The following is a 55,371-nucleotide window of genomic DNA, read 5'->3' as shown; positions in this document are numbered from 1 at the left end:
TCTGTCGGAGGAGAGCCGGGCCCGGCTGCTCGCCGAGGTGGACGCGCACGGGCTGACCGCGATGCAGTTCACGGAGGAGGGCTCGCTGGCCTACGACCGGACGCTGAAGCACTTCTCGTACCGCCTGGTCGTCGTCTCCGACGCGGAGGACGGCGACGAGATGGCGGGCGCGCTCGCGGAGGAGCGGGTGGAGACCGCGCTCGGGGAGCTCGGGCACGGTTACAAGGGGCTGCGGTCGACGGTGACCGACCTCGACACGATGAAGATCAACTACAAGCGCTGAGCGGAGTCGGGCGGGCGCCGTCAGGCCTGGGGCCCGCCCAGCAGCGGTGCCGGGCCGTCAGCCGTGGGACCGCCCAGCGGTGCCGGGCCCTCAGCGCCGCGCCATGCGCACCCGGGGCGGGCAGCTCTCCCCCTTCCGTACGACTCCGATCATGACGGTGGTGCGGCGGTCGAGGCCCGTGCCCGCCGCCGGGTACTGCGTGACGACCTGCCACCGCGGCGGCCAGAGCACCCGTCGGTCCCGCCCGCTCACGTCGTGGACGTCGAGCCGGGTGCGGCGGTCCAGCCGGGTGAAGACCCGCCACAGGCCGCGGCCGAGGAAGTCGGGCACCGGGCGGGTGCCGGCCCCGTCGTCGGCCGCGGCGGCCTCCTCCGTCGAGGTGACGGCGACGGCCGCGAGCGCGAGGACGGCGCCCGCGCCCACGACGGCGCGCCGCTTCACTTCCGCCTCCGGGCCGCGACGTAGTAGCCGCAGGCGGCGCCGATGAGCGCGGTCGCGAGCAGGGCCAGATACAGCGGCATGGACACCTCGGGGACGAGAAGCCGGATCTTGACCTCCCGGGTGTTCTGGAAGATGAAGACGAGGGTGACGATGGCGAGCACGGCCATCCCGATCCGGCCCGGGGTGAGGGCTTCGGTGAACCGGGACGCACCCCCGCCCGATGTCCGTGACGTCTCGTTCGGACTCATGCCCGGCCCTCTCCTCCGTCGTGCCGTCGGTCGTACCCGGCCACAGCCGTGGGACCAGAATGAGGTGAGCGGAGCCTCACCGTGACGGCGAGGAGAGCCGTACGGGTGACTTGTCAGACAACGTGGGCCGACTACCGTGGTCCCTGACACCGTCGGAACCGGGGTACGGGACCCACCGGGACCCTCCGGAACACAAGATCCACCAGATCCATCCGAACCGAGACGAGGAGCGGCCGTGGCGGTCAGCGGACAGCGGCGGCGGCCGGTCGTGGCGCTCTACGAGCGGATCGCGGACGCCGTCCACGACGGCACCTACCCGCCGGGCTCGACGCTCCCCTCCGAGCCGAAACTCGCCGCCGAGCTGGGCGTGAGCCGGCCCGCCCTGCGCGAGGCGCTGCTGCTGCTCCAGGAGGACGGTCTGCTGACCGTACGCCGTGGGGTGGGCCGGACGGTCAACGACCGGCCGCCCCGGCGCGGGTTCGAGCACGTCCAGCCGCTGGAGGAGCTGATCGGCACGGGCGCGCCGCTGCGGGTGCGGGCGCTGCTGCGGACGGTCGAGGAACCGACCGACTTCACCACCCAGCACCTGCTCGCCCCGGCCCGCGCGGAGCTGCGGTTCTGGGAGTCCGTGCTGACCGGGGAGGGTACGGCGGCGGCGCTGAGCCATGAGTGGGCGGCGGCCGACGAGCTGCTCGACCGGGTGCACCCGGAGTTCGCCCGGGCCCTGCGGGCGACGGAGGAGCGCACCGCGCGCGGGCCCGCCGTCTCCATGCTCTCGGTCCTGCTCGGGGCCTCGCGGGAGACGGCGCTCACCGCACACAGCGGCATCACGGCGACGCTGCTCGGGCGGCGGCGCGGGGACCAGCTGGGGCGGCCCGCGGACACCCCGGCCGTGCTGGTCACCCAGGTCGTCCGGGTCGGCGAGACCCCGGTCCTGGCCGCGAAGCACATGCTCCCGACGGGCGCCCCGGCGCTGCCCGTCCTGCAGTCGCACTAGGCGGTGCCGGGCGTCGCGAGCCCGGCCTGATCGACAGGACACCCCCAGGTCCTGCCCGGCCCCGATCCGCCGGACGGGGCCACCCGCGAACGGAGGCTCCGGAAGGCCGCCCGGGCCTCCCGGAGCACCGCCTCCAGGGCTCCCGCCGCACCCCGCCCGGGACCCGCTCCGCACCCCGCCCGGGACCCCCGCCCCAACCCCCTGTCGGGCCCGTCACAGCGGGCCCGTCCCCCGTGGCGTACACTTCCCCGCCATGCACTTGTCTGACAACCCTGCCACGCCTGCCGCCGCCACCGTCTCCGAGTGGATCCGCCGGGCCCCCAAGGCCGTCCTCCACGACCACCTCGACGGTGGGCTGCGCGCCGCGACCATAGTCGAGCTGGCACGGGAGTGCGGCTACACCGCGCTGCCGACCGAGGACCCCGCCGCGCTCGCGGTCTGGTTCCGGGACGCGGCCGACTCCGGTTCGCTGGAGCGCTACCTGGAGACCTTCGCCCACACCTGCGCGGTGATGCAGACCCGCGAGGCGCTCACGCGCATCGCGGCCGAGTGCGCCGAGGACCTCGCGGCGGACGGTGTCGTCTACGCCGAGATCCGCTACGCCCCCGAGCAGCACCTGGAGGGCGGTCTGACCCTCGACGAGGTCGTCGAGGCCGTCAACGACGGTTTCCGTGAGGGCGAGCGCCGCTCCGGCGGCCGTATCACCGTCCGCACCCTCCTCACGGGCATGCGCCACACGGACCGCTCCCTGGAGATCGCACGGCTCACGGTCGCGCACCGGGACAAGGGCGTGGCCGGCTTCGACATCGCCGGCGGCGAGATCGGCAACCCGCCGGCCCGCCACCTCCCCGCCTTCCAGCACCTGAAGCGGGAGAACTGCCACTTCACGATCCACGCGGGCGAGGCCGTCGGCGCGGAGTCGATCCACGAGGCCGTGCAGGTCTGCGGCACCGAGCGGATCGGCCACGGCGTGCGGATCACGGACGACATCTCCGAGGACGGCACGCTGGGCCGTCTCGCCTCGTACGTCCGGGACAACCGGATCGCCCTGGAGGTCTGCCCGACGTCCAACCTCCAGACGGGCGCCGCGAAGGACTACGCCTCGCACCCGATCGACGAGCTGCGCCGTCTGGGCTTCCGGATCACGCTCAACACGGACAACCGGCTGGTCTCCGGCACCACCATGAGCGAGGAGTTCCAGCACATGGTGGACGCCTTCGGTTACGGTCCCGAGGTCTTCGAGGAGTTCACGGTCGCCGCTCTGGAGGCCGCCTTCCTGCCGCTGCCGGAGCGGCAGCGGCTGATCGACGAGGTCGTCCGCCCCGGGTACGCGACGCTCCGGGCCGTGTCGGTCTAACCCGCCCCGCCCTGGATCAGGGGCAGTTCGAGCGTCCCCGGGTCTCCGGGGGCGCCGACGACGGTCACCGGCTTGATGCCGCGGTTGCCGGAGTACGCCGTGTCGCTCCCGGCGATCACCAGCTCCAGCCGGTGGCCGGCCTCGTAGCGGTGGACGACGGCGGGCAGCTCGACCGTGAAGGGGCGGGTGACGTCCGGCACCCGGACCGGTGCGACGAGGCGGTTGACCAGGGTCTTGGTGCCGTCGGGGGCGACGTCGTAGAGCTTGGCGAAGAGCACGAGCTTGTCGGCGGCGTCGCCGGAGCCCTGGACGCGCTCGGCGGCCGGCGAGTCCACCTTCAGGGTGGCCCTCGGGGCGCCGACGAGGTCGACGGGCGCGGTGAGCGGGGCGCTGGTCCAGCCGAGGTAGGTGCCGGCGGTGTCGTACGGCCGGGGGTCGGGCAGTCCGATCGTCCCGGCGAGCGAGGATTCGGAATGGCTCGTCGGGAAGAGCCAGTTGCTGTAGGTGCGCGAGCCCCGGGCGACCTTCGTACGGTTGTCGACGAGCTTGCCGTCGCCGGAGAGGTACAGCCGCCGGCTGAGCGCCGGCACCCCGGCGGCGGTGCCGTAGCCGCTCTGCCAGTCGCGGTACCAGGCGAAGGCGGGCCCGGTGTCGGCGGCCGGGTTCTTCCGCAGGTACCGGTCGAACCATCCGAGGATCCGCTGTCCGACGTAGCTTCCCTCCAGGTTGCCCTGTCCCAGGTCGAGTTCGCCGGGCTTCTGGCCGCCGCTGTGTCCCCAGGACTGCCAGATCATCCGGGTGTCGACACCGCGCTCGCGGAGCCGGTCGTAGGTGGCGTTCGCCTCGTTGAGGGTGAAGAGGGTGTCGGCCTGGCCCTGGACGATCAGGGTGGGGGCGGTGATCCGGTCGATGTACGAGACCGGGGAGACGCTGCGGGCGTAGGCGAGCATCTTCTCGGTCTCGGCCTTGGGGTAGCGGCCGGAGTTGAGGAGCCGCACGGTGTCGCAGGCGTCGGTGACGAAGTGCAGACAGCGGAGCGAGTTGATCCGGCTGGGGTCGAGGGAGGGGACGAGCAGCGGCTGTCCCTCGCCCATCAGGTAGAAGCCGTTCGCCCACTGCCACTTGAAGACGCCGGGGGTGGCGCGGTCGGCGGCGTTGGGGGCGAGGGAGTAGGCGAGGTCGTTCCAGGTGATGAGGGGGACGAGGGCGTCGATACGGGGGTCGACGGAGGCGGCCGCGAGCTGTACGGCCCCGCCGTAGGAGCCGCCGATCATGCCGACGCGCGGGTCGCCCGCGCCGTCGCGGACGACGAAGTCGGCGCGGGTGCCGTCGTCGGCGGCCCGGCCGCCGGCGAGGAAGTCGACGAGCCGGGCGGCGGCGCGGCCGTCGATCTCGGGGTCATCGAGGGAGATCAGGCAGCCGGACTTCCCGAAACCGAGGCCGGAGTAGACGAGACCGACATAGCCACGCTCGGCGAAGGCCCTGCCGATGGCGTCGGTGGAACCGTCGCTCTTGCTGCCGCCGAAGCCGTTGGTGGCGAGGACGGCGGGCGCGGGATGCGCGGCGTCCACCCCGGCGGGCCGGTACAGGTCGGCGTCGACGGCACAACTCCGCCCACCGGCCTCGACGGTGAAGCGCAGCGGAGTGACGCTGTACGGGGCCTCGGCGCCACTCGCGGGCGCGGCGAGCGTCAGCGGCCCGGCAAGCGCGGCGGCTCCGGCCACGAGCGCGAGGACCTTGCGGGATCGGGGCACGGCACGGGACACAGAGACCTCCACGCTGAGGACGACGCCGAGAGACCCACGGCACCTACCGGCTGGTAGACACCCGGGCAGCGCCCATGCTGTGACACGTGTAAGAGCCCGTCAATGCGCCGGACGAAGGTTATTGACGGAGATTCAGTGAAGGCCGTCGCGGGGTGACTCGGGCGGCCCGGCCCCCCGTTCGTCCGAATCTCAGCGCAGGGCCGGGACGTCCAGGGTGAGGGTGTTCCTCTCCGTGTCCAGGACGGCCGACACGCCGAGCGGCATGGTCAGGGCCGTCTCGCTGTGGCCGAAGCCCAGTTCCTCCACGACCGGGACGCCGAGGTCGCCGAGACGGTCCATGAGGACCGCTCGGATCTCCTCGTACGGGCCGCACTCCGCCCAGGAGCCGAGGGCGATGCCCGCGACGCCGTCGAGCCAGCCGGAGCGGAGGAGTTGGGTGAGGATGCGGTCCAGTCGGTACGGCTCCTCCCCCACGTCCTCCAGGAGCAGCAGGCCGCCGCGGGCCGAGGGGCGGGCGTGGGGCGTGGTGAGGTCGGCGGCGAGGAGGCTGACGCAGCCGCCGAGGGTCACGCCGTGGGCGCGGCCCGGCGCCAGGGTTCGTGCCGTGTCCAGACCGAGCGTGCGTACCGACTCGGGCGCGAACAGCGTGGCCCGCAGGGACTCCTGGGTGCGCGGGTCCGAGAGGAAGGTGCCCGCGGCGACCATCGGACCGTGCAGGGTGGAGTAGCCGGCCCGGACGGCGAAGGCCTCGTGCAGGGCGGTGATGTCGCTGTAGCCGACGAACGCCTTGGGCCCGGCCTCCCTGATCGCCCGCCAGTCGACGAGGTCGACCATGCGCTGGGCCCCGAAGCCGCCGCGCGCGCAGAGGACGGCGGAGACCGAGGGGTCGCACCAGGCCTCGGTCAGGTCCCGGGCCCTGGCCCGGTCGGCGCCCGCGAGGTGGCCGAGGGTGGGGTGGGTGTCCAGGACGTGCGGGGCGACGACGGGGTCGAGGCCCCAGCCGCGGAGGATGTCGAGCCCCGCCCGCAGCCGCTCCTCGGGGACGGGTCCGGCGGGGGCGACGACCGCGACCCGGGCGCCGGGCCGCAGCCGTGCGGGCCTGGTGAGCGAGCCGACCCGGGGCCGGGCCTCCACCGGGGCGGGGAGGGCGGGGTCGGGTGCCGTCACGTGCGGTACTCCAGGTCGGGCACGTCCGTCCGGGTGATGCCGAAGGTCCGGGCGTACAGGGAGAGTTCGGCCTCCAGGGCGCGGACCATCGTGTCGGCCCTGCGGAAGCCGTGGCCCTCCCCCTCGAAGGCGAGGTAGGCGTGCGGGACGCCCCGGCCGGCGGTGCGGGTGAGGAAGCGCTCGGCCTGTGCGGGTGGGCAGATGACGTCGTCGAGGCCCTGGAGCAGCAGGAAGGGCGCGGTGACGCGGTCGACGTGCTCGATGGGCGAGCGCTCCTTGTACCGGGCGGGGACGTCGTCGATGGATCCGATGAGTCCGTGGAGGTACTGGGACTCGAAGTCGTGGGTCTCGTCGGTGGCCCAGCCCCGCAGGTCGAGGATGGGGTAGATGATCGTGCCGCAGGCGTACACGTCGGTGGAGACGAGGGAGGCGGCGGTCGTCCAGCCGCCGGCGCTGCCGCCGCGGACGGCGAGCCGGGCCGGGTCGGCGGTACCCTCGGCGGCGAGTGCCGCGGCGACGGCCGCGCAGTCCTCGACGTCGACGACGCCCCACTGCTCGCGCAGCCGCTCGCGGTACTCCCGGCCGTAGCCGGTGGAGCCGCCGTAGTTGACCTCGGCGACGCCGATGCCGCGCGAGGTGAAGTAGGTGATCTCCAGGTCGAGGACGAGGGGGGCGTGTCCGGTGGGGCCGCCGTGGGCCCAGATCACATAGGGCGGGAGTTCGTCCTCGGGGCCGGTGAAGCCGGGGTGGTGGGGCGGGTAGATCTGTGCGTGGATCTCGCGTCCGCCGGGGCCGGTGAAGGTACGGACGCGGGGTTCGGGGTGGTGCGCGGGGTCGACGGCGTCGGTGTGGGCGGCGCCGACGACCCGGCTGCGGCCGGTGCGGGTGTCGAGTTCGACGAGTTCGTAGAAGCTGTGCGGGGAGGCGGCGATGCCGACCACGCGGCTGCCGTGGGCGGCGAGGGTCGGGGCCCATTCGGTCCAGGGGCCGACGGCGTCGGCGAGCGCGCCGCGGTCGGGGTCGAGGATGCCGAGGCTGGTGGTGCCCTTGCCGTGGACGACGGCGACCAGACCGTTCTCCAGGGGGGTGAACCAGTTCAGCCCGATCTTCCAGAGCGGTCCGCCGAACTCCTCGGCCCGGGGGCAGAGCGCGGCCGGTTCGCCCAGGCCGCCGTCGGCGTCGATCTCCGCCCGGTAGAGGTTCCACCAGCCGGTGCGGTCGCTGACGAGGAGCAGCCGTCCCGCCGCGTCCCAGTCGACCTGCGGGATCGACTCGGCGGGCCCGCCCGCGACGGTCCCGGCCCGGTCGAAGGTGCCGTCGGGGGTGACGTCGGCGAGCTGGACCTCGGTGCCATCCCAGGGCATCCGGGGGTGGTCCCAGCCGATCCAGGCCGCCCGGCGGCCGTCCGGGGAGAGTCGGGGGCCGGTCACGAACCGGTGGCGCCCGTCGGAGAGTTCGCGTACGGCCGCGCGGTCGTCGGCGGCGGAGCCGTCGAGGGGTACGGCGACGATCACCCGGCGTACGTCGGTCGGGGCGGGGCCGGTGAACTCCTCCAGGACGCACCACACCTCGCCCCGGTCGGGGTGGATGACCGGATCCACCCAGCGCAGTCCGCCGCCGGTCCCGGAGACGGGGGTGAGGGGCCGGGGCACGGCGCCGGGAGCGGCATCGGGCTCGTGGGCGTAGAGCCGCTGGTCCGGGAAGTGGCAGAAGACGGCGAGGGGTCCGCCGGCCGGGCGCGGGACCGCCGCCCAGGGCAGGCCGCCGTACTCGATCACCCGGCTGCGGACGTTCCACGGGGCGGGCAGCAGGCTTTCCTCGGTGCCGTCGGCGCGCCGTCGCACGAGGGCGCGCCTGCCTCCCTCGGCGGGGCGCGGCGCGGTCCACCACAGCTCGTCGCCGACGACGCCGGGGTACTCGGGCCGCCCGTCGTGGGCGGCGGCGAGCGCCGCGTCGACGGGTGACGGCCAGCTGCCGTGGGCGGCGATCGTTTTCATCCCAGCTCCCCCTGTCACGGTGTTACGCGAACGATGACGGTCCTACGCCGACTTCAGGTAGTGGTCGAGCACCCTGACGCCGAAGTGCAGCGCGTCCACGGGGACGCGTTCGTCGACGCCGTGGAAGAGGGCCCCGTAGTCGAGGTCCGGGGGCAGCCGGAGCGGCGAGAAGCCGTAGCCCGTGATGCCGAGCCGGGAGAACTGCTTGGCGTCGGTGCCGCCGGACATGGTGAACGGAACGACGTGCCCTTCCGGGTCGAAACGCTCGACGGCGGCCCGCAGTTTCGCGAAGGTCGGCGAGTCGACGGGGGCCTCCAGGGCGACCTCGCGGTGGTGGAACTCCCACTCCACGTGCGGGCCGGTCAGCTCGTCCATGGTCTCGGCGAACTCCTCCTCGGTGCCCGGCAGCGTCCGCCCGTCGATGTAGGCGACGGCCTGGCCCGGGATGACGTTGACCTTGTAGCCGGCGTCGAGGATCGTCGGGTTGGTGCTGTTGCGGACGGTCGGCGCGACGAGGGCGGCGGCGGGTCCGAGCTTGTCGAGGAGGACGTCCACGTCGAGGTGGGGCGCGCGGGTGTCGATGTCGATGGCGTACAGCGCGGCGAGTTCGGCGAGGGCGGCGCGGACGGTGGCGGTGAGCCGGACGGGCCAGGTGTGCGAGCCGATCCGGGCGACGGCGTCGGCGAGGCGGGTGACGGCGTTGGCCGTGTTGACCTTGGAGCCGTGCCCGGCACGACCGTGGGCGGTGAGCTTGAGCCAGGCGGTGCCCCGCTCCCCCGCGGCGATCGGGTAGAGGGTGGTGCCGGGCTGCGGGTGGAAGCTGAAGGCCCCGGACTCGCTGATGCCCTCCGTGCAGCCCTCGAAGAGCGCGGCGTGGCGGTCGGCGAGGAAGCCGGAGCCGTCCTCGGCGCTCGCCTCCTCGTCGGCGGTGTAGGCGAGGACGATGTCGCGGCGCGGCCGGATGCCCTGCCGGGCCCAGGAGCGGACGACGGCCAGGACCATCGCGTCCATGTTCTTCATGTCGACGGCGCCGCGGCCCCAGACGACCCCGTCGCGGATCTCGCCGGAGAAGGGGTGGGTGGTCCACTCGGCCGGGTCGGCGGGCACGACGTCCAGATGTCCGTGGACGAGGAGGGCCTCGGCCGAGGGGTCGGTGCCGGGGATGCGCGCCACCACGTTGGTGCGGCCGGGGGTCCGCTCCAGGAGGGTGGGTTCGATGCCGGCGTCGGCGAGGCGCTCGGCGACGTACTCGGCGGCGGGCCGTTCACGGCAGTCGCCGCCGCCCCGGTTGGTCGTGTCGATGCGGATGAGCTCGGAGGTGAAGGTGACCACCTCGTCGAGCGCCGTCGTGTCCGGGCCCCGGACCTCCTCAGCCATACTGCTCCTCCACCGCGGCCGAGACGATCGTCGTGACCGCTTTGAACGTGCGGATTGCCTCGTACATCGTCTCGCTCGTGTACGCGACGCGCCGCTCCGCGCCGCGCGCCACGCCGGGAACCACCGTGGCGGCCGCGCCCAGGTGCTCGGCGTCGAACTCCAGCTCCACGGTGAAGGGGCCGCCGTGGACCGGCTCGTGGCGGACGGCGAGGGCGGCGCCGGTCTTCGCCGCCGCCCGGATGTCGGCGGCGGTTCTGGCCGGGGTCCGGCACACCGCCGCGTACCGCGAGACGTAGTCCTTGACGGCGACCTTGGGGGCCTCCGGCGCGTAGCCGAGGGCGTCCTCGCAGGTCAGGTCGTCGCCGGTGACGAGGACGACGGGGACGCCGTACTCCGCAACCACATGGGCGTTGAGCAGGCCCTCGCCGGCCCGCTCGCCGTTGAGCCAGACGCCGGTGATCGAGTTGGCGAGATAGGTGTGGGCGAGGACGCCCTCGGTGCCGGCGCCGGTGTGGTAGCCCACGAAGGCGATGCCGTCGACGTCCCCGTGCTGGACGCCCTCGACCATGGAGAGGGACTTGTGTCGGCCGGTGAGCATCTCGGCCCGCTCGTCGAGCCGCTCAAGGAGCAGGTTCCGCATGGACCAGTGCGCTTCGTTGATGAGGACCTCGTCGGCGCCGCCGTCGAAGAAGCCGAGCACGGCGGCGTTCACGTCGGAGGTGAACATCGCGCGGCACCGCTCCCACTGGGGCGTGCCGGGCAGCACGTCGGCGGGCCAGGTCACACCGGTCGCGCCCTCCATGTCGGCGCTGATGAGGATCTTCATGACTGGCACCGTACGCGCAGCCCGGCGGCCGTACCACCCCTGTGGAAAACGTCATTGGCCTGGCCCATTGGCGGCCCGGACGGGGTGCGGTGCGGGGTCTGCGCAGGTCCGGTGCGGGGTCCGGTGCGAGAGCTTGGTCCGGGTCTCGTGCGAGGTCCGGAGGGGGTTCCAAGGGGGTCCTGACATGCGAGGACCCCCTCCGGCGGGGGATTGCGGAGGGGGTCGTTCGCGGGGGCCCGCGGCCGTGGAGGCCGCGGGCCGCGGTCAGTGCGCCCGGGTGTCCGCCGGGGCGAGCCGCAGGTCGCGCTGGACCGGGACGGCGCCGACGGAGACGTCCGACGTGTGCGGGGTGTGGTCGCGGGCCTCGACCGACACCACGTACAGGCCCTGCTCGGGAGCGGTCAGGACGTAGCCGCCGTCCACGTGGGAGAGCACCCGGTCGATCTGGCTGCCGTCGCCGGCCAGCAGGGTGATCGCGGCCCCCTCGACCGGGGAGCCGTCCGCCGTGTGGACGAATCCGTGGACCACGAGTCCGTCGTGGGCGGTCTCGGTCTCCTCCGGCGGCTCGACGGCGAAGTGCGGCAGCCGCTTCTCGAGCCAGCCCGGCAGCCACCAGTTGGAGGCGCCGAACAGGTGCATCAGGGCGGGCACGAGCACGGTCCGCAGGATGAAGGCGTCCAGGGCGACCGCTCCGGCCAGGCCGAGGCCGAACATGGCGGTGGCCCGCTGTCCGCTGAGCATGAAGGCGCTGAAGACGCAGATCATGATCACGCCGGCGGCGTTGATCACCCGGCTGGACTCGGCGAGGCCGACCCGCACCGCGCGCGCGTTGTCGCGGGTGTGGACCCATTCCTCGTGCATCCGGCTGACCAGGAAGACCTGGTAGTCCATCGAGAGCCCGAAGAGCAGGGACAGCATGATGACCGGCAGGAACGCCTCGATCGGTCCCGGCCGTCCGGCGGCGAGGAACTCACCGCCCCAGCCCCACTGGAAGATCGCCACCACCACGCCGAAGGAGGCCGCGGCGGCGATCAGGTTCATGACGGCCGCCGTGAGCGGGACCACGATGCTGCGGAAGGCGATGAGCAGCAGCAGGAAGCCCAGGGCGACGATGGCCCCGACGAAGCCGGGCAGCTTGCCGGCCAGGGTGTCGGCGAAGTCCTCGCCGAGGGCAGTGCCTCCGCCGACGTACGCGCGCATGGCGCTGCCCTGTTCGGCGGCGGGCACGACGTCCTCGCGGATCCGCTCGATCAGCTGCGAGGTCTCCTCGGACTGCGGGTTGGTGGTGGGCACGACCTGCACGATGGCGACCTTGGAGTTCTCCCCGGTCGGCACCGCGACCACCTGGGCCACGCCCTCGGTGCTCCGCAGCCGCTCGACCAGTCCGTCCAGGGCGCTCCGGTCCTGGGGGCCGGGCACCTCGGCGACGACCTGGAGCGGACCGTTGAAGCCGGGGCCGAATCCCTCGGCGAGCAGGTCGTACGCCTGGCGGGTGGTGCTGGTCTCCGGGTTGTTGCCCTGGTCGGAGGTGCCGAGGCGGAGCGACAGCGCGGGTACGGCGATCACCAGCATGGCCGCGAAGGCGGCGACGGCGAGGACGCGTGGGTGCTTCTCCACGTACAGCGACCAGCGGGCGGTGAGACGGGCCTCGTTCTCGGCCTTCGGGCCCTCGGCGGCGAGCCGGCGGCGCTGGCGGCGGCTGAGGACGCGCATCCCGAGGACGCCCAGCATCGCGGGGAGGACGGTGATGGCGGCGATGACGGTGATGACGACGGTGAGGGCCGCCGAGATCGTGACGCCGTTGAGGAAGCTCATGCGCAGGGCGAACATGCCGAGGAGCGCGATGCAGACGGTGCCGCCGGCGAAGATGACGGCCCTGCCGGAGGTGTTGACGGCGGTGACGGCCGCCTCCTCCGGAGCCTTGCCCGCGAGGATGCCCTTGCGGTGGCGGGTCACGATGAAGAGGGCGTAGTCGATGCCGACGCCGAGACCGACGAGCATCGCGAGCCAGGTCGACACCTCGGGCACCGTGGTCACCCGGCTGAGCAGGGCGATGGTGGCGGAGGCGGTGCCGACCGCGAAGAGGGTCGTGATGATCGGCAGGAGCATGCCGAAGAGGGAGCCGAAGGCGAGGAAGAGGACGACGGCGGCGGCGAGGACGCCGACGATCTCGCTGAGGTGGGCCGGCGGCGCCTCGGCGAGCGCCACGGTGGCGCCGCCGACCTCGACCGCGAGCCCGTCGCCGGCCGGGGCCCTGGCCGTCTCGATGAGGTTCTTCATCTGCTCGATCTCGAGCTCGTTGCCCTGCTTGGTGAAGGTGACGCTCGCGTAGGCGGTGCGGCCGTCCTCGCTGATCTGCCCGGCACCGGTCTCGCCGTAGGGGCTCGCGACCGAGCCGACGTCCGGCTGCGCGGCGACCTTCTCCAGGGCGGCGGTCATCTTCGTGCGGACCTCGTCGTCACGGACGCTGCCCTCGTCGACCCGCCAGACGACGGTGTCGGTCTCGCCGGCCTGCTCGGGGAAGGCCTCCTGCATCAGCGAGATCGCCTTGGAGGAATCCGTCCCCGGCAGGTCGAACACATTGGCGTACTTGTCACCGAGCGAGCTGCTCGCGCCGATCGTGCCCACCAGCACGACGACCCACAGCGCGATCACCACCCACTTGTGCCGGAAGCACCATCGTGCCCATGTCCCCACGTCCACCACTCCTTGTCCAGTCGAACTCAGGTCTCTCGGCCATCTGTCGATCAGCCTGAGCGGCGGAGGGCGGGTGGACCAGAAGCGCCTGGAGTCTCCCCGGCTTCTCACAGGGAACTCTCAACCAGCCGTCAGCCGTTTCCCCAGAAGGACGCGACGGGACGGCCCGATACTGGGGGCATGGACCTCGACACCAGCAGACCCGCCACGGTGCTCATCGTGGAGGACGAGCCCGGCATCGCCGATGTACTGGGCATCACGCTCAAGTTCCACGGTCTGTCCGTACTGTTCGCCGCATCGGGCAGCCAGGCCCTGGAGTTGGCGGAGCGCCACCGTCCCGATCTGATCCTGCTCGACGTGATGCTCCCCGACGGCAACGGCTGGACGGTGTGCCGCCGGCTCCGCGGCGAGCGGGAGGAGTCCTGGGACACCGCGATCATCTTCCTCACCGCACGGGACGCGCCCCAGGACATCGTCAGCGGGCTCGCTCTCGGCGGCGACGACTACATCACCAAGCCGTTCAACGTGGACGAGGTGGTGGCCCGGGTCCGCTCGGTGCTGCGCCGCACCCGGCGGAGCAGTGAGGAGCGGGCACCCCGGGACGTGCTCCGGCACCTCGACGTCGAACTGGACGAGGCGACGTTCACCGTGCGGCGGGCGGGCCGGCCCGTGGACCTCACCCCGACCGAGTACAACCTGCTGCGCTACCTGATGCGCAACGCGGACCGCGTGGTCACCAAGGAGCAGATCCTGCGTCATGTCTGGAGCTACGACTCGGCCGTGGAGTCGACCGTGGTGGAGACGTACATCAGCTATCTGCGCCGGAAGCTGGACCGGTTCGGCGCACCCCTCATCGTGACGCGGCGCGGTGTGGGGTACGGGCTGCGGGCGGCGACGGGATGAACGGGGCCGTGAAGGCGACGGAGGTCGCCGCATCCACCCCGGCCGCCCCGGGACCGGCCTCCCCGGTGAAGTCGGCGTTACGCAGGCCACGTTCGCTACGGGGCAGCCTCACCCTCGTCAACGTGGCCCTGCTCGCCCTCGGCCTGCTCCTCGCCATGGCCGCCTCGCTCGTCGGGGTGTGGACCATCCTGATAGGGCAGCTCGACGACACCCTGCGCCAGGACGTCCAGGACGTACGGGCCTCCGCCTCCCCCCCGTCCGCCTTCCCCTCGTCCGGCTCCCCCTCGTCCGCCTTCCCCTCGTCCGTCTCCCCCTCGTCCGTCTCCTCCGACCCCTGCGCCGCCGTGCCTTCCGCGGTCCTGCACCGCTCCGCGCCCTACGCGCTGCTCGACTCCGGCGGCCGGGTCGTCCGTTCCTGTGTACGGGAGCCGGACGGGCCCCGTCGGAACGCCGACGCCCTGGCCGCCTCCGTCTCCCCGGTCGCGCTCGCGGACCGGGGCGAGGGGGCCTCCGTACGGCTGGACGGGGAGGTGTACCGGGTGGGCGCCCAGCGGGTGACCGGGGGCGGCATCCTGCTCAGCACCGCCCCGATGGCCGGGATGATGGCCACGGTGAAGAAGCTCTTCCTCCTCGAACTCCTGGTGAGCGCAGCCCTGTTGACCCTCCTCGCGCTGCTCACGCAGCGGGCCGCCCGCCGTCGGCTGCGCCCGCTGGAGGACATGGTGCAGACGGCATCGGCCATCGCGGCGGGCCATCTCGGGAGCCGGATCTCGACCGCCGGCGGCAGCAGCGAGGTCGCCGAGCTGCGGACGGCGCTCAACTCCATGCTCCAGCAGGTCGAGACGGCCTTCCGCTGCCGGGAGGAGGCGTCGGAGCAGGTGAAGCGGTTCGCCGCCGACGCCTCGCACGAGCTGCGGACCCCGCTGGCCACCATCCGCGGCTACGCCCAGCTGTTCGACAAGGGCATGCTGGGCCCCGAGGAGCAGGAGCGGGCCATCGGCCGGATCGCCTCGGAGGCCGACCGGATGAACCGTCTGGTGGAGGAGCTGCTCGCGCTGGCGCGCCTGGAGCAGCAGCCGCAGCCGCAGCGGCGGCCGGTGGATCTCGCCCTGCTCGCGCGGGAGGCCGCGGTGGACCTGCTGGCGGTCCAGCCGGGGCGGCCGGTGACGGAGGCGGGGGCACTGAAGGTGGAGGACGAGCGGGTGCCCGTCCTCGGCGACGAGGGACTGCTCCGACGGCTCGTGGCGAATCTGCTCAGCAATGTCTCCGTCCACACCCCGCCCGAGGCTCCGGTCACGGTGGAGGTGACCCGCGAGGACGAGGCCGTACTGCTCCGGGTCCGGGACGACGGTCCCGGGATGCGGCCGGAGGACGCGGCGCGCATCTTCGACCGCTTCTTCCGGGCGGACCCCGACCGGGCCCGCAGGACCGGCGGCAGTGGCCTCGGGATGTCGATCGTGCAGGCGGTGGTGCAGGCCCACGACGGCACGCTGCGGGTGGAGACCGGGCTCGGCGAGGGCATGACGGTCGAGGTCCGCTTCCCGGACACGGAGCTCACGGCCTGACGCGAGCCGTGGTGCGGGCAGCGTGGTGCGAACGGCGTGGTGGGGCGCGGGCAGGCCGGTCGGGGGTGGCCTGCCCGCGCCCCCGTCACGGGGCCCGGTGCGGGCCCGACGCGAGGGCGCCGAAGGCCCGGTCGTAGTAGACGAGGGGTTCTCCGGGGGCGAGCCGGACGCCGTCCACCCGCCCGATCATGATGGTGTGGTCGCCCGCGCGGTGGCGGGCGTGCAGCGTGCAGTCCAGCTGGCCGATCGCCCCGCCCACCACCGGCAGCAGCGAGGGCGTGTGGGCCTGTTCCCCGTCGGGGAACCGGTCGGCGCCGGAGGTCGCGAAGAGCCGGGCGACGGCCTCGTCCTCCCGGCGCAGGATGCTCACCGCGAACTCCTCGCACGCGTCGAAGTCCGGGAAGGACGAGGAGGAGTGGGAGAGGCAGACGAGGACGAGCGGCGGGTCGAGCGAGAGCGAGCAGAACGAGGTGGCGGTGAAGCCGCGGGGGCTGCCGTCGGCGGCCCGGGTGGTCACCACGACCACACCGGCGGCGAACCGGGCCATCGCGGCGCGGAAGTCGGCGGGGTCGACCCCGGCCGCGGCGTCGCGACCGGGTGCGCCTTCGTGGCCGGGTGCGGTGAGGGCGGCGTGGGGGCTGCGGCTGGTCACGGCAGCAGCACCACCTGTCCGGCGAAGTTGAGGCCGGCGCCGAAGCCGAGGAGCAGGGCCGGTTCGCCGCTGCGCGCCTCGCCCCGTTCGAGCAGGGCGTCGAGGGCGAGGGGCACGGAGGCGGCGGAGGTGTTGCCGGTCCGCACCACGTCCCGGGCGACGGCGGTGCGCCCGGTGAGGCCGAGGCGCTCGGCCATCAGCTCGATCATCCGCAGGTTGGCCTGGTGCGGGACGAAGGCCCCGAGGTCGGCCGGGGCGACGCCGGCGAGGTCCAGGGCGCGGGCCGCCTCGGGGGCGACCTCCTCCATGGCCCAGCGGAACACCCGCCTGCCGTCCATCCGCATCCAGGGACGGCCGGTCTCCCCCGGGGCCTCGGCGAACGCGTCCCAGCCCGCGGTCATGCGCAGCGCGTGGGCGTGGGCACCGTCCGCCCGCCGGACGACCGGTCCGATGCCGGGGGTGTCGGAGGGGCCGACGACGAAGGCTCCGGCGCCGTCGGCGAAGAGGAAGGAGATCGTACGGTCCTCCGGGTCGACGATGTCCGTCATCCGCTCGGCTCCGATGACCAGGACGTGCCGGGCGCTGCCGGCGGTGACCGCGTCCGAGGCGACGGCGAGGGCGTGGCAGAAGCCGGCGCAGGCGGCGGACAGGTCGATTCCGGCGGCTCGGTGGGCGCCGAGCTCGTGGGCGACCCGGACGGCGAGCGGCGGGGTCTGGAGGAGGTTGGACATGCTGGCGAGGAGGACGAGATCGATCTCGGCGGCCGGCACGCCGGCGTGGGCGAGTGCCTTGCCGGCGGCGGAGACGGCCATCACGGGCAGGGTCTCGTCGGGCTCGGCGAACCGGCGTTCGCGGATGCCGCTCCGGGTCTCGATCCACTCCTCGGTGGAGTCGATCCGCGTGCAGATCTCGGCGTTGCCGACCACCCGTCGCGGCCGGTGACCGCCGACCCCGAGGATGCGGCTGTGACCGTGCGCGGGGGTGCGCAGGCTGACTGGGGGCATCGTCGACTCGTTTCCGCGGCCGGCGCTCGGCCGGATGCCGCTGTGCGGGGAGGTGCGTGCGTACGGCTCCGCCCGGATGCGGGTGGTGGGTCGGGGCCTCTCGTTCGGGTCGGGCCGGATCGGCTCGGATCCGGCCCGGTCGGATCGGCTCGGATCCGGCCCGGTCGGATCGGCTCGGATCCGGCCCGGTCGGATCGGGTCAGGTCAGGTCAGGTCAGGTCAGGTCAGGTCAGGGTCGGATCGGGCTTGGCCGGGTCGGGCGGGACCCGTGGTCCTCGGGTCCGGCGGGCCGGCGTACCGGCGCAGTTCGGTGAGGAGTTCGGCCTGGCGCAGGACGGCCGGGTCGGGGGCGGACCGGCCGCGGACGGCGGTGACGAGCGCGGTGAGGGCGCGTTCGACCTGGTCGGCCGGGGCGAGGGGGACGTCACGGCTGCCGTCGGGGCCGTGCAGCCGGACGAGCGGGGTGAGGCCGGCGGGCGGGGTGTAGGCGCGGTCGACGGTGATCCGGCCCGTACTGCCGTGGAGTTCGTAGCGGGCGCGGTAGGCGTGGGCCATGCCGAAGGTGAGCTGGGCCGTGATGCCGTCGGGGGTGCGCAGGAGGGCGGCGCCCGCGGTGTCGACCCGGCGCCCGGTTCCGGCGGTGAGCGCGGCGCCGGTGACGGTGAGCCGGGGGCCGAGGAGGTGGAGGGCGGCGCGGAGCGGGTAGACGCCGACGTCCCACAGGGCGCCGCCGCCGAGTTCCGGCCGGTGCCTGATGTCGTCATCGGGCGGCTCGGGGACGGTGAACGTGGCGTGCAGGGACCGGAGTTCGCCGATGGCGCCGTCGGCGACGAGGCGCCGTACCGCCGCGTGCTGGGGGTGGTGGACGAAGAGGACGTTCTCGACGACGGCGAGGCCCAGGCCGGCCGCGCGGTCGAGAAGCCGCCGGGTGTGCTCGGCGTCGAGCGTCAGCGGCTTCTCCGCCAGGACGTGCTTGCCCGCGTCGAGGGCCGCGGCCACCCAGGTCTCGTGGAGGGCGGCCGGGACGGGGGCGTAGACGAGGTCGACGTCATCGGCGGCGAGCACGGCGTCGTACCCGGCCGCGGGACGGCCGCCGAAGCGCTCGGCGACGGCCTTGGCGCGGTCCGGGTCGCGGCTGCCGATCACCGCGATCTCCAGGTCGGGGTGGGCGGCGATCGCGGGCAGCATCCGGCGGACGGCGATGTCGGCGCAGCCGAGGAGGCCGAGCCGCAGCGGCCCGCTCATCGGGGCTCCCGGGTGGCGTGCAGGCAGGCGAGCAGGGTGCGGGCCTGGACGTTGACGTAGTGGCCGTGGCGGACGAGGGAGGTGAGCTGACTCTCGGATACCCAGCGGAAGCCCGGCGGCGGGTCGGCGGCGAGGGTCGCCTCGTCGGCGTCGACGAGGAGGTAGCGGCTCTCGGCGTTGAGGAAGCGTCCGCCCTCCTCGGAGTGGACCGCCTCGTAGCGGATGCGTTCGGGGGCGGCCGCGAGGATCGCGTCGAGGAACGGCGGCCGGTCGGGACCGGTGAGGTGGGCGTGGTTGTCGGGGGTGTACTGGACGGTGGGGCCGAGTTCGACGGTGTCGAGGAAGCCGCCCTCGACGCGGGCGTGGGCGAGGACGTGGCGGACGCCGCCGGCCTCGCGGACGAGGAAGGCGGTGACGCCCGTGGCGACGGGCTCGAAGAGGGGCTGGCTCCAGCGGGTCACCTCGCGGTTCCCGGCCCGTACGTCGACGGCGACGACCCGGAAGTAGCGGCCGTCCTCGTGGTCGATGGAGTAGGCGCCGCGGTGCCAGCCGGAGGTCTCGGCGAGCGGGATGCGCCGGGTGTGGACGTCGTGCCGGGAGCGTTCGGCGGTGAACCAGGACAGCAGCTCGACGTCGGAGTGGAGGGCGCGGGAGTCGCCGCCGTGCGGCAGGCAGGACAGGACGGTCCTGGCGTCCATGTTGACGGTGTTGGACTCGTGGAGGAGCGCGTCGATCTGACCGAGGGTCAGCCAGCAGAAGTCGTCGAGGAGGGGTACCTCGTCGACGGCCTCCACGATCATGTTGCGGTTGGACTTGCGCAGGAACCACGAGCCGTGTTCGGACTGGAGCACGTCGGCGAGGACGCGGCCGCGTCCGGGGCGGACGAAGTGGTCGATGTACTTCACGTCGGCGCCGCGGTGCACCTTGGTGTAGTTGCTGCGGGTGGCCTGGACGGTGGGCGAGAGCTGGAGCAGGTTGCGGTTGCCGGGCTCCATCTTGGCCTGCATGAGGAAGTGCAGGACGCCGTCGAACTCCTTGACGACGATGCCGAGGATGCCGACCTCCGGCTGGCTGATGATGGGCTGGCGCCACTCGGGGAACGGCCCGTCCTGATGGGTGACGTGCATGCCCTGGACGGTGAAGAACCTGCCGCTGCGGTGCCCGAGGTCGCCGGTGTCCGGGTCGAACGACCAGCCGTCGAGGGCGCTGAAGGGGATGCGCTCGACCCCGAAGACGGTGGCCTCGGCGCGCTCGGCGAGCCAGCCGGTGATGTCGCGGGGGCCGGGGGCGCGGCTGACCCGTTCGCGGGCGGAGCGGGCCAGCCGGGCGGCGATGCCCGTGTCCTCGCGGGAGGTCAGGGGGGCGCCGCCGAGGAGGGTGCGCGGGGGGCGTGTCGGGGTGGCCCGGCTCATCCGCGGGCCCCCACGAACTCCTTGACGGAGTCCACCACGTAGTCGATCATCTCGTCGGTCAGCCCCGGGTAGACCCCGATCCAGAACGTCTGGTCGGTGATGACGTCGCTGTTGACGAGGGAGCCGACGACCCGGTGCGGCTGGTCGATGTAGGCCGGATGGCGGGTGAGGTTGCCGGCGAAGAGCCGTCGGGTGCCGATCCGGCGGCCTTCGAGGAAGTCCACGAACTCGGCGCGGGTGAAGGGTGCTTCGACGTCGACGGTGAGGGCGAAGCCGAACCAGCTGGGGTCGCTGCGCGGGGTGGCGCTGGGCAGCAGCAGGTGGGGGACGCTCGCGAGTCCGTCGTGCAGCCGGCGCCAGTTCCGCTTGCGCGCGTCGATGAAGTCGTCGAGCCTGGTGAGCTGGGAGAGGCCGAGGGCGGCCTGGATGTCCGTCGCCTTCAGGTTGTAACCGACGTGCGAGAAGATGTACTTGTGGTCGTACCCGGCCGGCAGGGTGCCCATCTGGTACTGGAAGCGCTTGAGGCACTTGTCGTTCTCGCCGGGCTCGCACCAGCAGTCCCGGCCCCAGTCGCGCAGCGACTCCACGATGCGGGCGAGCGCCAGGTTCGAGGTGAGGACGCAGCCGCCCTCGCCCATGGTGAGGTGGTGGGCCGGGTAGAAGCTGACGGTGGTGAGGTCGCCGAAGGTGCCGGTGAGCTTGCCGTCATAGAGGGATCCGACGGCGTCGCAGTTGTCCTCGATGAGGAAGAGCTCGTGCTCCTCGGCGAGTTGGGTGATCTCGGCGACCTCGAAGGGGTTGCCGAGGGCGTGCGCGATGATGATCGCCCGGGTCTTGGGTCCGATGGCCGCGGCGACCCGGTCGGCGGTGGTGTTGTAGGTGCCGAGGTCGACGTCGACGAAGACCGGTACGAGACCGTTCTGGAGGATCGGGTTCACGGTCGTGGGGAATCCGGCGGCGACGGTGATGACCTCGTCGCCGGGCCGCAGCCTGCGGTCCTCCAGGTGCGGGGAGGTGAGGGCGGACACGGCGAGCAGGTTCGCCGAGGAGCCGGAGTTGGTCAGATGTGCCTTGCGGCGGCCGAGCCGGCGGGCGAAGGCCGACTCGAACTTGCGGGAGCTGCGGCCGGCGGCGATCCGCATCTCCAGCGCGGCCTCGACGAGCGCGAGCCGGTCCTCCTCGTCGAGGACGGCTCCGGACGGCCAGATCTCGGTGACGCCGGGCTCGAAGCCCCTGTCGGCCCGCTGCTCCTGCTCCTGGTGGTACTTGCGCACCTCGTCGAGCACAAGCGCCCGGTGGTCGCTCATCGCGTTGTCCTTCCTGCCGTGCCGTTGCCGGCGGATGAGGCCGCGAGGAGGTCCCGCAGCGCGTGGTCGAGGGAGTGGCCGGGGTGCCAGCCGAGCAGCTCCGCGGCACGGGTGATGTCCAGCTGCTGCCACTCCGTGTCGTGCCGGGCCGGCGCTCCGGGCACGGTCTCCTCGACGGTCCTGACGGGGAGCCCGCTGAGGTCGACGAGCCGCTGTACGAGCTCCAGGGTGTGGACGGCCGCCCCGCCGCCGATGTTGATCACGCGGCCGGAGACCCGGTCGAGCGGGGCGGTGAGGGTCCGCAGGACGGCGTCGGTGACATCGCGTACGTCCACGAAGTCGCGCCGGGCCCGGAGCGGCGGCAGCCGCAGCTCGACCGGGGCCCGGCCGGCCCCGCCGTCCGGGGCCGCGTCGAGTGTGCGGGCGACGGCGGTCAGCCGGGCGGCCACCGAGCCGAGCAGGCTGCCGGTGGGGGCGCCGGGCCCCGCCACGTTGGCGATCCGCAGCACCGTGCCGGGGACCCGGCCGGTCCCGGCGGCGGCGAGCACCGCCTCGGTGCCGAGGAGCTTGGTGCGCCCGTACGGGGTGACCGGGGCGGGCGGGGTGGTCTCCGGGGTCGGTGTGCCGCTGGTGCCGGCGCCGTACTCGTGGACCGTGCCGAGCTGGACGAGCCGGGGCGGACGGGCGAGGAGGGCGAGCGCCCGGACGACCCGCGCGGGGAGTTCGGCGTTGCCCGCGCGCATGCCCGCCTCGTCGGTGTTCCAGGCGCGGCCGGCGGCGTTGACCACCGCGCCGTCGTCGGTCCCGTCGGTCCCGTCGGGGTCGCCGAGGGCGTCGGCGACGGCGGCGGCGATGCGCCCGGGTGCGGCCGATGCGAGGTCGAGTCCGCCCGCGCCGGTGCCGGCGAAGGGCACCACCCGGTGGCCCGCGTCGGTGAGGCCGCGGTGGAGGTGGGCGCCGAGGAAGCCGCCGGCGCCGAGGAGGACGATGTTCACGCGGTGCCGTCCTCGGTGTTCTTGGCCGCCTTCCACCAGTCGGGGTGGTCCCGGTACCAGGCGACGGTCTCGGCCAGTCCTCGGTCGAAGGGGGTCCGCGGGGCGTAGCCGAGCTCCTCGCGGATCCTGGTCTCGTCGATGGAGTAGCGCAGGTCGTGGCCCTTGCGGTCGGCGACCCAGCGGATCAGGGAGGCGTCGGCGTCGCAGAGGTCCAGGAGCCGTTCGGTGATCTCGATGTTGGTCTGTTCGTTGCCGCCGCCGATGTTGTAGACCTCGCCGGCCCGGCCCCGGGTGAGGACCAGCTGGATGGCCCGGCAGTGGTCGTCGACGTGCAGCCATTCCCGCACGTTGCGGCCGTCGCCGTAGAGCGGCACGGGCCTGCCTTCGAGGAGGTTGGTGACGAAGAGCGGGATGAGCTTCTCGGGGTGCTGGTAGGGGCCGTAGTTGTTGGAGCAGCGGGTCACCGAGAGGTTGAGGCCGTGGGTGCGCCAGTAGGAGCGGGCGATCATCTCGGCGGCCGCCTTGGAGGCCGCGTAGGGGGTGTTGGGCAGCAGGGGCCAGTCCTCGGTCCAGGAGCCTTCGGTGATGGAGCCGTACACCTCGTCGGTGGAGATGTGGACGACCCTGGGGACTCCGGTGCGCAGGCAGGCCTCCAGCAGGGTCTGGGTGCCCAGGACGTTGGTGTGGACGAAGTCGGCGGCGGCTTCGAGGGACCGGTCGACGTGGGACTCGGCCGCGAAGTGGACGACGGCGTCGTGGCCGGGGAGCAGGTCCATCAGGAGCGGCAGGTCGCAGATGTCGCCCCGGACGAAGTCGAGCCGGGGGTGGTCGGCGGGCAGGCTGTCCCGGTTGCCCGCGTAGGTGAGGATGTCGAGCACGGTGACGTGGGCGTCCTCGTACCCCTCGTATCCGCCGTCGAGGAGGGTCCGGACGTAGTGCGAACCGATGAATCCGGCGCCGCCGGTGACCAGGAGCCTCATGCCGCCACCTCCACGTGGGTGTGATCGCCGACGACGAGCCGGTGCCGGCCGGTCGCCTCGGCCGGGCCGACGGTGGCGGAGCGTCCGATGAGCGAGCCGTGGAGGCCGCTGACACCGCGGACGGTGGCCCCGTCGAGCGTGATGGAGTACGCGAGCCGGGTGTCGCTCAGGACGCAGTCCCGGCCGATGGTGGTGTGCGGGCCGACGTGGCTGTTCTCGACGAGGGTGCCGGCGCCGATGACGGCCGGCCCGACGACGTGGGAGCCGACGATCCGCGCGCCCGCTTCGACGATCACGGCGCCGGTGAGGGTGCTGGTGGCGTCGACCTCGCCGTCGACCCGGCCCTCGAGTCCGTCGAGCATCCGGCGGTTGCATTCGAGGACGTCCTCGACACGGCCGGTGTCCTTCCAGTAGCCCTCGTAGCGGCTCGCCCTGACGACGGCACCCCGCTCGACGAGCCACTGGACGGCGTCGGTGATCTCCAGCTCGCCCCGCGCGCTGGGCTCGATGGCGGCGACGGCCTCGTGGATGGCCGGGGTGAAGAAGTACACGCCGATGAGGGCGAGGTCGCTGCGGGGTACGGCGGGCTTCTCCACGAGCCGTTCCACGATGCCGTCCGGGCCGATCTCGGCCACGCCGAACGCGCGGGGGTCGGCGACCTTGTGGACGAGGAGCTGCGCCGCGGGGCGTTCGGCGGCGAAGTCCGAGGCGATCTCCTCGATGCCGTCGGGCAGCATGTTGTCGCCGAGGTACATGAGGAAGTCGTCCTCGCCGAGGAAGTCCCGGGCGATGGCCACGGTGTGGGCGAGGCCGCGGGGCGCGTCCTGGGGGATGTACGTGATGTCCAGGCCGAGCCGGGAACCGTCGCCGATGACGGCGGCGATCTGTGGTCCCCGGTCGCCGACGATGACGCCGACGTCGACGATGCCGAGCGCCCGGACGTTCTCCAGGACGTGTTCGAGCACCGGTTTGTTGATGATGGGGATGAGCTGTTTCGGCATGGAGTAGCTGAACGGTCGCAGCCGGGTGCCGGAACCGCCCGACAGCACCAGAGCCTTCATCGGAGTTCCTCTCATGGGGGTGGCGTCCTCTTCTGCCGGCTCGGACCACGATCCTGCGCCGGTCTGCTGGAGTCGGCCTCGAACGCGGCTCACACCGGCCGCGTGTCCCGCACCCGTCGCTCCAGGTCCTGGACGACGCGGGCGGGGCTGGGCATGGCCTCCATCTCCGCCCGCAGCTCACGGGCCGCGACGGTGTGCGCGGGCTCGCCCAGGATGCGGTCGAGGGCCTTGTGCAGCTCCTCGGGATCGTCCTGGCGGGCCGCTTCGGCGAGGGTGACGGCGGCGCCGCGGGCGGCGAGCCGTTCCCCGGTGGCGAACATGTCCGCCAGCTGCGGCAGGACCAGTTGGGGCAGGCCGTGGGCGATGGAGGTCATGGTGGTGCCGGCGCCGCCGTGGTGGACGACCGCGTCGCAGGAGCCGAAGAGCAGATGGAGCGGGGTGGGATCGATGAGCCGGACGTGGTCCGGCAGCGGGCCGATGGCCTCGCGGTACTCGGGCTCGACGGTGGCGATCGCCTCGGTGTCGTCGAGGCCGTCGAACGCCTGGAGGATACGGCGGACGTGCGGGACCCCGCCGAGGGTGAGGGTGCGCAGGCCGAGCGAGACCGCGACCCGGCGGCGCGGCCGGTCGGTGCCCCATTCGCGGCGCCGCCACTCGGGGACCTGTCCGTTGCCGTTGAAGGGGACGGCCCGGATCGGGGTGCCGGGCTCGGCGTCCGGGAGCTGCAGCGACGGCGGGCAGGGGTCGAGGACGATCGTCGGGTCGGGGAGTGCGTCGAGGCCGAGCGCACGACAGGTGTCGAGGAGCGCGACGCGGGCCTGGGGGCGGACGAAGCCGGTGAGGAAGTCGACGCTCCAGCGGTGGCGGGCGACGGGGACGCCGAGGAGGGCGCCGATCACCGGGGCGGTGTACTCCAGGAGGTCGCAGACGAGCAGGTCCGGCCGGAAGGCGCGGGCGAATTCCAGGTACTCGGGCAGCTTCGCGCTCTGGTGGCCGAACCAGAGCGCGAAGTAGTCCTCCATCACCTGGGGTTCCGGCTCGGCGTGGGTGTCGATGAGCCGCTCGTCCTCGCCGAGGTTCTCCCTGAGGACCTCCTCGACCTCGAAGCGCTCGCCGACGCTGACGGCGTTCAGCCCGGCGGCGGCGGCCATCCCCATGATGTCCGGCTGGCCGATGACGAGCACCTCGTGCCCGGCCGCCCGCAGCGCCCAGGCCAGCGGGACCAGCGGCGCGAGGTGGCTGGAGACGGGGGTGCCGATCATCAAGACGCGCATGGGTCCTCCTGCGGTGGGTGGTTCGGTGGTCGGGTCGGTGGCGCTCAGGAGGCGGCGGGCTGCCAGTCCGCGAGGAGTCCGGCGGCGGCGGCCTCGACGGCGCCGGGCGCGCCGGCGTCCTTGGGCGAGATGAGCGGGGGGTCGGTGAAGCCCCACGGCAGTGCGAGGTCGGGGTCGAGCGGGTTGATGTCGATCTGGGTGCCGGGCACATGGCCGCTGGAGAGCACGTAGCAGATGGTGGTGTCGTCGGTGAGGGCGAGGAAGCCGTGTCCGACGCCCTCCGGCACGTAGACACAGGCCCCGGAGTCGGCGGTGAGGTGGTTGACGGTGTACGTGCCGAAGTGCGGCGATCCCACGCGCAGGTCCACGGCGATGTCCCGCAGGGCGCCGCGCACACAGGTCACGTATTTGGCCTGGCCCGGTGGCACGGTGACGCTGTGGATGCCGCGCAGGGTGTTGCGCCGGGAGACGGAGTAGTTGATCTGGCGGACCGTGAAGGGCCGCCCGACGACCCGGGAGAGTTCCTCGGTGCGCAGCGCCTCGAAGAAGGAGCCGCGGTCGTCGTGCAGCGGGTTCGGTTCGGCCAGCCAGGTGCCGGGGACGGCCAGTTCGGTGAAGCGCATGGCCGGTTCACCGCCTCCCGGCGCGGTGATGGGCGGTGAGGGCCTCCAGCGCGGGCACGGCGTCCAGCGGGCTGGGACTCGCCAGGCTGTCGGCGTGGAGGGCGTCGGCGGCGGCCTGGAAGGAGGCCTCACCGAGCAGACGTTCGAGGTTCTTCCAGAGCTCGGGTGCGGTGAAGCCGCCCGTGCCCATGGAGAGGCCGGCGCCGCGGTCCTCCAGGTACTGGGCGACGACGACGCCGTCTCCGCCCTCGACGGGCACGATGAGCTGGGGGACCCGGTAGGCGGCCGCGATGCCGAAGGTGCCGACGCTGCCGTGGTGGACGATGGCGGAGCTGGTGGGGAGCAGCTGGTCCAGGGGGACGTAGTCGATGGTGCGGACGTTCTCCGGGATGCTGCGGACGGAGGCGAGCTGGTCGCGGTCGAGGGTGGCGACCAGTTCGATGTCACGGCCCGCGACCATCTCCAGGAGTTCGGAGATGGGGAAGCCGGCTTCCTCGGCGAACATCTTGCGGGTGCTGACGCCGAGGGTGAGGACCACGCGGGGGCGCTCGGCGGGGCCGTGGAGCCACTCGGGCACGGCGCCGCCGCCGGTGTACGGGACGCGGCGGACGGGCTGGTAGCGGACCTCGTCGGTGATCCGCATCCCGGTGGGCATGAGGTCGACGCTCCACTGGCCGAGCAGCAGCTCCTCGTCGAACTCCAGGCCGTGGCGCTCCAGTTCGGGGCGCATGGCGGCGGCGACCGGATCGCCCCCGGGGAGGGCGGCGGCCCGCCTGCGGTTCTCGGCGGAGCGCATCCAGCCGAAGTAGTCGATGCCCCAGAGCAGGCGGGCGTGGGCGGCGCCGGCGGCGCGGGCCGCGATCGGGGCGGCGAAGCCGAGCGGGTCCCAGAGGACGAGGTCGGGCTTCCAGGAGCGGGCGAAGGCGACGAGGTCGTCGGTGGCCGAGCCGCGCCCCGGGACGCCGGGCGCCCCGGCGGCGGGCGCGGCGGGGTGGTAGAGGGAGAACCCGGCGAGCATGTAGTAGCGGATGACGTTGCGCCGGTTGCCGGGGTCGCCGGGGGCGATGTCGAGGGCGCCGGTGATCCGGTCGAGCCGGTCGTCACTCGCGCAGGCGCCGACCAGGGCGGGCACGTCGACCGGGTCGCCGATCTCGACGGCCGCAAGACCGGCGGCGGTGATCGCGCCGGTGAGCTCGGGGTGGCTCGCGACCCGTACCTCGTGTCCGGCCGCGAGCAGGGCTCGGGCGAGCGGAACGACCGGGTACAGGTGGGCGGCGCCCGGGAAGAGGGTGAGCAGAACCCGCATGGGCTCTCCTTTCGGGTGGGCCCGTGCCGACGCGCGGCTCAGGCGTTCCTGACGTCGATACGGCCCATCTGTCCGGCCGAGGAGTGCCCGAGCTGGTGACAGTGGTAGACGTACTGGCCGGTGTAGTCGCCCCAGGTCATGGCGATCCGTACGGTGTCGCCCGGGGCGATGACGACGGTGTCCTTGAGTCCCGCCTCGCCGGGGCCCACGGGCACGCCGTTGCGGTCCAGCACCCGGAACTGCACGAGGTGGGTGTGGAAGCTGTGGTGGATATGGAAGTTCGGGGGCGGGATCGGCGCGTCGCCGTTGCGGACGGTCCAGATCTCGGTGCTGCCGACCACGGTCTCCACGTCGACCCGCTCGGGGTCGTACTGCAGTCCGTTGATCTGCGGCCGGGGCACGAGGCCGAGCACGAACTCGCGCTCGGTGCCGGAGGTGGGGACCGGGGGGAGTTCGGTCAGCCGGCGGGGGACGCCGCTGAGGTCGAGCGCCTTGCGGACGATGTCGAAGCGCAGCACCTCGGGCCGTTCGGTGGCGGTGGCCGCGGTGTTCTCCAGGACGAGGGACGAGCCGACCCGGTGGCGGGAGAAGTCGACGACGATCTCGGCGCGCTCGGCACCGGCGAGGGTGATCTCGGTCCGCTCCACGGGCGCTTCGAGCAGACCGCCGTCGGTGGCGATCTGCTGGAAGGCGGAGCCGTCGGCGAGGCGGAGGGTGATGTGCCGGTTGACGGAGACGTTGTAGAGCCGGAACCGGTACCTGCGGGCGGCGACCTCGAAGTACGGCCGTTCCTTGCCGTTGACCAGCATGTGCGGGCAGAGGTCCGGTCGCGTGTAGGTGAGGGTGCCGTCCGCCTCGACGCGGGCGTCGCGGATGACCAGCGGCACGTCGTACCGGCCCCGGGGCAGCGGGAGCGCCGACTCCTCGGCGTCGCCCAGGAGGTAGGTGCCGTGCAGTCCCCGGTAGACGTTCTCCGCCTCCAGGTGGTGGGCGTGGTCGTGGTACCAGAGGGAGGCGGCCCGCTGGGTGTTGGGATAGCGGTACTCGCGGTACGCGCCCGGCTCGATCACGTCCATCGGGAGACCGTCGTGGGCGGAGGGCACGTGCCCTCCGTGGAGGTGGACGGCGGCCTGTACGGGCAGGTCGTTGTACTGACGGATGATCACCTCCCGGTCGCGGAAGGCGCGGAGGGTGGGTCCGGGGAGGCTGCCGTCGTACGTCCGCACCCTGGTCCTGACGCCCTTGACGAGCTCCGTCTCGGCCTCGCGCATGCGCATCGCGTAGACGTCCGCCCGCGCGGTGACCGAGACCGGCCGCAGCACACGGGGCAGCGGCATCGGATGGGCGAAGACCTCGGACTCGGCGAGGGCGCCGAGGGCCGCGGGCGCCTGCTGACCCGCCGCTCCGTGCTCCCCGGCACCCGCGTGGCCGCCGTGGCCGCCGGCACCCGCGTGGCCGGCGACGGTCTGCTCGCCCTCCGACCCGCCGATGGCGAGCCCGGCGGGGACGAGGGCGACGGCGCCGCCCGCGACGGCGGCTTTCAGGAGGACTCTGCGATTCGGCTTCACAGGGCGGGAAGTTAGGCAGAGAGCCTCAACTGCCGCTCGACGGCCGCTAGAAGAGCCTTCACCTGGTGCGGAGCGGGGTCGCCGTTCCCCCTTGACGGGAGCCCTTCGCCGGACCCCTTCGCCAGACGCCCCGGGCTGATTATGATCACCGGGTGAGAAGGGGGACTCATGATTCGCATACTCCTCGCCGAGGACATGCACATGGTGCGGGGGGCCTTGGCCGCCCTGCTGAGCCTCGAACCCGATCTGCTGGTCGTGGCCCAGGTCGAGCGCGGTGACTGCATCGTCGCGATGGCGGAGCGGCACCGCCCCGACGTGGCCGTGATTGACGTGGACCTGCCGGGCATGGACGGGATCGCCGCGTCCGAGGAGCTGCGGGAGCGGCTGCCGTCCTGTCGGACCCTGATCCTGACGAGCCTGGACCAGCCGGGCACCCTGCGGCGGGCGATGGCGGCCGGGGTCGGCGGCTATCTGCTGAAGGACGCTCCGCCCCACGAACTGGCCGCGGGGGTACGGCGGGTGGCGGCCGGGCATCTGGCCGTCGCCCCGGAGCTGGCGATGTCGGCGTGGGAGAGCGGGGGGCAGCAGCCGCTGACGCCCCGGGAGACGACGGTGCTGCGGCTGGCCGCGGACGGTGCGGACGTGACCCAGATCGCCGAGCAGCTCCATCTGTCGGCGGGCACGGTCCGCAACTACCTGACGTCGATCGTCTCGAAACTCCACGCGCGTAACCGCCTGGACGCGGTACGCATCGCGCGGGACGCCGGCTGGCTGTAGCGGCGGGCGGACACTCGCCGGCGGGCGTCCCGCCCGGGGCGTCTCAGCAGGCGCCCCGGGCCAAGGGCGGGGCCGGCATCCTCGGGGTGGTGTCGGCGGAGCTGCCGATGGGGCACTCGGCGACCAGGTGGAACCAGCCCTCGCCGTCCTGCGAGGAGTTGAGCGTGCCGTCGACACCGGCCAGGCGCTCGGCGAGGTTGGCGAGGCCGCTGCCGTTGCCCCCGTCGTACGGCACGGCGGCGAGCCCTCGGCCCGGGTGGGATCCGTCGTTGGAGACGGTGAGGGCGACGACGCCTCTGCGCCGGCGCAGGGAGATCCGGCAGTGCCGGACCGTGGAGTGCCGCAGCATGTTGGTGACGGCCTCCCGCAGGACGGTGGCGAGGACCGCCTCCCGCCTCTTCCCCAGTTCGCCGACGAACGACTTCTCGACCGTGACGTCCACGTCGGCGGTGGTCAGGACCTTCTGGATGGCGCCGAGTTCGTCGTCGAACACCATGTCGCGGTAGCCGCGGGCCACCGTCCGGACGTCGGCGAGGGCCTCCCGGGAGATGTCGAGCACCTCGACGATCTCGTCCCGGGCGCGGTCGTCGTGCAGACCGATGAGCCGGTGCACGAGCTCGCTCTTGAGCGTGATCGCGGAGAGGCTGTAGCCGAGGAGGTCGTGCAGGTCGCGGGCGATGCGGAGGCGTTCCTCCGTGGCGGCGAGCCAGGCGGACTCGGCGCGCTTGCGTTCGAGTTCGACGATGAGGTCGACCAGCCGGGAGAGACAGAAGACGATCAGCCCGGTCAGCAGGGTGGAGATCACGATGTACGTGAGGTCCACGGGCCCGTAGCCGGAGGCGAGGGCGCTCCCCCCGTTGACGAGCGCGACCGAGACGAAGAGCACCCAGGCGAGCGTCCCGCGCACCAGGAGCAGGATCGATCCGGCGAGGAAACCCGCCATGCCGCCCCACAACACTCCGTAGAGGGGCAGCGGGCCGAAGGTGAGGACCGCCTGGAGTCCGAGCGTGAGTCTGCCGTACCGCTCCCGCAGCGCCCGGGTGCGCTGGGCGGAGTGGAACAGCTGGAGTAAGAAGAGGCAGCCGAAGGTCGCCAGTGAGGCACCCAGGATCCCCTCGCTCTGGTGGGAGTCGAGGATGTTGAGCATCCCCATCACCCCGAAACCGGTCAGCACCGCGATCAGCATGCCGATGGCGAGGCGCTGCGGCAGGTGCTGCCATCTGGTCGCCGGCGGCTCCCCGCTCACGTCTTTCCCGGACCGCCTGTGGCCGCCGATCATGTCGCCCCCTCGACTCGATGGTGTTTCCGGTCGAGAGCCTAAGCCCCCACGATTGAAGGGAGGTTACGGATTTCGAGCGCTCCGTGACCCCCTCCGCCGGACGGCGACACACCGATCGCCCGGGGCGACGCCTCCCCGGGCGATCGGTGTCAAACAAACAGAGGAATGGGATTGAGTTCCTCGAATCGGGTCGGTTCGGACAGCCGGCCCAGCGACACGGGGATGTCAAAAAGGCGACCTGGTGCGAAACGGGCCCAGAAATGCCTCATTCCGGGGACCACGACTTTCACCACCGGCAATCCGATATCCGGACGGGTCTGGTCGAGGACGAGCAGATCAAGGCCCCTGGCCCGGACGGTTTCCTCGGCCCAGGTCACGTCCGCGCGCAGATCCGTCGTGCGAATGGCGGGAAAAGCCCCTGGACGGGCCGGTTCCGCGTGACGGTCGGGGAGCAGGTACGGCTGGTTGGCCACCGTCGCTCCGCCCCACCAGCGCAGCAGTTCCGGGTCCCGCACCGCGTATCCGTCACCCTCCCCGGCCCCGACCACGGCCGGCATCAGCTGGTTCATCTCCGTGAGGGCCCGGCGCAGCGCGATGTGCGGGTCGCGGTGGGCCCCGAAGCCGAACATGATGTCCTCGGACTTCTTGTCGGTACGTCTCGACAGTGCGGCGAAGACCGGGATGCCGAAGTCCGAGGTGAGGTCGAGGGCCCAGACCTCGCGCCGCAGCTCCCGGTAGACGCCGATCAGTTCCTCGGCCCACCGGTCTCCGAACGAGGCGATGTCGACGGCGGGCATCCGGGTGCGGTTGTACCACCACAGCGCGACCGCGTCCCGCTCGACGACCTCGAGGAAGCCCTGGAGGATCGCGTCCTCCAGGCTGCTGCCGGCCGCGCTGCCGTTGGAATCGGCGCGGACCGATGCGCTCCCGGCGACGGGTGCCACCCCGGCCTCCGTACCGGGGTCGAAGTAGAGGAGTCCCGTCGGCAGCAGCCGGTGCCGCCGCTCGGTGAGGGACCAGACGGGCGTCCAGTCCGCCGGCGCCGCGGGGTCGAAGGGCTCGGGGATCTGCTGGAAGGCGCCCTGCCGGGCGTTCCAGTCGTGCCGGTCGCGGTACTGGCGGGCGTCGAAGAGCAGAGAGCGGTCCGGGGTGACGGCCTCGTCGCCCAGCGCGCGGGCGCTGTCCCGCACCCGGGCCTCGTCGCCCTGGAGCGTGCCCGAGTACCGTTCGAGCGCCTCGCACAGCGCGCTGACCTCGGCCTCCAGGGCGGTCGTCCCCTTGCCGCCGCTCACCGCCCGCAGCCCGGCGCGGAGTTCGGCGAGGCGGGAACCGCCGAGCGCGAGGTTGCGGCCGGAGGTGTAGCAGTGGAGGAAGGAGGGCGCCCGGGTGTCCCGGCGGACCTCCTTGACCACTCCGGTCACCGGGCTCACCAGATGCCCCCAGCGGTCGAGGACCTCCTGCGGCCCGAGGGCGCGGTGACCGCCGCCGCTGAACGCCGCCTTCGGCCGGGAGCGCGGCTCGACCGGACGCCGGGCCCGCGCCGCGACGAGGTCCGCGTCCCCGCAGGACGGACACTGCGGGCGCCGCTCGACGGCGTGGTCGGCGGTGCTGAGCGCCAGCCCGTCGAGGGTGCGGACGGCCGACTGGCCGGCGGAGCGGTGTCCGGCCAGCCACTTGGCGGCCTCCAGTGCGACCAGCTGGAGCGCCGCGCCGCGGAAGGCCGGGTGCGAGACCCGGGGCCGGGGCACCGGCCCGGCGAGACCGAGGGCCCGGCGCACCGGCTGCTCCGACATCCGATGGGCGCGCAGCCGGTGGGCGAGACAGTGCCAGCAGGGGCCGTCGCCGGGCCGGAGGACGGGCCCGAGCCAGGCCGTGGCGCCGTCGGGGCGCGCGAGGAGCCAGGGTCGGCCGAGGCGTCTCGACCGTGCGTCCACGTCGGCGAGTTCGGGCGCGAGGTAGTCGTCGGTGACCACGACGAGAAGGCCGGCGGCGTTCCCGTCGGCCGCCGCTCCCCCGTCGGTGTCGCTCACCGCCAGTCCCGCGGTACGGAGGGCCTCGCGCAGCCCTCGGTCGTCCGCGCCGCCCGCGGCGAGTACCGCGACCGTGGCCGGGGTTCCGTCGGCCGTCACTCCCGCCAGGTCCCAGTAGGCCGCCTGCTCGGGGGCGGGCGCGGAGCCGCGGGCGGGCCGGTCGTCGACCAGGCCCGCCCGCCGCAGGGCCGCCACCAGGGTGGCGACCTCGTCCCCCGTGAGGGCCGTCGTCAGCTCGCGCTGCAGAGCGGCCAGATCACGGGTGCCGTCCAGGAGCGGGGCGAGGGCCTCGAGACCGGGGGCTCTCAGGGCCGTCACCTCGCGCTCGGACAGCAGATAGGTGGCGTCGTCGGGCACCACCTCGACCCTCATGTGGCGCTTGAAGCCCAGGGGTCGGGGAGTGGTGCCGTCCGCCGTCGGGGTCGTCACACGCCGGCCGGAGCACCGTCGTGACCGGGGACCGGGCCCCACGTGAAGGTGACGAGGGCGACGGCCTCGTCGCCGGCGCGGTCGAGGTGGTCGATCCGAAGACCGGAGGTGTCAGGAACCGAGTTCGCGGAAATAACACCCTGGAGGGTGCTTGAATTTCTTTCCATGATAATTCTCCGTTAATTGTCGGACGCGCTCGGACGACGCCGCGGACGGCACCGGTGGCAGCGATTCTTCCGGCGTGCGACACGGTGGGACCAGTGTCTCCGTCACGGCCTGCTCCATGAATTCCTCACCCCGCCGGCAGGGTATGAAGGCTTCATGCCCCAGGCCGTGAATCAGGCACTGGGGCGGCGGGCTTTCTCCGTGCGATGCTCCTGGTGCCCCATTCCCTTGCGGAGGAAGAGCATGGACATCGAAATACTGGGACCCCTGGACGTACGGATGTCAGGCGAGTCCATCGTTCCAACCGCCGGCAAACCCCGTCAGATCCTCACGCTCCTCGCCCTGCGGGCCGGCTCCGTCGTGCCGGTCGCCACGCTCATGGACGAGGTGTGGGGCGACGCCATCCCGCGCAGCGCCAACACCACCTTGCAGACCTACATCCTCCAGGTGCGGCGGCGCATCGCCCGGGCCCTGGGTCCGGACGCCGCGGCCTCCGCCAAGGACGTGCTGGCCACGAGCTTCGGCGGCTATCGCCTCACCGCCCGCCCGGTGCACTGCGACATGACCGATTTCCACGAGCTGGTGGCCCGGGGCGACGTCCAGCTCGCCGAGGGCGACGCCAGGGCGGCCTCCACCAGCCTGCGGCAGGCCCTCGCCCTGTGGCGCGGCCCCGCGCTCGTCGACGTACCCATGGGCCGGGTCCTGGCCACCGAGGTGCTGGGCATGGACGAAGCCCGCACCCGGGCCCAGGAGTTGCGGATCGAGGCGGACCTCCGGCTCGGCCGGCACACGGCCCTGGTGGGCGAGCTCCGGATGCTCGTGTCCCAGCAGCCGCTGCACGAGAACCTGCGCGGGCAGCTGATGCTCGCCCTGTACCGCTCCGGTCACGCCTGGCGTGCGCTGGAGGCGTACCAGCATCTTCGCGAGACGCTCGTGGACGAGCTGGGCGTCGACCCCTCGCCCCGGCTGCAGAAGCTGCACCAGGCGGTGCTCGCGGGCGATCCTCGTCTGGAGAGCCTGGAGACCACCGCGGCCGGGGACTTCCTGCAGCATGCCGCGGGGTGAGCGGGTCGCGGCGGCCGTCCCCACCGCTGCCGCGACCCGCTCGTCGGTGTGCCGGGTCAGTTCTCCCGGGCTATCCGCGCGTACCGCACGTCGATCGACGCGCCCTGGCCCCACAGGCGGCTCTCCGGCCGGCTCTCCTCGTCGACGAAGGTCTGCGGCGTGGGCGAGCCGACCCGGGGCGCGAAGTAGAAGTTCGGCGTGGAGTCGAGCTTCACCAGCGCCTTGCCCTGCGGGCCCGCGGCCGCGTCGAGGACGGTGAACAGACCGAATCCGCAGGTCAGCTGCTTCAGCTGGAGGCGCTCCTCGGTGCCGCCGTGGTCCAGGATCATGTACTTGCGGTCGAAGGCACGGGTGCCGATGCGGTCCGTGGACAGCACGGTCTTGCCGTTGACCTTCCAGCTGACCCGGGTGCCGCCGCCCTCCAGCCGGACCTGGAGCGTGGCGTACTCGCCGGGGGTGCGCTCGGCGACCGGGATCGCGTACGAGTAGGCGGCGTAGGTCTTGCCGGCCTCGGGCAGCCGCTCGTAGATCGCGAAGATCCGGTTGTTGATCACCGAGAAGTCGAAGATCGCCTTGGTGTCGAAGTCGGCGGTGACCACGGCGGCGGAGGCGAGCCGGACGTCGGTGTTCGGGTTGGTCACGGCGGCGCCGAAGGGGTGCCGCTCGGTGCCGTAGGTCCGGCCGCTCACCCGGGTCGTGCAGGTGAGGGCTCCGGTCGCGGGGACGTCGAAGCCGGGGGTGCCGGAGCTGGCGGTGGCGCGCGGGAAGGCCAGCCACTTGCCGTGGTCGCCGCTGCCGTGTCCGCCGTCGTCCTGCTGGGCGGTGGTGGTGCGGAAGGCGGGCTCGCCGGTGACGGCGTTCCGGCCCGCCGGCGTGACGTCGAGTCCGGCGGCCGAGGTCGTGACGACACCGTCGCCCTGCGGGAACTCGCCGCCCTCGCCCAGGATCTGCCAGGTGTTCGTGGTGTCGAAGCCGGTGCGGAAGTCGTCGGAGAGGAGCGTCTGCACGCTCCGCTCCTTCGCCTGGGCCGCCGGGTTGAACACCAGCGCGACGAGCGCCGCCGCCGCGGCGGCGGCGGCCGCCCTGCTTCTGATCCGTCGTGCCATGTCATCTCCCGTGAGGTGCGTGGATGTCCGGCACATCCTGGGCAGCGGCCCCTGAATTTCGCTCGAGAGGGCGCTCGACGTGCACTCGACCGGGCTTCGAGGGTGCGGGCCGAGCCTGAGCACCGTCAGTCCCGGAGGTACGGAGAGACACGGAGAGGAACCCGGTATGGATTCGTTGCTCGAGGTCAGCGACGAGGTCGCCACCGCGCTCGCGGAGCGGCGCCCTGTGGTCGCCCTGGAGTCCTCCCTCATCACCACCGACCCGTCGTCCGAGACCGCCTCGCTCATCGAGAAGGCGGTCCGGGACACGGGTGCGGTCCCCGCGACGGTCGGTGTGGCCGGCGGGCGGTTCGTGGTCGGCATGGACGAGTCCGTGATCGAGCGGTTCGCCACCACGAAGGGCATCCCCAAGATCAGTGCGCGGGACCTGGGTTCGGCGCTGGCCGGCGGCGGTCTCGGCGCCACCACGGTGGCCGGCACGATCGTCATCGCCGAGCGGGCCGGGATCGAGGTGTTCACCACCGCCGGCATCGGCGGGGTGCACCGGCGCGCGCAGGAGTCCTTCGACATCTCGGCGGACCTGCTGCAGTTCACCCGTACCCGGATCACGGTCGTCTCGGGCGGCGCCAAGTCCATTCTGGACGCGAAGCTGACGGCCGAGTACCTGGAGACCGCCGGCGTACCGGTGTTCGGCTACGGCACCGACCGGCTGCCCGCCTTCGTGGTGCGCGAGGCCGACGTGCCGGTGACCCGGGTCGACGACCTGGCGGTCGCCGCCCGCGCGGTCGACTTCCACTGGGAGGTCAACGGCGACTCCACGGTGCTGCTCACCTCCCCGATCGCGCGCGAGGACGCGCTCGACGGCGAGGAGCTGGAGCGGGTCATCGCCGACGCGCTCGAACAGGCCGACCGGGACGGGGTGGTGGGGAACGCCATCAGCCCGTACCTGATGAAGGCCGTCGCCAGGGCGACCGGCGGGTCGATCGCGGCGGCGGGCCGCTCGCTGCTGCTCAGCACGGCCCGGGTGGCGGGCGAGTTCGCCGTCGAGCTGAGCGCGGTGCGGGCGGGCGGCCGGTGACCGGTCCGGTGCGTGCCGTCCTGTTCGACCTGGACGGCACCCTGGCCGACACCCCGGGCGTCATCGCCCGGCTCACCGTCGAGGTCCTCGCCGGGCACGGCTTCACGCCCGGCGAGGACGAGGTCCGGGCCACCGTGGGCCGGCCGCTCGACCAGAGCCTGGCGCGGCTGACCGGGCTGTCGGCCGAGGACCCCGTCGTCCGCGACGCCATGGCGGAGTACGGCCGGCGCTTCGGCGAGCACGTGCGTGCGGCCGGGCCCGACCTGCTCTACCCCGGCGCGGCCGGGCTGCTCGACCGGTTGAAGGACGAGGGGCTCGCGCTGGCCGTGGCCACCTCGAAGGTGTACGCGGCGGCGGCCGCGATCGTGAAACTGACCGGTGTCGACGACCGCTTCGACGCCCTCGCGGGAGACGACACGGCGGCGCGCGGAAAGCCGCACCCGGACATGGCGCTGCATCTCGCTTCGGTGCTCTCCGTCGACCCGGCCTCCTGTGTCGTCGTGGGCGACGGGCTGCCCGACGTGGAGATGGGCCTGGCCGCGGGGATGCGGGTGGTCGGCGTCTCGTACGGGGTGACCGGGGCCGCGGAGCTGACGCGGGCCGGTGCCCACACCGTGGTGGACAGCCCCGCGGAGATCGCGGCAGCCGTTCTCGGCCTGCCGTGAGCCCTCCGGCCGGGTCCGGACCGGCGCGCAGCCTGTCCGGACCGGCACGCCCCCTGCCCGGACGGGCGTGAATCCTCCCCGGGCGGCCGTGAATCCGAAGAACCTGCAGAAGGGTCCGTCATGGCGCGCAAGCGCATCATCACCACACTGCTCCTGAGTGCCGCGCTGAGCGCGGCCACCCTGGCCGCGCCCTCCGCCCCGGCGGGCGCCGCCGAGACCACGAAGGGCGGCCCGCGCCCCTACCGGGTCGTCTGGGACGACTTCCGGCACGGATTCCGCACCACCGGCGCGGACGCCCCCTGGTTCCAGGTCGCGGGCGGCGGCTACCGGGCCGACGACGGGATCGTCACCACCTCGGGCCGCGGCCTGCAGGTGCGCTCGCGGGGTGTCAACCCCCGCACCGGCGAGCCCGCGTTCACCCAGACGATCCCGCAGATCACCCCGAGCGGGGCGCCCGGTTCCGGCGACCACGCCAAGTGGCTCGCCTACACCAGCCACACCTCCTCGCACGGCTTCCCGGGCTTCGACGCGGTGCCCGGCCAGGTGCTGTCCTGCGAGACCACGCTGTCCGGCCGCACCTATGGCACCGCAGGGCATCCCTTCGGTGACGCGGTCGCGGACGGCGAGGACGATCCCCGGCTCGCCTCGGTGATGCTGAACACCATCGACAGCGAGACGTCGACCGCCTTCGACTTCGTCGTCACCAACAAGCGCATCTACGCCTTCTACGGACGGCCGACGTTCGGGCGGGCGACCCTGGGCGACTACGCCTCGTTCGCCCACACGGTGCCGCTGGCGACCCGCAGGCCGGGCGCCGTCCACAAGCTCAAGATCGCCTACGACCGCTCGGCGGGACTGGTCCGCTGGCTGATCGACGGCCGCGAGGTGCTGCGGGTCGACCGCATCGGCTTCCGTCTGGACCGCAGGACGCTGACGCTCGACGAGGGCGGTGTCGAGGGCAGGGTCGCGCCGCGCCAGCTCAACTGCGGGATGGGGCTGCTGTCCCTGCTCGACGGCTCGTACCCGACGGGCAAGGGGCTTGTCCGGCTCTCCGTCCACACGAACTACTTCGAGCCGTCGGTCGGCGAACCGCGCCAGGAGTCCTTCGTCGACGAGCGCAGCGCCGAGGGCAGCCGGATCTACGGCCAGGGCGGCGAGTTCCGGATGAAGAACCTCGTGGTGTCGAGCGTCAGGAACCGTCGATGACCCCGCTGTGGGAGGACGACTTCCAGGACCCGGGGGCCACCGCCGGCCGCTGGGCGCCGATGACCCTCGGCCCCTTCGTGCCGGACGACGCCGACATCCACGTCACGCCCTCGGAGGGGCTCAAGGTGTCGGCCCGGGCCAGCCACCCGGTGACCGGGGAGCCGGCGTTCACCAACACCCTCGGGCAGGAGGACGCGCCCGGCGCGCTGCCCGGCGCCCTGGACGCCGTCAAGTGGCTGGTCTACGCGAACGTCACGACCCCGGGCGGGCTGCCCGGCTTCGAGGCCCCCGAGGAAGGTGAACTCCGCTTCGACGCCCTGCTGTCGGCCCGTACGTACGGCACCGGAGGTCACCCCTTCGGCACGGCGGTCGAGGAGCCCGGGGCCGACTTCCGGCTGGCGACGGCGGCGATGAACGCCGCCGACGTCGAGACCGGCCTCGCCTTCGACTTCTTCGTCACCGACCGGCGGATCTACGCGGTGCACGAGCGGCTCCCCATGCTGCGCCCGCACCTCGGCGGATACGCCGCCTTCACGGCCGTGGTCCCGGTCGGCGACCGGGAGCCGGGCGACACCCACCGGCTGACCCTCGCGTACGACCGCTCCGCGGGCCGGGTGCGCTGGCTCGTCGACGGCGAGGAGCGGCACCGCGCCGAGCACCTCGGCCGGGTGCCGGACCGCCGGTTCGTCGTGCTCGACCACGGCGGCGAGGACACAGAGGTGACGTCTCGTCAACTGAACGGCGGACTGGGGATGTTCACCGCACTCGACTGCGCCTCGCCGGACGGCGGCCCCGCGCTCGTCCGGCTCACCACGGCGGACGGGCTGTACCGCGCGACGGACGGCGGCGGCCTGCCGCAGGTCTTCCTGGACGACAAGAGCCTGCCGGGCAACCGGCTGTTCGGCCAGGGCGCGGCACTGAACGTCCGCCGGTTCACCGTCTCGGCCGTCCCGGCGGGACGGTGAACGTCGCCGGCGCGTGGACGCTCGTCTCGTATCTGGACGTGGACGGGACGGGCGGCACCACGGAGGGCCCGCTCGGACCCGCGCCGAGCGGACTGCTGCTCTACAGCCCCACCGGTCACATGTCGGTCAGCATGGGGCGGAAGGACGCCCCGCCGTCCGGCGACGCCTTCATGGGGTACGCGGGCCGCTGGCGGCTGACGGACGGAGTGATGGTCCACGAGATAGACGTCAGCTCGCACGCGCACATGAGGGGCACCACCCAGCTGCGGGACGTGTCCCTGGCCGGCGACCTGCTCACGCTCGGCGGGACGGCGCAGGTGGGCGGACGCCCCCAGCGGCGCGTCCTGACCTGGCGCCGGAGCTGAACGGAACACCGTACGCAGAGAGTCGAGGAGGATCGGCATGCCCACGTACAAGGACGCCCCCGAGGGCTGGTGGCGCGAATTCATCATGGCGGACCCGCCGCGGACGGCGAAGGCCGCCGTCGTCCGCAAGGACGGCAGCCCGCACGTCGTGCCGGTCGGGGTGATCCTCGACGGCGACGAGATCGTCTACACGATGCAGAAGGACAGCGTGAAGGGCCGCTCGCTCCAGCGGGACGGGCGGATCGCGCTGCTCTGGGACGACGAGCGGCCCCCGTTCTCCTTCGTGCTCGTCCGGGGCCGGGCGACGCTCGACGAGAACGTGGACGAGCTGCGCCGCTGGACGGCCCGGATCGGCGGCCGGTACCACGGCAAGGCGCGCGAGGAGGAGTTCTCCGACCGCTTCACCATCCCGAACGGGGTCGTGGTCCGGGTGAAGATCGAGCAGGTCGTGGCCCGGGTGGACCTGTCGGACACGGTGAACGTCAAGCCGGCGGACTGACCGTCCGCACGCGACGAAGGGCCGGACCCGCTGGAGAGCGGGTCCGGCCCTTCGTCGCGTGACGCCGGCGGGTCAGCCGCCGAACAGGTCGTCGGCGACGGCCCGGCGCACCGTGGTGCGGCGGTCGTCCGTCTCCCGCCAGCGGTCCCCGTAGATGGCGTCGGTCATCGCCGGGAAGCGGAGGAAGTCGTGCGGGAAGCCGACCGGGACACGGCTGGCCTCCTCGAGCTCCGCCAGGTGCGCGGGGTCCAGGGTGACCTCGCCGGCGGCGAGGTTGTCGACGAGCTGGGACTCCTTGGTGGCGCCGATCAGCGGCACGACCGTGCCGGGCCGTGAGCGGAGCCAGGCGAGCGCCACCTGGGCAGCGCTCCAGCCGCCCTCCTTGGCGATCCGCACGACCTTCTCGACGATCTCGTCGCCGGGTCCGCGGCCCTCGCCCCACGGCACATGGTCGAGCCGGCCGGGCTCGCCGGCCAGGTACTTGCCGGTGAGCCGCCCGTCGGCGAGCGGCCCCCAGGCGAGCACCGGAAGGTCGAAGGCGTGTGCCATGGGGAGCAGTTCGCGCTCCGGGGTGCGCTCCAGGAGGTTGTAGCGGATCTGCAGACCGGCGAAGGCGGACCAGCCGCGCAACTCCGCGAGGGTGTTGGCCTGGGCCACCTCCCAGGCCGGCCAGTCGGAGACGCCCACGTAGAGCACCTTGCCGGCGCGGACCTGGTCGTCCAGGGCGCGCATCACCTCGGGGACCGGGGTGAGGGTGTCACGGGCGTGCACCCACAGCAGGTCGATGCGGTCGGTGCCGAGCCGGCGCAGCGAGGCGTCGAGCGAGGCGACCAGGTTCTTGCGGTGGTTGCCCGCCGAGTTGGGGTCGCCCGGCCGCATCTGCATCGTGTACTTGGTGGTCAGGACGAACTCGTCCCGCCGGCCGGCCAGCAGCTCGCCGAGGGTGGTCTCGGCGGAGCCCCGGCCGTACTCGTTGGCCGTGTCGAGGACGTTGCCTCCGGCCTCGGCGTACCGGTCGAGGATGCCGGCGAGGGTCGTCCTCGGCAGTTTCCAGTCGTCGCCGAAGGTGAGGGTGCCGAGGGCGATCTCCGATATCCGCACCCCGGTCTTGCCCAGCAGTGTGTACCGCATCAGTCCGCCAGGCGCCGCACGGCGACGACGGGGATGCTGCGCTCGGTCTTCGACTGGTAGTCGGCGAGGGCCGGGACCTTCTCCGCCGACTCGGCGTAGAGCCGGTCGCGCTCGGTGCCCTCGACGACGACGGCGGTGGCCCGGTAGACCTCGGTGCCGGTCTCCACGGTCACCTCGGAGTTGACCAGGACGTTGTGGTACCAGGAGGGGTTCTGGGGGCCGCCGGCGTTGGTGGCGAAGATGAGGGTACGGCCGTCCTCCTCCACGTACATGACGGGGCAGACGCGGCGGCGGCCGCTCTTGGCCCCGGTGTGGGTGAGGAGGACGAGCGGCGCGCCCTCGAACATGCCGCCGACCTTGCCGCCGTTGGTCCGGAACTCCTGCACGACGGGGATGTTGTAGTCACCGGGCTCGCCGGCGACGGGGGTGATCAGCTCTGTGTTCGACATGACGTCTTCCTTTTCAGGAGCTCGCTGGTTCTCGGAGGTTGTGCCACAGAAGACTCGAAGGTGACTCAAGCCGGGGTCTCGACGGGTGTCTTCCCGGCCGGTTCGGGCGCCCGCACGGCGACCAGGACCGTGACGGCGACCCCGGCGACGAGCAGGGTGCCGACTCCGGCGCCGAGCCGGAAGCCGGTGGTGCCGCTGTCGGCGGTGCTCCAGACGAGGGCGCCGAGGGCGGAGCCGAAGGCGACGCCCAGCTGGCGGACGAGGTTGGTGGTGCCGGCCGTCATGCCGAGCCGGTCGGGCGGCGTGTTGCCCATGGCGAGCACCTGGTTCTGGCCGTTGAACAGGCCGAACCCGAAGCCCAGGACGGCGAGCCGCCAGGCGAGGGAGGCGGCCCCCGAGGAGCCGTCGACGGTCAGCATCAGGGCGGCGCCCGCGGCCGTCAGGAGGGCCCCGGTCAGGGCCACGCCCCTGGCTCCGAGCCGGTCGGCGGCCCGGCCGCCGAGGAGGCCGGCGACGGCCGTGGAGACGGCCAGCGCGATCAGGGCGAGCCCGGTCGTGCCGGCCGTGACGCCGAGGGTGTCCTGGAGCAGGAACGGCAACATGAACATGATCAGGAAGATGCCGAGGTAGGCCAGGAGCAGGGCCAGATGGGGGCCGAGGACGCCGGGCGACCCGACGAGGCGCCGGACCGCGGCGGACTCCTTCCGGCGGCTCCAGGCGACGACCAGGGGCACCGCGAGCAGGGCCAACTGGCCCCAGGCCGCGCCGCGGTCGACCGCGAAGGTGAGACCGAGGAGCACGGCGACTGCGGCGCCGCCCAGGGTGAGGGCCTCGACCAGCCAGCGGCGCTCCGGCCAGGGCAGCCGCTCCCCCTTGGGGAGTTCGCGGGCGGCCAGGGCGATGACGAGCGCGGCGGCGGGAACGCCGAGGTAGAAGATCCAGGGCCAGTCGGCGTGTTCGACGATCTGGCCGCCGAGGACGGGCCCGGCGAGGCCGCCGAGCGTGCCGAAGAGCATCACGAGGCCGAAGGCGCGGCCGCGCGCCCCGGGGGCGACGGCGACCGTGGCGAGGACCGGGGTCAGCGCCATCATCACGACGGCGAAGCAGCCCTGGACCACCCGGGCCGCGATGAGCCAGCCGATACTCGGGGCGAGCCCGCAGGCGACGGAGAAGAGGGCGAAGCCGCCGCAGGCCAGGGTGAGGGCGCGCCGTGGGTCCGCCAGGTCGACCCAGCGTCCGGCGCACAGGCTGAGGCCGATGAGCGGGACGGCGTAGGCCAGGGAGACCCACTGGACGATCTCGGTCGTGGTACCGAGGTCCGAGCGGATGGTGGGCGCCGCGACGCCGACGACGGAGGCGTCGAGCTGGGCGACGAAGACGGCGAGACCCGCGGCCGTCACGAGCCACCAGCGGCTCGGCGCGGGCGCGGCGGGCGTACTCATGGGGCCTCCTCGGGACCTGGCGGTCGGTTGCGGGGGGGGGGAGCCGGAGCGCACGGACGGGGTACGGCGGGATGCGGAGGCGGTACGGCCGACAGCCGGGCGGCGGTCGGTTGCCGGGCGACGGCAGCCGGGCGACCGGCGGACGGACCGCCGGGCAGTGACGGCCGGACGACCGGCGGACGGCGGACAGCGGACGGCGGACAGCGGACGGACAGCCGGCAACCGGCAACCGGCAACCGGCAACCAGACAGTCGGGCATCCCGTCGGCCGGACCGCCTGACCGCCTGACGGACCGACTGCCGGACCGACGGTTGGCCCGGACCGCCGTCCGGCCGGACCGTCCGCCCTGAACCGGAGCACCCTCCGTTTACGAGCGTATACGGAGACTCCTCCGCTTCACAACTCGAAGCGGAGAACTCTCCGATATGCTCGGGCCATGACCGAGCCGACCCCCGAGAGAGCCGACGCAGCCCGCAACCGGCGCAAGATCCTCGACGTCGCGGCCCGCATCGTGGCCGCGGAGGGCGCCGCCGATCTCTCCCTCGACGCCGTGGCCAAGGCCGCAGACGTCGGCGTCGGCACCGTCTACCGCCGCTTCGGCGACCGGGCCGGACTCGTCTTCGCCCTCCTGGAGGACCGCGAGCGCCGGTTCCGCGAGACCCTGTGCGGCCCCCCGCCGCTGGGCCCCGGAGCCCCTCCCCTGGAGCGGGCCCGCGCCTTCCTCCACGCCCTCGTCGACCTCGTCGTCGAACAGCGCGAACTCCTGCTGCTCGCCGAGGCCAGCGCCCCGGCCGCCCGCTACGCGAGCGCTCCGTACGGCGCCCAGCACGCCCACCTCGCCGGGCTCCTCACCGAGCTGGCCCCGGACCGTGACGGCGCCTGCCTCGCCGACGCGCTGCTCGCCCCCTTCACGCCCAGCCTCATCGCGTACCAGCTCGACGAACGGGGCTTCGGCACCGACCGCATCAAGGCCGGCCTCGACGACCTGCTCCGCGGGCTCGCGCCCGGCTCCTGACGTCCCGGCCCCGAATCGATCCCTCCTCGAGCCCTGCGCGACCGCCGCCCGCCACCGTGGGCAGGACTGTGCGCAAGGCCGAAAAGGAGGCATCGACGATGCTGGACAATCTGCCCCCACGCCCGGAGTCGCCCCTCGACACCGGGGTCGCGGTGAGCGCCGTGCGCGCCGCCGAGGTGGCGGGCCGCCTCGCCGCCGAGACCGAGAGCCTGCGGCGGCTCCACCCCGAGGCGATGCGGGCCGTGCTCGACGCCGGCTTCGCCCGCCACTTCGTCCCCGTCGAACACGGCGGCCGGGCCGGGAACTTCGAGGAGCTGACCCGCGCGGTCGTCACCCTCGGCGAGTCGTGCACCGCCACCGCCTGGTGCGCCTCGCTCGCGGCGAACCTCGCCCGGATGGCCGCCTACCTTCCCGCCCAGGGCCGCAAGGACGTGTGGGACGAGGGGCCCGACACCCTCGTCGTCGGCTCCCTGTCCCCGTTCGGGACCGCCCAGCGCGCGCCGGGCGGCTACCGGCTGACCGGCCGCTGGCCCTACATCAGCGGCGTCGACTTCGCGGACTGGGCGCTGCTGTGCGGCACGCTCACCGGCGACAGCGCGCCGGTCCCGCTGGTCTTCGCCGTGCCCCGCGCCGACTTCGAGGTCATCGAGAGCTGGGACAGCGTCGGCATGAGCGGCACCGGCAGCAACACCGTCGCCGTCGACCTGCTCCTCGTGCCGGCGGAGCGCACCTTCCTCCGCGCCGACCTTCTCTCGGGCCGGCCCTCGGACTCCGAGGCCCCCTGTCACACCGTGCCCCTGGAGGCGGCGAACGGGCTGTCCTTCGCCGCCCCGCTGCTCGGCGCGGCCCGCGGCACCCAGCGGGCCTGGACGGAGCACGTGGCGGCGAAGACGGCGGCGCTGGCCGGGCGGACCGGAGGCCCGGGCCCCAGCCGCGCGTCCTACGCCGACACCCTCGCCCGTTCGGTCGCCGAGATCGACTCCGCGCAGCTGCTGCTCGAACGCTGCGCGGCCGTCGCCGACCGGGGGGCGGCGGTGACCCGTCTGGAACGGACCCAGAACCTGCGCGACTGCGCCTACGCGGTGGAGCTGCTGGTCTCCGCCGTCGACCGGTTCTTCCGCACGGCCGGGACGAGCGGCCAGCTCACCGACCGGCCGATCCAGCGTTTCTGGCGGGACGTCAACTCCGGCTCGACGCACATCGCGCTGCAGTTCGAGGCGGCGGCGGGAGCCTACGCGGAGCAGCGGCTGTGAGCAGCACGACCAGCAGGCCGTCCGCTGCGGCGTAACCGCCCTCCAGCGGCGGCAGCCCCGCGGCGCCCCACGACGCCGCGGGGCTGCCGGGCGCTCCGGGACTGCCGGGTGCTCGGAGGCTGCCGGGTGCCGCTGGGCCACCGGGCGCCGCGGCCCGCGGGTCCGCCGTCGCCGGCTGCGACGACCTGGTCGGCGCAGACGACTGCGGCGGCCGGGCCCGCGGGTACGGCCGGCCGTTCGCCCGCCCCGCCACCTCCCGCACCCCGACCGGCCGCACGGTGACCGCCGAGCGCTCCGGGTGGAACCGGACCTCGGCGGAGTGGAAGCCCAGGGGGACGCGCGCCAGCGGGTACCAGGCCTTGTACGCCGCCTCCTTGACGCAGAACAGCAGCGTGTCCCACGGCAGGCCGGGGGCGGACGGCAGCGCGGCGAGACGGGCGCGCTCCTCCGGCAGGGCGATCCGGCGCAGCACCCCCGGACGCAGCGCGACGGCCGGCTCGGCGTCGATGCCGAGCGCGACCGTCGCACCTGCCGGGCCCACGACCGCCGCGCGATAGCCCGCGCGGTGGGTGATGCTGCCGACGACCCCGGTTGGCCAGAGCGGTTCGCCGCGGCTGCCGCGCAGCAGCGGACCCGGGACGGCGCCGAGCCCGAGGAGCGCCCGGCGGGCGCACATCCGCGCCGTGGCGAACTCGGTCCAGCGCGCGTCGACGACGCCCTCGGCGAGCTGCTCGTCCTCCTCGGCGTACAGCCAGGGCAGCGGCCCGGGGCCGAGGACCTCGGCCCCGGCCGCCCACGGGGGCAGCAGGCCGGCCAGCGGTCCCGGGCCGCCGGCCCGACCGGTGGAGCCGCCGGTGTTCACGCGTAACAGGTGGGCAGCACACCGCCGTTGAACTCCACCAGCTCCCCGAAGATCCCCACCACGTCGAGCGGGCCGCCCAGGGGTTCGCCGGCCAGCTCCGCGTACGCCCGGTGGAGGTTCCCGACGAGCCGCTCCGGATCCTGCCAGTGGCCGAACGGTCCGGGGGCGTACTCCCGCGCGGTCTGCAGCGGGGTCAGTCCCTCGGCCCGGCCCCGCTCCGCGATCCGGCGGACCCAGCGCAGGTACTCCGCCGTCTCCCGCAGCACCTCGGGACCGGAGACCGGGCCGTGGCCGCCGACGATCACCCGCGGGCCGAGTTCGCCGAGCCGGTCGAGGGTGCGCAGGCTGCCCTCGATCGAGCCCATCAGGACGAACGGCGTGCAGCCGGGCATGACGACGTCGCCGGCGAAGAGGACCCGCTCACGGGCCAGCCATACGAGGGTGTCGTTGGTGGTGTGCGCCGGGCCGGGGTGGAACAGCTCGGCCCGGCGCCCCTCCCCCAGGTGGAGGGTGAGCCGGTCCTTGTACGTGAGGTGGGGCAGGGTCACCGACACGTCGCCCCAGTGCACCCCGGGCCACAGGCCGGTGAGGCCGAGCCCGGCGGCGGCGGCCTCGTCGCGCAGCCGCTCGTGGGCGACGACGGCCGCCCGGCCGTCGCCGACGACGGCGTTGCCGAAGGTGTGGTCGCCGTGGAAGTGGGTGTTGACCACGAGACGGACGGGCGCCGGAGTGAGCGCGCCGACGGCCGCGCGCAGCGCGCGCGCCCGGTCCTCGGTGGCCGTGGTGTCGACCACGGTGACACCGTCGTCGCCGATCAGCACCCCGGAGTTGCTCACGCACCAGCCGCCGTCGGGCTGGATGTACGCGTACACCCCGGGGGCGAGTTCCTCGGTACGGGGCGGCCCGGGGGCCACGCCGGGCTCCTCGGTACGGGGCGGCCCGGGGGCCACGCCGGGCTCCTCGGTACGGGGCGGCCCGGGGGCCACGCCGGGCTCCTCGGTACGGGGCGGCCCGGGGGCCACGCCGGGCTCCTCGGTACGGGGCGGCCCGGGGGCCACGCCGGGCTCCTCGGTACGGGGCGGCCCCGGCGGTGCGGCGGGCGCCGACCGGTCCGGGGCCGCCCCGGGCAGGGTCTCCGTCACCGGACGGCCTTCCCGAGGCTCTCGACGTGCCGCCGCGCCTCATCGAGGGTGCGGCGGCTGTTGCCGCCGAGGGCGTCGCGGACCAGCCGGCGAGCCGCCTCCAGGGTGGTGCCGGGGCCGAAGACCCCCTCCAGCGCCCCGGGATCGAGCGCCACCTGATGCCGGGCGGTCACCAGGGTGCCCCCCGAGGTCTCCTCGAAGAGCCACTCGCCGGTGTGGCCGATCAGCCCGCGGGGCACGGTGGTCTGCTTGTAGACGATCCGGCGGTCGGCGAAGCAGAGCCGCACCGACTGGGTGGCGTGCACCGAACCGTCGGCACCCTTCGTCTTCATGTCCATGGTCTGCACCTCGACATCGGTGCCGGCCGGGGACTCGGGCGCGGTCTCCACGTCGAGCGCGGCCACGTGCGGCAGCCGGGCGGGCCACAGGTCGGCGCGGTAGAGGAAGTCGTACACCTCGTTCACCGGGCCGTCGACGAGCAGTTCGTCGCTGAAGGAGAAGATCAGCTCCTCGGGGGCCTGCGGGCGCTCGGCCCAGGCCTTGACCGCCGCGATCTCCTCCTTGCTGTTGTGGTCGAGCGCCGCCTCGATGCGGTCGCCGACCTCCTGGCCGCCCTCGGTCGCCCACGCGTGGTGCAGCGCGAGCCGGTGCGTCGCCGCGGGGGTGCCGGGCTCCGTACCGAAGGACCAGTGGCCGCTCATCCGGACGATCGGGGCCGAGGGCTCCTGCTGGGCGAAGTCCACCCGCAGCGCCGCCGGATCGAGGGTACGGCGCGAGGTCCAGCTGCGTACCCCGGTCCCGACCACCGCCCACAGCCGGATGCGCTCGTCGGTGGCGCCCAGGCCGGCGAAGGGACGCGGCGGCGTCTCGACGGCGGGCTCCGCGCCGGCGGCGGAGGGCGAGGCGGGCCCGGCGGCCGGCACGGCCTCCGCCGGGGCCGCGTCGAGCACCTGCGACCAGATGCACGGCGAGAAGAGCAGGGGCCAGTGCAGCACGTCCGCGACGAGCCGGTACGCGTTCTCCGGCGGGGCGTCCAGGTCGGCCGTGTGCACGGCGGAGCGGGCGTCGGGTCCGGGCATGGGGGCTCCCATCAGTAGTTCCCCAGTCCGCCGCAGACGTTGAGTGCCTGCGCGGTGATGGCGGCGGCGGTGTCCGAGACGAGGTAGCCGACGAGCCCGGCGACCTCTTCCGGTTCGGTGTAGCGGCCGAGCGGGATCTTGGCCTCGAAGCGCTCCAGGACGGCTTCCTCGGTGGTGTCCCAGATCTGCGCGTAATGGCGGCGGACGTTCGCGGCCATCGGGGTCTCGACGTACCCCGGGCAGACGGCGTTGACGGTGATGCCGCTCTTGGCGAGCTCCAGGCCGAGGGCCTTGGTGAAGCCGACGACGGCGTGCTTGGAGGCCGAGTACGGGGCGCCGAAAACGACGCCCTGCTTGCCGCCGGTGGAGGCGATGTTGATGATCCGGCCGCTGGACAGCTCGCGCATCCGGCCGGTGGTGAGGACCTGCTTGGTCACCAGGAACACGCTGTTGAGGTTCGTGTCGATGACGTCGTACCAGAGCTCGTCGGGGATCTCCGCGGTCACACCGCCGCCGCTGCGGCCGGCGTTGTTCACGAGTACCTCGACCGGGCCGTACCGCTCGACGGCGGCCGCCACCCAGTCGCGCACGCTCTCCGGCGAGGTCACGTCGCACGCGGCGCCGTCCGCCTCGTAGCCGCGGCCGCGCAGGTCCTTGACGGTGTCGGCGACGGCGGACGCGTCGCGGGCGCAGAGGAAGACCGGGTGCCCGCGCTCGGCGAGCACCGAGGCGACCGAGAGGCCGATGCCCCGGGTGGCTCCGGTGACGAGGGCGACACCGCGTCCGCCGGGTGCTGATGTGGTCATGGCTGCTGCTCCTCGTACGGGGAGAGGGGAGAGGGAAGAGGGAGGGGGAGAGGGAGACGGAGAGGGAGGGCCGGAAAGGAAGGCGGCACGCCCGCCGTCGCGTTCCCGTCCGCACAGTCCGGGAACACGACGGCGGGCGTCACGTGACCGCGACGGCCACGCTGCGCCGGGCGTCACGCGGCGGTGGGGGCCACCACGTTGACGTGGTCCAGGAACTCGCGCGGCGTCACGATCGACGTGACCTCGTCGTCGGTGAGTTCGGCGCCGAAGCGCTGTCCGGCGAGGGCCGCCGCCTCGAGGAGGGCGAGGGAGTCGTAGCCGAGGTCGGTGAACGGGGTGTCGAGGGCGTCCGCGGCCAGGCCGGTCGTCTCGTCCTCCCCCGCGCACTCGGCGAGGATCTTCTTCAGGTCGTCGAAGGTCATCAGGCTCATGTCGGACCTCTCTGCGGTCTGGTCGGATGGGGAAACGGGTCGGAGCAGACGGAACGATGGGTGGGGTTCAGCGGGCGGAGCGCGGCGCGCGGACCACGACGGCCGAGTTGAAGCCGCCGTAACCGCGGGCAAGGACCAGGGCGGTCCGCACCCGCGCCGCGCGCGGCACGTCCCGCACCAGGTCGAGGCGGTGCCGGGGGACCGGTCGCTCGATGTGGAAGGTGGGCGGCAGGACGCCGTCGCGGATGGCGAGCAGGGCCGCCGCCACGTCCAGCGGCGGGCCGCCTCCGGTGAGCCGGCCGGTGAGCGTCTTGGGGGCGGTCACGGGCACGCCGTACGGCCCGAAGATCTCCTCGACGGCGGCTGCCTCGGCGTCGTCCAGCTCGGGGACGGCCGCCGCGTCGGCGAAGACCACGTCCACCTCGTCGGGCGTGACACCGGCCCGTTCGAGGGCGGTCCGGGCGGCGCGTCCGAGACCGGCCGGCCGGCCGGAACCCGGCTTCGGATCGAAGGTCGCCCCGTAGCCGGCGATCTCGCCGTACGTCGTGGCGCCGCGCGCGGCGGCGGAACCGGCGTCCTCCAGGACCAGGATCGCCCCGCCCTCGCCCGGCACGTATCCGGCCGCCCGCGTGTCGAAGGGCAGGTAGGCGGCGCGCGGATCGGTGGCGCGGGAGAGCCGGCCACTGGCGATGTGCGAGACCAGACCCCACGGGTCGAGCGCGGACTCCACTCCCCCGGTGACGGAGAGGACTCCGCCGCCGCGCAGGGTGCGGCAGGCGTGGCCGATGGCGTCGAGGCCGCCGGCCTGCTCGCCGACCAGGACGCCGCTCGGGCCGCGCAGACCGTTGCGGATGGAGATCTGGCCGGTGTTGACCGCGTAGAACCAGGCGAAGGACTCGTAGACGCTGACGCGCTGCGGGCCCTCCGTCCAGAGCTTGCGGATCTCCCGGTGGGTGAACTCGAAGCCGCCGGTGGCGTTGGAGGTGACGACGCCGATCCCGTACTCGGGCATCGCTTCGAGGTCCGCGCCGGACTCGGCGAGGGCGCGGTCGGCCGCGGTCAGCGCGAGCCGGGTCACCCGGTCCGTCTGGGGCAGCAGCCGGCCGGGCAGGTGCTCGGCGGCGTCGAAGCCGGTGATCCGTCCGACGAGGGTGGTGGGGTACGAGGAGGCGTCGTAGTCCTCCACGGTCCTGATCCCGTGCTCGCCGCTCAGGGTGGCCCGCCACCAGCTCTCCGTGTCGAGGCCGTTGGGGGCGATCACCCCGATGCCGGTGACGACGGGGGCGGACTGCTCCGCGACGGTCGACGCGACGGTCGACGCGCCGGCGGTCGTGACCGGGCCGGTCGCGGTGGTGCCGGTCGTGGTGGTGCCGGTCGTGGTGGGAGCGCTCATCGGCCCGCCTCCTCGCGGGTGAGGACCATCGCGGACTGGAAGCCTCCGAAGCCGCTGCCCACGCTGAGGACGGCGTCGACCTTCCGCTCGCGCGCCTCGTTCGGCACGTAGTCGAGGTCGCACTCGGGGTCGGGTTCGTGCAGGTTGGCGGTGGGCGGGACCACTCCGTGCTCCATGGCGAGGGCGCAGGCCGCGATCTCGATGGAGCCGATCGCGCCGAGGGAGTGACCGACCATCGACTTGATGGAGCTGATCGGGACGTCGTACGCGTGGGCGCCCAGGGTCTCCTTGAACGCGCCGGTCTCGTGCCGGTCGTTCTGCTTGGTGCCGGAGCCGTGCGCGTTGACGTAGTCCACGCCCTGCGGGGCGAGTCGCGCCTCGTTCATGGCGTGCCGGATCGCCTCGGCCATCTCGCGGCCGTCGGCCTTGAGACCGGTCATGTGGTACGCGTTGCAGCGCGTGGCGTAGCCGCCGATCACGCCGTAGATGTGCGCGCCCCGGGCCTTGGCGTGCTCGACCTCCTCCAGGACGAACATCGCGGCACCCTCGGCGAGGACGAAGCCGTTGCGCGTGCGGTCGAAGGGCCGCGAGGCGTGCTCCGGGTCGTCGTTGCGCGGCGTCGTCGCCTTGATCGCGTCGAAGCAGGCCGCGGCGATCGGCGAGATCGGAGTGTCGGCGGCGCCGGCGATCATCACGTCGGCGCTGCCCTCCGCGATCAGATCGCGGGCGTAGCCCACGGAGTCGAGCCCCGAGGTGCAGCCGGTGGACACCACCGTCGCCGGGCCCTCGGCCCCGCACGCCCACGCCACCTCGGCCGCGAGCGAGCTCGGTACGAACGCGTCGTAGAGGTGCGGCGAGACATAGCCGCTGTCCACCTCCCACAACCGCCCGCTGTCGCTGAGCACGAGGTACTCGCGCTCGAGGCCGGTCGTACCGCCGACCGCGCTGCCGACGCTGACCCCGACCCGGTGCGGGTCGAGTTCGGCGAAGTTCAGTCCGCTGTCGGCCAGGCACTCGTGGGCGCTGACGACGGCGAACTGCGCGGCCCGGTCCATCCGCCGGATCTCCCGCGGACCCAGACCGTGCCGCTCCGGCACGAAGTCCACCTCCGCCGCCACCTGGGAGCGAAAGCGCGAGGCGTCGAAGAAGGAGATGGTCCGCGTCGCCGTGCGTCCGGCTGTCAGCTGCTCCCAGAAGGCCTTCTTGCCCACACCTCCCGGTGCCACTACTCCGATGCCGGTGATGGCCACACGTCGGTTCACTGGACGAGCCCCCTCCTGAGTGGACGATGTCGACGACTGTGTGCGGGCGCCCTCAAAGCCCGCTCGAGTCCCGCTGGCGTGAACTGCGCGGCCTGCCAAGGGACTTGGGCGACGCCAGCGGGGTTCCGGCTCCCTCCAGCGCGGTTCCAGTCCCCGTCGAGGGGGCCCGGCGAGGCTGGGGCCGCCCCTCCGGGCCCGCCGGGTCCGGACGCCCGACCCGGGAGGCCGTGAAGTGATGTCCCGCCGCACCGTCCTGCTGCTGCCCGGCCAGGGTGCGCAGCGCGAACGCATGGCCGCCGGCCTGTACGAGGCGGTGCCGGAGTTCGCGGCGCCGATGGACTCCTTCCTGGCGGCCCTGGGGCCGGAGGGCGCGCGGCTGCGCGAGGAGTGGCTCCGGCCCGCGCCCAACCCGTCGCTCGACGACGCCCTGGTGTCGCAGCCCCTGCTCTTCGGAGTCGGATACGCGCTCGGCCGGTGCGTGACGGCGTTGAGCGGTCACGCCCCCGACGTCCTGCTCGGCCACAGCGTCGGCGAGCTGGCCGCGGCCGCCCTCGCCGGGGTGTTCTCACCCGAGGACGCGGCGCGGGTCATGGCCGCCCGCCGCACGGCCCTGGCCGGCCGCACCGGCGGCGGCATGCTGGCCGTCGGCGCCGCGGTGGCCGACGTGGAGCCGCTGCTCACGCCGGGGGCGGCGGTCGCCGCGATCAACGGACCGCGGCAGACGGTCCTCGCAGGACCCTCCGATGCCCTCGCCCGGACCTCCGAACGGCTCGCGGCGGCAGGAATGGTCGTCCGCGCACTGCGCTCCGGACACGCCTTCCACTCGCCTTCCCTCGCCGGGGCCGCCGAGACATACGCGCGGGCGCTGTCCCAGGTACCGCTGCGCGCCCCGGAAGGGGCGCTGCTCTCGACCCGTACGGCGCGGTGGCTGCGCACGGAGGAGGCGGTCGATCCCGCGTTCTGGGCAGGGCAGTTGGCGCTGCCGGTGCTGTACTGGCCCGCACTGCGGGCGCTGCTCGACGGCACGCCCGACGGGCCCGGCACGGGGCTGATCCTGCTCGACGCGAGCGCGGACCGCTCGCTGACCGCCCCCGCACGCCGGCATCCGTCCGTCAGGTCGGGAGCGAGCGTGGTCGTCCCCCTGCTGGCGGGACCGGCCGACGGCGACGACCTCGGCAGTCTCGGGGAGGCCCTGGACGTCCTGGCGGGCCACCGGGTCCGGACGTCCCCGCACGTCCGGACCCGTGCGGCTCAGGCGACCGCGAGCTGATCGGAGACGTACGCGATGAGCGCGGCGGGCGTCTTCAGCTCGTCGAGCTTCTCGTCGGGGACGGTGACGGGGAAGTCGTCCTGGATGCGCACGACGATCTCGTAGACCGTGAGCGAGTCGTAGCCGAGATCGGCGAACTCCGTGTCCAGGACGGACTCCTCGAGCGCGGCGGCCTCGGCGCCGTCGAAGCAGGCGTCCACGATGACGCGGAACTCGGCGAGGGTGAAGGCGGCGGTCATGGACGGTCCTCCAGAGAATGGGTGACGATCAGTTGGCGATCAGAGGTGGGCGACGATCAAGGGTGGGCGACGATCAGCAGTGGACGAGGATCGGCGCGTGTCACGGTCGCCGAGCTCCCTCGAAGCGTGCTCGAACAGGGCTCGGACGGGCCGGGGAGGTCCGCGGCGGCCGGGGCGGGCGGTGGGCTCAGCCGTCACTCGATCACCTCTCTAGGCGCTCGGGGCACGCTCGGGGCCCACGTCGAGCACCGCACCCGAGGGAGCACGCACCATGGCCGAGACCGTGTCCACGCCCGTGACCGCCGATGTGTACGTGGAGGTCCAGCAGTTCTACGCACGGCAGATGCGTCTGCTCGACGGCAGCGACTTCGCGGGCTTCGGAGCCACGTTCACCGAGGACGGCGTGTTCACTCCCGCCGGTGCCGGCGCCCTGGAGGGCCCCGCGTTGATCTCCAAGGCCGCCGAGGCGGCCGCGGGCCGTTTCAACGGCGGGCAGCCGCGCCACTGGTTCGACATGCTCACGGTGGAGAGCGACGGTGACGCGGCCCTGCACGCCGCCTACTACGCCGTCGTGAGCGTCACCGCCGCCGACGGCTCCAACCGGCTGGAGCAGAGCGTCACCGTCCAGGACGTCCTGGTCCGCACCGAGGCCGGACTCCGCAACAGCTCCCGCGTCATCCGCCGCGACGACCACCTGGCCGCGGACGCAGCCGCCTAGGGCCTGTCCGGCGGATCACGGCCCCGGCCATGATCCGCCGGACAGGCCCTAGGAGTCGCGAGCCGCCGCAGTCTCCCCACCCGCACCGCAGAAAGGCTCTCCGTGACCTCCACGCACCCCGCCCCCACCGCGAATGCCATGCGCCGTGCTCTGAAGCGGGCCAGGGACGGGGTCGCGCTCGATGTCGGTGAGGCGGCCG

At 73.3% G+C, this 55,371-nt stretch carries 52 protein-coding genes (1 of these 52 only partly in view); 17 read left to right on the top strand and 35 right to left on the bottom strand.

All coding sequences use genetic code 11. The features are described 5' to 3' along the window. Window positions 1-283, top strand: the 3' portion of a protein-coding gene (locus E0F75_RS26775) for a DUF6204 family protein (protein WP_030320174.1). The gene continues 50 nt to the left of window position 1, outside the view; only the last 283 of its 333 coding nucleotides appear in the window; its start codon lies beyond the left edge, outside the window; the stop codon is at window positions 281-283. Window positions 284-373: 90 nt separating this feature from the next. Here E0F75_RS26775 and E0F75_RS26770 read toward each other — a convergent pair whose 3' ends face one another. Then, entirely contained in the window at window positions 374-724 is a 351-nt protein-coding gene (locus E0F75_RS26770) for a hypothetical protein (protein WP_229313423.1), read from the bottom strand. Beyond that, on the bottom strand, window positions 721-972 hold the full coding sequence (locus tag E0F75_RS26765) for a lipopolysaccharide assembly protein LapA domain-containing protein (RefSeq protein ID WP_229313421.1): 252 nt from the start codon (window positions 970-972) through the stop codon (window positions 721-723). Before E0F75_RS26765 ends, E0F75_RS26770 begins: the two co-directional genes overlap by 4 nt. A gap of 235 nt (window positions 973-1,207) precedes the next feature. Here E0F75_RS26765 and E0F75_RS26760 point away from each other — a divergent pair, with 235 nt between their 5' ends. After that, on the top strand, window positions 1,208-1,969 hold the full coding sequence (locus tag E0F75_RS26760; RefSeq protein ID WP_229313419.1) for a GntR family transcriptional regulator: 762 nt from the start codon (window positions 1,208-1,210) through the stop codon (window positions 1,967-1,969). A gap of 253 nt (window positions 1,970-2,222) precedes the next feature. Continuing rightward, window positions 2,223-3,326 carry an adenosine deaminase gene (locus E0F75_RS26755; protein ID WP_229313418.1) on the top strand — a complete coding sequence of 368 codons (1,104 nt, stop codon included), beginning with the start codon at window positions 2,223-2,225 and terminating at the stop codon, window positions 3,324-3,326. Here E0F75_RS26755 and E0F75_RS26750 read toward each other — a convergent pair. From E0F75_RS26750 to E0F75_RS26725, 6 genes are all read right to left on the bottom strand, one after another. After that, window positions 3,323-5,092, bottom strand: coding sequence for a CocE/NonD family hydrolase (locus tag E0F75_RS26750; RefSeq protein WP_229313416.1), 1,770 nt, complete (start codon window positions 5,090-5,092; stop codon window positions 3,323-3,325). The genes E0F75_RS26755 and E0F75_RS26750 overlap by 4 nt on opposite strands. 189 nt (window positions 5,093-5,281) lie before the next feature. Beyond that, window positions 5,282-6,259: an LD-carboxypeptidase gene (locus tag E0F75_RS26745; protein WP_229313414.1), complete on the bottom strand. Its 978-nt coding sequence runs from the start codon at window positions 6,257-6,259 to the stop codon at window positions 5,282-5,284. Continuing rightward, entirely contained in the window at window positions 6,256-8,256 is a 2,001-nt protein-coding gene (locus tag E0F75_RS26740; protein ID WP_229313412.1) for a prolyl oligopeptidase family serine peptidase, read from the bottom strand. Before E0F75_RS26740 ends, E0F75_RS26745 begins: the two co-directional genes overlap by 4 nt. 42 nt (window positions 8,257-8,298) lie before the next feature. Next, the gene (locus tag E0F75_RS26735; RefSeq protein WP_229313410.1) at window positions 8,299-9,633 is read right to left on the bottom strand and encodes a M20/M25/M40 family metallo-hydrolase; all 1,335 of its coding nucleotides are present in this window, start codon (window positions 9,631-9,633) and stop codon (window positions 8,299-8,301) included. Beyond that, a complete protein-coding gene (locus E0F75_RS26730) occupies window positions 9,626-10,459 on the bottom strand; it encodes a M55 family metallopeptidase (RefSeq protein WP_229313407.1) in 834 nt (277 codons plus the stop codon). The genes E0F75_RS26735 and E0F75_RS26730 overlap by 8 nt, the downstream gene beginning before the upstream one ends. 264 nt (window positions 10,460-10,723) lie before the next feature. After that, window positions 10,724-13,156 carry an MMPL family transporter gene (locus tag E0F75_RS26725; protein WP_229313406.1) on the bottom strand — a complete coding sequence of 811 codons (2,433 nt, stop codon included), beginning with the start codon at window positions 13,154-13,156 and terminating at the stop codon, window positions 10,724-10,726. 180 nt (window positions 13,157-13,336) lie between these two features. Here E0F75_RS26725 and E0F75_RS26720 point away from each other — a divergent pair, with 180 nt between their 5' ends. Next, window positions 13,337-14,059: a response regulator transcription factor gene (locus tag E0F75_RS26720; RefSeq protein ID WP_229313404.1), complete on the top strand. Its 723-nt coding sequence runs from the start codon at window positions 13,337-13,339 to the stop codon at window positions 14,057-14,059. 8 nt (window positions 14,060-14,067) lie between these two features. Further along, complete coding sequence (locus E0F75_RS26715; protein WP_229313402.1) at window positions 14,068-15,624, top strand: cell wall metabolism sensor histidine kinase WalK; 1,557 nt, start codon at window positions 14,068-14,070, stop codon at window positions 15,622-15,624. An 85-nt stretch (window positions 15,625-15,709) separates the two neighbouring features. On the opposite strand, the gene E0F75_RS26710 is transcribed toward E0F75_RS26715, so the two are convergent. The 12 genes from E0F75_RS26710 to E0F75_RS26655 all read right to left on the bottom strand — a co-directional run bounded on the left by E0F75_RS26710 (window position 15,710) and on the right by E0F75_RS26655 (window position 29,051). After that, the gene (locus E0F75_RS26710; RefSeq protein WP_229313400.1) at window positions 15,710-16,276 is read right to left on the bottom strand and encodes a flavin reductase family protein; all 567 of its coding nucleotides are present in this window, start codon (window positions 16,274-16,276) and stop codon (window positions 15,710-15,712) included. Further along, window positions 16,273-17,280, bottom strand: coding sequence for a beta-ketoacyl-ACP synthase III (locus E0F75_RS26705; protein WP_229313398.1), 1,008 nt, complete (start codon window positions 17,278-17,280; stop codon window positions 16,273-16,275). Before E0F75_RS26705 ends, E0F75_RS26710 begins: the two co-directional genes overlap by 4 nt. Before the next feature lie 219 nt (window positions 17,281-17,499). After that, a complete protein-coding gene (locus E0F75_RS26700) occupies window positions 17,500-18,525 on the bottom strand; it encodes a Gfo/Idh/MocA family protein (protein ID WP_229313396.1) in 1,026 nt (341 codons plus the stop codon). Further along, window positions 18,522-19,937 carry an NDP-hexose 2,3-dehydratase family protein gene (locus E0F75_RS26695; RefSeq protein ID WP_229313394.1) on the bottom strand — a complete coding sequence of 472 codons (1,416 nt, stop codon included), beginning with the start codon at window positions 19,935-19,937 and terminating at the stop codon, window positions 18,522-18,524. The genes E0F75_RS26700 and E0F75_RS26695 overlap by 4 nt, the downstream gene beginning before the upstream one ends. Further along, on the bottom strand, window positions 19,934-21,244 hold the full coding sequence (gene rfbH / locus E0F75_RS26690) for a lipopolysaccharide biosynthesis protein RfbH (protein WP_229313392.1): 1,311 nt from the start codon (window positions 21,242-21,244) through the stop codon (window positions 19,934-19,936). The genes E0F75_RS26695 and rfbH overlap by 4 nt, the downstream gene beginning before the upstream one ends. Further along, complete coding sequence (locus E0F75_RS26685) at window positions 21,241-22,239, bottom strand: NAD(P)-dependent oxidoreductase (RefSeq protein ID WP_229313390.1); 999 nt, start codon at window positions 22,237-22,239, stop codon at window positions 21,241-21,243. The genes rfbH and E0F75_RS26685 overlap by 4 nt, the downstream gene beginning before the upstream one ends. After that, the gene (rfbB, locus tag E0F75_RS26680) at window positions 22,236-23,219 is read right to left on the bottom strand and encodes a dTDP-glucose 4,6-dehydratase (protein WP_229313388.1); all 984 of its coding nucleotides are present in this window, start codon (window positions 23,217-23,219) and stop codon (window positions 22,236-22,238) included. Before rfbB ends, E0F75_RS26685 begins: the two co-directional genes overlap by 4 nt. Next, window positions 23,216-24,280 (bottom strand): glucose-1-phosphate thymidylyltransferase, encoded by a 1,065-nt coding sequence (locus tag E0F75_RS26675; RefSeq protein WP_229313682.1) that lies wholly within the window; start codon window positions 24,278-24,280, stop codon window positions 23,216-23,218. The genes rfbB and E0F75_RS26675 overlap by 4 nt, the downstream gene beginning before the upstream one ends. Before the next feature lie 89 nt (window positions 24,281-24,369). Then, on the bottom strand, window positions 24,370-25,554 hold the full coding sequence (locus E0F75_RS26670) for a nucleotide disphospho-sugar-binding domain-containing protein (RefSeq protein WP_229313386.1): 1,185 nt from the start codon (window positions 25,552-25,554) through the stop codon (window positions 24,370-24,372). Between the two features lie 44 nt (window positions 25,555-25,598). Then, window positions 25,599-26,177 carry a dTDP-4-dehydrorhamnose 3,5-epimerase family protein gene (locus E0F75_RS26665; RefSeq protein WP_229313384.1) on the bottom strand — a complete coding sequence of 193 codons (579 nt, stop codon included), beginning with the start codon at window positions 26,175-26,177 and terminating at the stop codon, window positions 25,599-25,601. A gap of 7 nt (window positions 26,178-26,184) precedes the next feature. Continuing rightward, window positions 26,185-27,483, bottom strand: a complete 1,299-nt coding sequence (locus E0F75_RS26660; protein ID WP_229313382.1) for a nucleotide disphospho-sugar-binding domain-containing protein — start codon at window positions 27,481-27,483, stop codon at window positions 26,185-26,187. A gap of 38 nt (window positions 27,484-27,521) precedes the next feature. Then, window positions 27,522-29,051 (bottom strand): multicopper oxidase family protein, encoded by a 1,530-nt coding sequence (locus tag E0F75_RS26655; RefSeq protein WP_229313381.1) that lies wholly within the window; start codon window positions 29,049-29,051, stop codon window positions 27,522-27,524. Window positions 29,052-29,219: 168 nt separating this feature from the next. Here E0F75_RS26655 and E0F75_RS26650 point away from each other — a divergent pair, with 168 nt between their 5' ends. Beyond that, complete coding sequence (locus tag E0F75_RS26650; protein WP_229313379.1) at window positions 29,220-29,828, top strand: DNA-binding response regulator; 609 nt, start codon at window positions 29,220-29,222, stop codon at window positions 29,826-29,828. Window positions 29,829-29,871: 43 nt separating this feature from the next. On the opposite strand, the gene E0F75_RS26645 is transcribed toward E0F75_RS26650, so the two are convergent. From E0F75_RS26645 to E0F75_RS26635, 3 genes are all read right to left on the bottom strand, one after another. Next, complete coding sequence (locus tag E0F75_RS26645) at window positions 29,872-31,074, bottom strand: histidine kinase (RefSeq protein WP_229313377.1); 1,203 nt, start codon at window positions 31,072-31,074, stop codon at window positions 29,872-29,874. Between the two features lie 182 nt (window positions 31,075-31,256). Beyond that, window positions 31,257-33,509 carry a TOMM precursor leader peptide-binding protein gene (locus E0F75_RS26640; RefSeq protein ID WP_229313681.1) on the bottom strand — a complete coding sequence of 751 codons (2,253 nt, stop codon included), beginning with the start codon at window positions 33,507-33,509 and terminating at the stop codon, window positions 31,257-31,259. Window positions 33,510-33,562: 53 nt separating this feature from the next. Further along, a complete protein-coding gene (locus E0F75_RS26635; protein ID WP_229313375.1) occupies window positions 33,563-33,733 on the bottom strand; it encodes a hypothetical protein in 171 nt (56 codons plus the stop codon). A 241-nt stretch (window positions 33,734-33,974) separates the two neighbouring features. Here E0F75_RS26635 and E0F75_RS26630 point away from each other — a divergent pair, with 241 nt between their 5' ends. Continuing rightward, window positions 33,975-34,796 carry an AfsR/SARP family transcriptional regulator gene (locus E0F75_RS26630; protein WP_229313373.1) on the top strand — a complete coding sequence of 274 codons (822 nt, stop codon included), beginning with the start codon at window positions 33,975-33,977 and terminating at the stop codon, window positions 34,794-34,796. Window positions 34,797-34,852: 56 nt separating this feature from the next. Here E0F75_RS26630 and E0F75_RS26625 read toward each other — a convergent pair whose 3' ends face one another. Continuing rightward, the gene (locus tag E0F75_RS26625) at window positions 34,853-35,902 is read right to left on the bottom strand and encodes a DUF6081 family protein (RefSeq protein WP_229313371.1); all 1,050 of its coding nucleotides are present in this window, start codon (window positions 35,900-35,902) and stop codon (window positions 34,853-34,855) included. A 166-nt stretch (window positions 35,903-36,068) separates the two neighbouring features. Here E0F75_RS26625 and E0F75_RS26620 point away from each other — a divergent pair, with 166 nt between their 5' ends. From E0F75_RS26620 to E0F75_RS26595, 6 genes are all read left to right on the top strand, one after another. Continuing rightward, the gene (locus tag E0F75_RS26620; protein ID WP_229313369.1) at window positions 36,069-36,980 is read left to right on the top strand and encodes a pseudouridine-5'-phosphate glycosidase; all 912 of its coding nucleotides are present in this window, start codon (window positions 36,069-36,071) and stop codon (window positions 36,978-36,980) included. An 8-nt stretch (window positions 36,981-36,988) separates the two neighbouring features. Then, window positions 36,989-37,645, top strand: a complete 657-nt coding sequence (locus E0F75_RS26615) for an HAD family hydrolase (protein WP_229313367.1) — start codon at window positions 36,989-36,991, stop codon at window positions 37,643-37,645. Between the two features lie 120 nt (window positions 37,646-37,765). Further along, the gene (locus E0F75_RS26610) at window positions 37,766-38,851 is read left to right on the top strand and encodes a DUF6081 family protein (protein WP_229313365.1); all 1,086 of its coding nucleotides are present in this window, start codon (window positions 37,766-37,768) and stop codon (window positions 38,849-38,851) included. Next, on the top strand, window positions 38,848-39,816 hold the full coding sequence (locus E0F75_RS26605) for a DUF6081 family protein (protein WP_229313363.1): 969 nt from the start codon (window positions 38,848-38,850) through the stop codon (window positions 39,814-39,816). Before E0F75_RS26610 ends, E0F75_RS26605 begins: the two co-directional genes overlap by 4 nt. Further along, the gene (locus tag E0F75_RS26600) at window positions 39,813-40,181 is read left to right on the top strand and encodes a lipocalin-like domain-containing protein (RefSeq protein ID WP_229313361.1); all 369 of its coding nucleotides are present in this window, start codon (window positions 39,813-39,815) and stop codon (window positions 40,179-40,181) included. Before E0F75_RS26605 ends, E0F75_RS26600 begins: the two co-directional genes overlap by 4 nt. Before the next feature lie 37 nt (window positions 40,182-40,218). Beyond that, window positions 40,219-40,680 carry a PPOX class F420-dependent oxidoreductase gene (locus E0F75_RS26595; protein ID WP_229313359.1) on the top strand — a complete coding sequence of 154 codons (462 nt, stop codon included), beginning with the start codon at window positions 40,219-40,221 and terminating at the stop codon, window positions 40,678-40,680. Window positions 40,681-40,752: 72 nt separating this feature from the next. Here the strand turns inward: E0F75_RS26595 and E0F75_RS26590 are convergent, their stop codons facing one another. The 3 genes from E0F75_RS26590 to E0F75_RS26580 form a co-directional block, all read right to left on the bottom strand. Continuing rightward, window positions 40,753-41,811 carry an aldo/keto reductase gene (locus tag E0F75_RS26590; RefSeq protein WP_229313358.1) on the bottom strand — a complete coding sequence of 353 codons (1,059 nt, stop codon included), beginning with the start codon at window positions 41,809-41,811 and terminating at the stop codon, window positions 40,753-40,755. Beyond that, window positions 41,811-42,260, bottom strand: a complete 450-nt coding sequence (locus tag E0F75_RS26585) for a nitroreductase family deazaflavin-dependent oxidoreductase (protein WP_229313356.1) — start codon at window positions 42,258-42,260, stop codon at window positions 41,811-41,813. The genes E0F75_RS26590 and E0F75_RS26585 overlap by 1 nt, the downstream gene beginning before the upstream one ends. Window positions 42,261-42,325: 65 nt before the next feature. After that, window positions 42,326-43,702 carry an MFS transporter gene (locus tag E0F75_RS26580; protein WP_229313354.1) on the bottom strand — a complete coding sequence of 459 codons (1,377 nt, stop codon included), beginning with the start codon at window positions 43,700-43,702 and terminating at the stop codon, window positions 42,326-42,328. 436 nt (window positions 43,703-44,138) lie between these two features. Here E0F75_RS26580 and E0F75_RS26575 point away from each other — a divergent pair, with 436 nt between their 5' ends. Both E0F75_RS26575 and E0F75_RS26570 read left to right on the top strand, forming a co-directional pair. Then, window positions 44,139-44,717, top strand: a complete 579-nt coding sequence (locus tag E0F75_RS26575) for a TetR/AcrR family transcriptional regulator (protein ID WP_229313352.1) — start codon at window positions 44,139-44,141, stop codon at window positions 44,715-44,717. A 98-nt stretch (window positions 44,718-44,815) separates the two neighbouring features. After that, window positions 44,816-45,970, top strand: coding sequence for an acyl-CoA dehydrogenase family protein (locus E0F75_RS26570; RefSeq protein WP_229313350.1), 1,155 nt, complete (start codon window positions 44,816-44,818; stop codon window positions 45,968-45,970). On the opposite strand, the gene E0F75_RS26565 is transcribed toward E0F75_RS26570, so the two are convergent. The 7 genes from E0F75_RS26565 to E0F75_RS26535 form a co-directional block, all read right to left on the bottom strand. Then, the gene (locus E0F75_RS26565) at window positions 45,897-46,832 is read right to left on the bottom strand and encodes a 4'-phosphopantetheinyl transferase superfamily protein (RefSeq protein ID WP_229313348.1); all 936 of its coding nucleotides are present in this window, start codon (window positions 46,830-46,832) and stop codon (window positions 45,897-45,899) included. The genes E0F75_RS26570 and E0F75_RS26565 overlap by 74 nt on opposite strands. Next, complete coding sequence (locus E0F75_RS26560; protein ID WP_229313680.1) at window positions 46,829-47,746, bottom strand: MBL fold metallo-hydrolase; 918 nt, start codon at window positions 47,744-47,746, stop codon at window positions 46,829-46,831. The genes E0F75_RS26565 and E0F75_RS26560 overlap by 4 nt, the downstream gene beginning before the upstream one ends. A 224-nt stretch (window positions 47,747-47,970) precedes the next feature. Continuing rightward, window positions 47,971-49,053: an aromatase/cyclase gene (locus E0F75_RS26555; RefSeq protein WP_229313346.1), complete on the bottom strand. Its 1,083-nt coding sequence runs from the start codon at window positions 49,051-49,053 to the stop codon at window positions 47,971-47,973. An 11-nt stretch (window positions 49,054-49,064) separates the two neighbouring features. Then, window positions 49,065-49,859, bottom strand: coding sequence for a 3-oxoacyl-ACP reductase FabG (gene fabG, locus E0F75_RS26550; protein WP_229313344.1), 795 nt, complete (start codon window positions 49,857-49,859; stop codon window positions 49,065-49,067). 173 nt (window positions 49,860-50,032) lie between these two features. Next, window positions 50,033-50,290 carry a phosphopantetheine-binding protein gene (locus E0F75_RS26545; protein WP_229313342.1) on the bottom strand — a complete coding sequence of 86 codons (258 nt, stop codon included), beginning with the start codon at window positions 50,288-50,290 and terminating at the stop codon, window positions 50,033-50,035. Between the two features lie 67 nt (window positions 50,291-50,357). Next, on the bottom strand, window positions 50,358-51,683 hold the full coding sequence (locus tag E0F75_RS26540) for a ketosynthase chain-length factor (RefSeq protein ID WP_229313341.1): 1,326 nt from the start codon (window positions 51,681-51,683) through the stop codon (window positions 50,358-50,360). Continuing rightward, window positions 51,680-52,945: a beta-ketoacyl synthase gene (locus tag E0F75_RS26535; protein ID WP_073904102.1), complete on the bottom strand. Its 1,266-nt coding sequence runs from the start codon at window positions 52,943-52,945 to the stop codon at window positions 51,680-51,682. The genes E0F75_RS26540 and E0F75_RS26535 overlap by 4 nt, the downstream gene beginning before the upstream one ends. A 235-nt stretch (window positions 52,946-53,180) precedes the next feature. Between E0F75_RS26535 and E0F75_RS26530 the strand changes: the two genes are divergently transcribed. Then, window positions 53,181-54,215: an acyltransferase domain-containing protein gene (locus E0F75_RS26530; RefSeq protein WP_229313340.1), complete on the top strand. Its 1,035-nt coding sequence runs from the start codon at window positions 53,181-53,183 to the stop codon at window positions 54,213-54,215. Here the strand turns inward: E0F75_RS26530 and E0F75_RS26525 are convergent. Beyond that, complete coding sequence (locus E0F75_RS26525; protein WP_229313339.1) at window positions 54,197-54,454, bottom strand: acyl carrier protein; 258 nt, start codon at window positions 54,452-54,454, stop codon at window positions 54,197-54,199. The genes E0F75_RS26530 and E0F75_RS26525 overlap by 19 nt on opposite strands. Before the next feature lie 271 nt (window positions 54,455-54,725). Between E0F75_RS26525 and E0F75_RS26520 the strand changes: the two genes are divergently transcribed. After that, window positions 54,726-55,172 carry a nuclear transport factor 2 family protein gene (locus E0F75_RS26520; protein ID WP_229313337.1) on the top strand — a complete coding sequence of 149 codons (447 nt, stop codon included), beginning with the start codon at window positions 54,726-54,728 and terminating at the stop codon, window positions 55,170-55,172. The last annotated feature ends 199 nt before the right edge of the window (window positions 55,173-55,371 follow it).

It is taken from the genome of Streptomyces sp. CB02980 (assembly GCF_014451325.2).
Classification (GTDB): Bacteria; Actinomycetota; Actinomycetes; order Streptomycetales; family Streptomycetaceae; genus Streptomyces.
Note: the sequence above shows the minus strand (reverse complement) of the source record. Positions and strands in the feature narration are given on the sequence as shown.

Bases quoted from the DNA above. Each gene is read 5' to 3' on its own strand.
- E0F75_RS26650 (WP_229313379.1), top strand. From the start codon at position 29,220: ATGATTCGCATACTCCTCGCCGAGGACATGCACATGGTGCGGGGGGCC.
- E0F75_RS26740 (WP_229313412.1), bottom strand. From the start codon at position 8,256: ATGAAAACGATCGCCGCCCACGGCAGCTGGCCGTCACCCGTCGACGCG.
- E0F75_RS26720 (WP_229313404.1), top strand. From the start codon at position 13,337: ATGGACCTCGACACCAGCAGACCCGCCACGGTGCTCATCGTGGAGGAC.
- E0F75_RS26525 (WP_229313339.1), bottom strand. From the start codon at position 54,454: ATGACCGCCGCCTTCACCCTCGCCGAGTTCCGCGTCATCGTGGACGCC.
- E0F75_RS26675 (WP_229313682.1), bottom strand. From the start codon at position 24,280: ATGAAGGCTCTGGTGCTGTCGGGCGGTTCCGGCACCCGGCTGCGACCG.
- E0F75_RS26520 (WP_229313337.1), top strand. From the start codon at position 54,726: ATGGCCGAGACCGTGTCCACGCCCGTGACCGCCGATGTGTACGTGGAG.
- E0F75_RS26630 (WP_229313373.1), top strand. From the start codon at position 33,975: ATGGACATCGAAATACTGGGACCCCTGGACGTACGGATGTCAGGCGAG.
- E0F75_RS26570 (WP_229313350.1), top strand. From the start codon at position 44,816: ATGCTGGACAATCTGCCCCCACGCCCGGAGTCGCCCCTCGACACCGGG.
- E0F75_RS26700 (WP_229313396.1), bottom strand. From the start codon at position 18,525: ATGAGCGGGCCGCTGCGGCTCGGCCTCCTCGGCTGCGCCGACATCGCC.
- rfbH (WP_229313392.1), bottom strand. From the start codon at position 21,244: ATGAGCGACCACCGGGCGCTTGTGCTCGACGAGGTGCGCAAGTACCAC.
- E0F75_RS26670 (WP_229313386.1), bottom strand. From the start codon at position 25,554: ATGCGCGTCTTGATGATCGGCACCCCCGTCTCCAGCCACCTCGCGCCG.
- E0F75_RS26625 (WP_229313371.1), bottom strand. From the start codon at position 35,902: ATGGCACGACGGATCAGAAGCAGGGCGGCCGCCGCCGCCGCGGCGGCG.
- E0F75_RS26555 (WP_229313346.1), bottom strand. From the start codon at position 49,053: ATGCCCGGACCCGACGCCCGCTCCGCCGTGCACACGGCCGACCTGGAC.
- E0F75_RS26610 (WP_229313365.1), top strand. From the start codon at position 37,766: ATGGCGCGCAAGCGCATCATCACCACACTGCTCCTGAGTGCCGCGCTG.
- E0F75_RS26695 (WP_229313394.1), bottom strand. From the start codon at position 19,937: ATGAGCCGGGCCACCCCGACACGCCCCCCGCGCACCCTCCTCGGCGGC.
- E0F75_RS26545 (WP_229313342.1), bottom strand. From the start codon at position 50,290: ATGAGCCTGATGACCTTCGACGACCTGAAGAAGATCCTCGCCGAGTGC.
- fabG (WP_229313344.1), bottom strand. From the start codon at position 49,859: ATGACCACATCAGCACCCGGCGGACGCGGTGTCGCCCTCGTCACCGGA.
- E0F75_RS26585 (WP_229313356.1), bottom strand. From the start codon at position 42,260: ATGTCGAACACAGAGCTGATCACCCCCGTCGCCGGCGAGCCCGGTGAC.
- E0F75_RS26530 (WP_229313340.1), top strand. From the start codon at position 53,181: ATGTCCCGCCGCACCGTCCTGCTGCTGCCCGGCCAGGGTGCGCAGCGC.
- E0F75_RS26765 (WP_229313421.1), bottom strand. From the start codon at position 972: ATGAGTCCGAACGAGACGTCACGGACATCGGGCGGGGGTGCGTCCCGG.
- E0F75_RS26730 (WP_229313407.1), bottom strand. From the start codon at position 10,459: ATGAAGATCCTCATCAGCGCCGACATGGAGGGCGCGACCGGTGTGACC.
- rfbB (WP_229313388.1), bottom strand. From the start codon at position 23,219: ATGAGGCTCCTGGTCACCGGCGGCGCCGGATTCATCGGTTCGCACTAC.
- E0F75_RS26705 (WP_229313398.1), bottom strand. From the start codon at position 17,280: ATGCCCCCAGTCAGCCTGCGCACCCCCGCGCACGGTCACAGCCGCATC.
- E0F75_RS26640 (WP_229313681.1), bottom strand. From the start codon at position 33,509: ATGAGGGTCGAGGTGGTGCCCGACGACGCCACCTATCTGCTGTCCGAG.
- E0F75_RS26540 (WP_229313341.1), bottom strand. From the start codon at position 51,683: ATGAGCGCTCCCACCACGACCGGCACCACCACGACCGGCACCACCGCG.
- E0F75_RS26735 (WP_229313410.1), bottom strand. From the start codon at position 9,633: ATGGCTGAGGAGGTCCGGGGCCCGGACACGACGGCGCTCGACGAGGTG.
- E0F75_RS26605 (WP_229313363.1), top strand. From the start codon at position 38,848: ATGACCCCGCTGTGGGAGGACGACTTCCAGGACCCGGGGGCCACCGCC.
- E0F75_RS26660 (WP_229313382.1), bottom strand. From the start codon at position 27,483: ATGCGGGTTCTGCTCACCCTCTTCCCGGGCGCCGCCCACCTGTACCCG.
- E0F75_RS26575 (WP_229313352.1), top strand. From the start codon at position 44,139: ATGACCGAGCCGACCCCCGAGAGAGCCGACGCAGCCCGCAACCGGCGC.
- E0F75_RS26595 (WP_229313359.1), top strand. From the start codon at position 40,219: ATGCCCACGTACAAGGACGCCCCCGAGGGCTGGTGGCGCGAATTCATC.
- E0F75_RS26580 (WP_229313354.1), bottom strand. From the start codon at position 43,702: ATGAGTACGCCCGCCGCGCCCGCGCCGAGCCGCTGGTGGCTCGTGACG.
- E0F75_RS26590 (WP_229313358.1), bottom strand. From the start codon at position 41,811: ATGCGGTACACACTGCTGGGCAAGACCGGGGTGCGGATATCGGAGATC.
- E0F75_RS26755 (WP_229313418.1), top strand. From the start codon at position 2,223: ATGCACTTGTCTGACAACCCTGCCACGCCTGCCGCCGCCACCGTCTCC.
- E0F75_RS26635 (WP_229313375.1), bottom strand. From the start codon at position 33,733: ATGGAAAGAAATTCAAGCACCCTCCAGGGTGTTATTTCCGCGAACTCG.
- E0F75_RS26620 (WP_229313369.1), top strand. From the start codon at position 36,069: ATGGATTCGTTGCTCGAGGTCAGCGACGAGGTCGCCACCGCGCTCGCG.
- E0F75_RS26665 (WP_229313384.1), bottom strand. From the start codon at position 26,177: ATGCGCTTCACCGAACTGGCCGTCCCCGGCACCTGGCTGGCCGAACCG.